This window comes from Providencia sp. PROV208, from assembly GCF_028479465.1.
GTDB lineage: Bacteria > Pseudomonadota > Gammaproteobacteria > Enterobacterales > Enterobacteriaceae > Providencia > Providencia alcalifaciens.
In genome coordinates this window covers 115343-173013 of record NZ_JAMPNS010000008.1, presented here as the reverse complement: position 1 = coordinate 173013, position 57671 = coordinate 115343, and the positions used below count along the sequence as shown (strand labels likewise).

Annotated in this window: 55 protein-coding genes, 1 tRNA gene and 1 pseudogene (2 of these 57 running past the window's edge); 34 read left to right on the top strand and 23 right to left on the bottom strand. The window is 42.8% G+C overall.

The window, feature by feature from the left end; genetic code table 11:
• Positions 1-111, top strand: partial view of a 4Fe-4S binding protein gene (locus PR766_RS07245; protein WP_006662919.1) — the end only. The gene continues 960 nt to the left of window position 1, outside the view; 111 of the gene's 1071 nt are visible here — the last part of the coding sequence; its start codon lies beyond the left edge, outside the window; it ends in the stop codon at positions 109-111.
• Positions 112-237: 126 nt separating this feature from the next.
• Here the strand turns inward: PR766_RS07245 and dagF are convergent, their stop codons facing one another.
• From dagF to PR766_RS07195, 10 genes are all read right to left on the bottom strand, one after another.
• On the bottom strand, positions 238-978 hold the full coding sequence (gene dagF / locus PR766_RS07240; protein ID WP_006662920.1) for a 2-dehydro-3-deoxy-phosphogluconate aldolase: 741 nt from the start codon (positions 976-978) through the stop codon (positions 238-240).
• A 1-nt stretch (position 979) separates the two neighbouring features.
• The gene (locus PR766_RS07235; RefSeq protein WP_036959967.1) at positions 980-2092 is read right to left on the bottom strand and encodes a DgaE family pyridoxal phosphate-dependent ammonia lyase; all 1113 of its coding nucleotides are present in this window, start codon (positions 2090-2092) and stop codon (positions 980-982) included.
• Entirely contained in the window at positions 2076-3215 is a 1140-nt protein-coding gene (locus PR766_RS07230) for an amidohydrolase/deacetylase family metallohydrolase (protein WP_036976033.1), read from the bottom strand. Before PR766_RS07230 ends, PR766_RS07235 begins: the two co-directional genes overlap by 17 nt.
• A 198-nt stretch (positions 3216-3413) precedes the next feature.
• Complete coding sequence (locus PR766_RS07225; RefSeq protein ID WP_006659130.1) at positions 3414-4064, bottom strand: DUF4310 family protein; 651 nt, start codon at positions 4062-4064, stop codon at positions 3414-3416.
• Positions 4065-4066: 2 nt separating this feature from the next.
• Positions 4067-4858, bottom strand: coding sequence for a DUF4311 domain-containing protein (locus PR766_RS07220; protein ID WP_006659131.1), 792 nt, complete (start codon positions 4856-4858; stop codon positions 4067-4069).
• Between the two features lie 26 nt (positions 4859-4884).
• The gene (locus tag PR766_RS07215; RefSeq protein ID WP_154630833.1) at positions 4885-5181 is read right to left on the bottom strand and encodes a DUF4312 family protein; all 297 of its coding nucleotides are present in this window, start codon (positions 5179-5181) and stop codon (positions 4885-4887) included.
• Positions 5181-5546 carry an SFCGS family glycine-rich protein gene (locus tag PR766_RS07210; RefSeq protein WP_006659133.1) on the bottom strand — a complete coding sequence of 122 codons (366 nt, stop codon included), beginning with the start codon at positions 5544-5546 and terminating at the stop codon, positions 5181-5183. The genes PR766_RS07215 and PR766_RS07210 overlap by 1 nt, the downstream gene beginning before the upstream one ends.
• A 32-nt stretch (positions 5547-5578) precedes the next feature.
• Positions 5579-5917 (bottom strand): transcriptional antiterminator, encoded by a 339-nt coding sequence (locus PR766_RS07205; protein ID WP_006659134.1) that lies wholly within the window; start codon positions 5915-5917, stop codon positions 5579-5581.
• Between the two features lie 481 nt (positions 5918-6398).
• On the bottom strand, positions 6399-8336 hold the full coding sequence (locus tag PR766_RS07200; RefSeq protein WP_006659135.1) for a BglG family transcription antiterminator: 1938 nt from the start codon (positions 8334-8336) through the stop codon (positions 6399-6401).
• Positions 8337-8523: 187 nt separating this feature from the next.
• Positions 8524-9231 (bottom strand): pirin family protein, encoded by a 708-nt coding sequence (locus PR766_RS07195; protein ID WP_006659136.1) that lies wholly within the window; start codon positions 9229-9231, stop codon positions 8524-8526.
• Positions 9232-9353: 122 nt separating this feature from the next.
• Between PR766_RS07195 and PR766_RS07190 the strand changes: the two genes are divergently transcribed.
• Positions 9354-10247, top strand: a complete 894-nt coding sequence (locus PR766_RS07190; protein ID WP_006659137.1) for a LysR family transcriptional regulator — start codon at positions 9354-9356, stop codon at positions 10245-10247.
• A 334-nt stretch (positions 10248-10581) separates the two neighbouring features.
• Here PR766_RS07190 and PR766_RS07185 read toward each other — a convergent pair whose 3' ends face one another.
• The 5 genes from PR766_RS07185 to PR766_RS07165 all read right to left on the bottom strand — a co-directional run bounded on the left by PR766_RS07185 (position 10582) and on the right by PR766_RS07165 (position 13073).
• Entirely contained in the window at positions 10582-10977 is a 396-nt protein-coding gene (locus PR766_RS07185) for a DoxX family protein (protein WP_006659138.1), read from the bottom strand.
• Between the two features lie 262 nt (positions 10978-11239).
• Positions 11240-11545, bottom strand: coding sequence for a YqjK-like family protein (locus PR766_RS07180; RefSeq protein WP_006662924.1), 306 nt, complete (start codon positions 11543-11545; stop codon positions 11240-11242).
• Entirely contained in the window at positions 11529-11936 is a 408-nt protein-coding gene (locus PR766_RS07175) for a phage holin family protein (RefSeq protein ID WP_006659140.1), read from the bottom strand. Before PR766_RS07175 ends, PR766_RS07180 begins: the two co-directional genes overlap by 17 nt.
• Positions 11937-11945: 9 nt before the next feature.
• The gene (locus tag PR766_RS07170) at positions 11946-12251 is read right to left on the bottom strand and encodes a DUF883 family protein (RefSeq protein ID WP_006659141.1); all 306 of its coding nucleotides are present in this window, start codon (positions 12249-12251) and stop codon (positions 11946-11948) included.
• 162 nt (positions 12252-12413) lie between these two features.
• A complete protein-coding gene (locus PR766_RS07165) occupies positions 12414-13073 on the bottom strand; it encodes a DedA family protein (RefSeq protein ID WP_006659142.1) in 660 nt (219 codons plus the stop codon).
• Positions 13074-13682: 609 nt separating this feature from the next.
• Between PR766_RS07165 and PR766_RS07160 the strand changes: the two genes are divergently transcribed.
• From PR766_RS07160 to sstT, 3 genes are all read left to right on the top strand, one after another.
• Positions 13683-14654 carry a TerC family protein gene (locus PR766_RS07160; protein ID WP_006662925.1) on the top strand — a complete coding sequence of 324 codons (972 nt, stop codon included), beginning with the start codon at positions 13683-13685 and terminating at the stop codon, positions 14652-14654.
• A 102-nt stretch (positions 14655-14756) separates the two neighbouring features.
• Positions 14757-15626: a hypothetical protein gene (locus PR766_RS07155; RefSeq protein WP_230086775.1), complete on the top strand. Its 870-nt coding sequence runs from the start codon at positions 14757-14759 to the stop codon at positions 15624-15626.
• Positions 15627-15908: 282 nt separating this feature from the next.
• On the top strand, positions 15909-17165 hold the full coding sequence (gene sstT, locus PR766_RS07150; protein ID WP_036959973.1) for a serine/threonine transporter SstT: 1257 nt from the start codon (positions 15909-15911) through the stop codon (positions 17163-17165).
• A 61-nt stretch (positions 17166-17226) separates the two neighbouring features.
• Here sstT and PR766_RS07145 read toward each other — a convergent pair whose 3' ends face one another.
• Positions 17227-19248, bottom strand: a complete 2022-nt coding sequence (locus tag PR766_RS07145) for an NADPH-dependent 2,4-dienoyl-CoA reductase (protein WP_154636112.1) — start codon at positions 19246-19248, stop codon at positions 17227-17229.
• Positions 19249-19500: 252 nt separating this feature from the next.
• On the opposite strand from PR766_RS07145, the gene PR766_RS07140 reads away from it, so the two are divergent.
• Positions 19501-20097, top strand: coding sequence for a GNAT family N-acetyltransferase (locus PR766_RS07140; RefSeq protein ID WP_006662929.1), 597 nt, complete (start codon positions 19501-19503; stop codon positions 20095-20097).
• 59 nt (positions 20098-20156) lie between these two features.
• Here the strand turns inward: PR766_RS07140 and PR766_RS07135 are convergent, their stop codons facing one another.
• Complete coding sequence (locus PR766_RS07135; protein ID WP_006659149.1) at positions 20157-21230, bottom strand: NAD(P)H-dependent amine dehydrogenase family protein; 1074 nt, start codon at positions 21228-21230, stop codon at positions 20157-20159.
• A gap of 354 nt (positions 21231-21584) precedes the next feature.
• On the opposite strand from PR766_RS07135, the gene PR766_RS07130 reads away from it, so the two are divergent.
• The 25 genes from PR766_RS07130 to PR766_RS07005 all read left to right on the top strand — a co-directional run bounded on the left by PR766_RS07130 (position 21585) and on the right by PR766_RS07005 (position 47061).
• Positions 21585-21661 (top strand) — tRNA-Ile (locus PR766_RS07130).
• Between the two features lie 1170 nt (positions 21662-22831).
• Entirely contained in the window at positions 22832-23398 is a 567-nt protein-coding gene (locus tag PR766_RS07120; RefSeq protein WP_006659150.1) for a fimbrial protein, read from the top strand.
• A 152-nt stretch (positions 23399-23550) separates the two neighbouring features.
• Positions 23551-26022, top strand: coding sequence for a fimbria/pilus outer membrane usher protein (locus PR766_RS07115; RefSeq protein WP_154636113.1), 2472 nt, complete (start codon positions 23551-23553; stop codon positions 26020-26022).
• A 22-nt stretch (positions 26023-26044) separates the two neighbouring features.
• The gene (locus tag PR766_RS07110) at positions 26045-26785 is read left to right on the top strand and encodes a fimbria/pilus periplasmic chaperone (RefSeq protein WP_006662931.1); all 741 of its coding nucleotides are present in this window, start codon (positions 26045-26047) and stop codon (positions 26783-26785) included.
• A gap of 34 nt (positions 26786-26819) precedes the next feature.
• Positions 26820-27302: a fimbrial protein gene (locus PR766_RS07105; protein ID WP_154636114.1), complete on the top strand. Its 483-nt coding sequence runs from the start codon at positions 26820-26822 to the stop codon at positions 27300-27302.
• Positions 27303-27313: 11 nt separating this feature from the next.
• Positions 27314-27817, top strand: coding sequence for a fimbrial protein (locus PR766_RS07100; protein ID WP_006662933.1), 504 nt, complete (start codon positions 27314-27316; stop codon positions 27815-27817).
• Positions 27814-28326, top strand: coding sequence for a fimbrial protein (locus PR766_RS07095; RefSeq protein ID WP_006659155.1), 513 nt, complete (start codon positions 27814-27816; stop codon positions 28324-28326). The genes PR766_RS07100 and PR766_RS07095 overlap by 4 nt, the downstream gene beginning before the upstream one ends.
• 19 nt (positions 28327-28345) lie before the next feature.
• Positions 28346-29200: an MrpH family fimbial adhesin gene (locus PR766_RS07090; protein WP_006659156.1), complete on the top strand. Its 855-nt coding sequence runs from the start codon at positions 28346-28348 to the stop codon at positions 29198-29200.
• A gap of 136 nt (positions 29201-29336) precedes the next feature.
• Positions 29337-31619 carry a carbamoyltransferase HypF gene (gene hypF / locus PR766_RS07085; protein WP_230086776.1) on the top strand — a complete coding sequence of 761 codons (2283 nt, stop codon included), beginning with the start codon at positions 29337-29339 and terminating at the stop codon, positions 31617-31619.
• Positions 31620-32228: 609 nt separating this feature from the next.
• Positions 32229-33347 carry a hydrogenase 2 small subunit gene (gene hybO / locus PR766_RS07080; RefSeq protein ID WP_006662936.1) on the top strand — a complete coding sequence of 373 codons (1119 nt, stop codon included), beginning with the start codon at positions 32229-32231 and terminating at the stop codon, positions 33345-33347.
• A 2-nt stretch (positions 33348-33349) separates the two neighbouring features.
• Complete coding sequence (hybA, locus tag PR766_RS07075; protein WP_006659160.1) at positions 33350-34414, top strand: hydrogenase 2 operon protein HybA; 1065 nt, start codon at positions 33350-33352, stop codon at positions 34412-34414.
• The gene (gene hybB, locus PR766_RS07070) at positions 34401-35588 is read left to right on the top strand and encodes a Ni/Fe-hydrogenase cytochrome b subunit (protein WP_006659161.1); all 1188 of its coding nucleotides are present in this window, start codon (positions 34401-34403) and stop codon (positions 35586-35588) included. The genes hybA and hybB overlap by 14 nt, the downstream gene beginning before the upstream one ends.
• The gene (hybC, locus tag PR766_RS07065; RefSeq protein ID WP_006659162.1) at positions 35585-37288 is read left to right on the top strand and encodes a hydrogenase 2 large subunit; all 1704 of its coding nucleotides are present in this window, start codon (positions 35585-35587) and stop codon (positions 37286-37288) included. Before hybB ends, hybC begins: the two co-directional genes overlap by 4 nt.
• Complete coding sequence (locus PR766_RS07060) at positions 37288-37782, top strand: HyaD/HybD family hydrogenase maturation endopeptidase (RefSeq protein ID WP_006659163.1); 495 nt, start codon at positions 37288-37290, stop codon at positions 37780-37782. Before hybC ends, PR766_RS07060 begins: the two co-directional genes overlap by 1 nt.
• A 7-nt stretch (positions 37783-37789) precedes the next feature.
• On the top strand, positions 37790-38275 hold the full coding sequence (hybE, locus tag PR766_RS07055) for a hydrogenase-2 assembly chaperone (RefSeq protein ID WP_154636132.1): 486 nt from the start codon (positions 37790-37792) through the stop codon (positions 38273-38275).
• Positions 38275-38616, top strand: a complete 342-nt coding sequence (gene hypA, locus PR766_RS07050; protein ID WP_006659165.1) for a hydrogenase maturation nickel metallochaperone HypA — start codon at positions 38275-38277, stop codon at positions 38614-38616. The genes hybE and hypA overlap by 1 nt, the downstream gene beginning before the upstream one ends.
• A gap of 126 nt (positions 38617-38742) precedes the next feature.
• Positions 38743-39858 carry a hydrogenase nickel incorporation protein HypB gene (hypB, locus tag PR766_RS07045; protein WP_036962821.1) on the top strand — a complete coding sequence of 372 codons (1116 nt, stop codon included), beginning with the start codon at positions 38743-38745 and terminating at the stop codon, positions 39856-39858.
• Positions 39849-40145 (top strand): hydrogenase maturation factor HybG, encoded by a 297-nt coding sequence (hybG, locus tag PR766_RS07040; protein WP_006659168.1) that lies wholly within the window; start codon positions 39849-39851, stop codon positions 40143-40145. Before hypB ends, hybG begins: the two co-directional genes overlap by 10 nt.
• Positions 40129-41241, top strand: coding sequence for a hydrogenase formation protein HypD (gene hypD, locus PR766_RS07035; protein WP_006662940.1), 1113 nt, complete (start codon positions 40129-40131; stop codon positions 41239-41241). Before hybG ends, hypD begins: the two co-directional genes overlap by 17 nt.
• Position 41242: 1 nt before the next feature.
• A complete protein-coding gene (hypE, locus tag PR766_RS07030) occupies positions 41243-42268 on the top strand; it encodes a hydrogenase expression/formation protein HypE (RefSeq protein WP_071524965.1) in 1026 nt (341 codons plus the stop codon).
• A gap of 79 nt (positions 42269-42347) precedes the next feature.
• Positions 42348-43904, top strand: a complete 1557-nt coding sequence (locus PR766_RS07025; protein WP_412033819.1) for an ABC transporter substrate-binding protein — start codon at positions 42348-42350, stop codon at positions 43902-43904.
• The gene (locus PR766_RS07020; RefSeq protein WP_006659172.1) at positions 43904-44872 is read left to right on the top strand and encodes an ABC transporter permease; all 969 of its coding nucleotides are present in this window, start codon (positions 43904-43906) and stop codon (positions 44870-44872) included. Before PR766_RS07025 ends, PR766_RS07020 begins: the two co-directional genes overlap by 1 nt.
• Complete coding sequence (locus PR766_RS07015; protein WP_006659173.1) at positions 44869-45681, top strand: ABC transporter permease; 813 nt, start codon at positions 44869-44871, stop codon at positions 45679-45681. The genes PR766_RS07020 and PR766_RS07015 overlap by 4 nt, the downstream gene beginning before the upstream one ends.
• Entirely contained in the window at positions 45675-46460 is a 786-nt protein-coding gene (locus tag PR766_RS07010) for an ATP-binding cassette domain-containing protein (RefSeq protein WP_006662942.1), read from the top strand. The genes PR766_RS07015 and PR766_RS07010 overlap by 7 nt, the downstream gene beginning before the upstream one ends.
• Before the next feature lie 4 nt (positions 46461-46464).
• Positions 46465-47061: an ATP-binding cassette domain-containing protein gene (locus PR766_RS07005; RefSeq protein WP_006662943.1), complete on the top strand. Its 597-nt coding sequence runs from the start codon at positions 46465-46467 to the stop codon at positions 47059-47061.
• Here PR766_RS07005 and PR766_RS07000 read toward each other — a convergent pair whose 3' ends face one another.
• On the bottom strand, positions 47062-47955 hold the full coding sequence (locus PR766_RS07000; protein ID WP_154636116.1) for a LysR family transcriptional regulator: 894 nt from the start codon (positions 47953-47955) through the stop codon (positions 47062-47064).
• A gap of 98 nt (positions 47956-48053) precedes the next feature.
• Between PR766_RS07000 and PR766_RS06995 the strand changes: the two genes are divergently transcribed.
• Both PR766_RS06995 and PR766_RS06990 read left to right on the top strand, forming a co-directional pair.
• Complete coding sequence (locus PR766_RS06995) at positions 48054-49385, top strand: MFS transporter (protein WP_154636117.1); 1332 nt, start codon at positions 48054-48056, stop codon at positions 49383-49385.
• A gap of 1 nt (position 49386) precedes the next feature.
• Complete coding sequence (locus PR766_RS06990) at positions 49387-49788, top strand: hypothetical protein (RefSeq protein ID WP_036976007.1); 402 nt, start codon at positions 49387-49389, stop codon at positions 49786-49788.
• An 89-nt stretch (positions 49789-49877) separates the two neighbouring features.
• Here PR766_RS06990 and rpoD read toward each other — a convergent pair.
• The 3 genes and pseudogenes from rpoD to rpsU all read right to left on the bottom strand — a co-directional run.
• Positions 49878-51743: pseudogene (rpoD, locus tag PR766_RS06985) on the bottom strand (RNA polymerase sigma factor RpoD); the annotation flags it as partial.
• Between the two features lie 164 nt (positions 51744-51907).
• On the bottom strand, positions 51908-53653 hold the full coding sequence (dnaG, locus tag PR766_RS06980; protein WP_006659180.1) for a DNA primase: 1746 nt from the start codon (positions 53651-53653) through the stop codon (positions 51908-51910).
• Between the two features lie 117 nt (positions 53654-53770).
• Positions 53771-53986: a 30S ribosomal protein S21 gene (gene rpsU, locus PR766_RS06975; RefSeq protein ID WP_001144069.1), complete on the bottom strand. Its 216-nt coding sequence runs from the start codon at positions 53984-53986 to the stop codon at positions 53771-53773.
• Between the two features lie 353 nt (positions 53987-54339).
• Here rpsU and tsaD point away from each other — a divergent pair, with 353 nt between their 5' ends.
• Positions 54340-55359 carry a tRNA (adenosine(37)-N6)-threonylcarbamoyltransferase complex transferase subunit TsaD gene (gene tsaD / locus PR766_RS06970; protein WP_006659182.1) on the top strand — a complete coding sequence of 340 codons (1020 nt, stop codon included), beginning with the start codon at positions 54340-54342 and terminating at the stop codon, positions 55357-55359.
• 69 nt (positions 55360-55428) lie between these two features.
• On the opposite strand, the gene PR766_RS06965 is transcribed toward tsaD, so the two are convergent.
• Positions 55429-56961 carry a methyl-accepting chemotaxis protein gene (locus tag PR766_RS06965; RefSeq protein ID WP_036968805.1) on the bottom strand — a complete coding sequence of 511 codons (1533 nt, stop codon included), beginning with the start codon at positions 56959-56961 and terminating at the stop codon, positions 55429-55431.
• Positions 56962-57256: 295 nt separating this feature from the next.
• A protein-coding gene (gene plsY / locus PR766_RS06960; RefSeq protein ID WP_006659184.1) for a glycerol-3-phosphate 1-O-acyltransferase PlsY crosses the window boundary here: on the bottom strand, positions 57257-57671 show its 3' portion. The gene runs 239 nt beyond the window's last position; the window shows 415 of its 654 coding nt (coding positions 240-654); its start codon lies beyond the right edge, outside the window; it ends in the stop codon at positions 57257-57259.

The following is a 57671-nucleotide window of genomic DNA, read 5'->3' as shown; positions in this document are numbered from 1 at the left end:
ATATTATTTTTGATGATTGGTGTTGCAGTTTACATGGGCGTTTGGGATAGCCCAGTACCCGATAGCTATTGGTTTCACATTATACCGAACGCTAAAATGATAAGTCATTAATTCAAAATAAAAAATGCCCCACAGCATGAAAAATGAGTGGGGCATTGTTGCTTTTTTATTGTGGTAATGGACTAGACTTTAATCTCTCGCTTAGATTTATTTTCTTATTTGCAGCTTGCTGCCGTATTAGTTAACGGCTTGTTTAACCATTTGCAATAACTGGCGTACATCTTCAGGGCGAGTATTGCCGGTAGCTTTATCGATGATAGAGCTATAAATATGGGGAATAATCTTCTTCACGCCAGCATCAAGAGCAATCTGTAAAATTTCAGCAAAATTATCCAAATCAATACCGCCCGTTGGTTCTAAAGAAAAATCAAACTCGGCACATGCTTTGGCGATCGCTTTATATTCCTCGATATGTTTTAAGCCCTGCATATTAAAGAACTTCACAGAATCTGCGCCCATATCTTTGAGCATCATGATGGCTGTTTCAATCGGGACGATGCCATCCGGCGCTTGGGAACTTAATGGTCCCGTTGAAATTTTCACCATACCAACAGTGCCAGTTGGGGAAATCAACGCATTCACAAAAGTTTCATTTTGTCCCAATAACGCACGGCTAATGGGGGCTCCCGTAAACACTTGATTCACATGTTGTGGTTGAACTTCTTTTGAAATCAGAGACACCATGGTGGATTGATTCGGATCGCCCGCGCCTAATCCCACAGACAAGGCATTATCCACTTCTTTGGCGTAAATTTTCATATCCGCAATAGCGCTTTCAAGATCAGGGTAATTTTTGGATAACACGCCAACAACCACAAAGCTTTCCGCAGCGGTATAGATATCTTTGGCGTTTTGATGACTCCCTGCTAAGACGTTTAAGCACACTCGGTCATGGTAAAAATTAGGTGATAACTTCATTTTAAATTCCTTCTACTAATCGACGAATTTTTTGCGAAATAACATCGAGTTGTTCGGTGCTAACGCTACGAATATCAGCTTCAACTTTGCCTTCATTCGCTTTATATTCACGGAAATAAATTGCCGTATCGCCTTGCTTTAAATCAGCCATAATTTGATAGGTCGTTTTGCCAATCGCTTTTTCATCAAAACTGATCTCGGCTCTGGCGATATCGCGTCCAGCGGAATCCCAAACGATGCGCGCTGAAATTCCTGAAATTCCATTTAAATCGTCAAGGAATTTATTCATACGGCTAACCATCTCTGCGCCGGTTTCTTTGGTCGCAGTGAGATATTGTTCGATAGCTAGCGTTAATCCGAGAATACCTTCTTTACCCACTTTCATGGCTCGACCAATCCCTTGAGATTGGCGTTTAACCCATTCAACATACTGTTTTTTACCGATTACCAAGCCACTGGTCGGACCTTCAATTGCCTTGGCACCGCTATAAATAACGAGGTCGGCACCGGCTTGGTAATATGTCGTTAAGTCTTCCTCTGCTGCTGCATCGACAATCAATGGAAGCTGGTGGGCATGGGCCACTTTGGCGGCTTCAGCAACCGTTAACATGCTCTTTTGCACAGTATGGTGGGATTTGATATACAAAATTGCGGCGGTTTGGGGGGTGATTTTTGCCGCGAGTTGTGCCGCGCTGCACTCATTAGCAAAGCCAGCTTCAATGACTTTACCGCCGCCTAAGGTGACCATGGTGTCTACGGGGGCACCAAAATTCACGTTATGTCCTTTAGGCAGTATAATTTCGCGAGGAACTGATTTGCTTGAGGAGTGTAAGTTCAAAAGGAGGTCATCATCATCTTGAACAATAACAGCGGCGACGGCTTGGGCAATACCTGCGGATGCACAGGAAACGACGACAGCCGACTCAACATTTAATAGCTGAGCGATGTATTCCCCAGTTTTGTTCACTAAATCTTTAATTTCAAAATAGTGATTCAATCCATAAGTGACGCGTTCTACCACTTCTGGTGTCGGAGTCGAAACGCCCAGAATAGTCATTCGACCCGATGCATTGATGACGTGTTTTAATTGATATTTTTCATAGATTGATTGCATGTTCGGTTTCACCTTGCGCAGGAATAATATGTTTTCCACCGACGATGGCAGCAACCGGCACAAAACGATGTGTTCCGATACGGTGTTCCCCTTCTGCATCTGTCAGCTCAGTGGGTTCTTCTTTCAGGTCAAATAAGGTAATGTCTGCATCAAAGCCCGGTCTTAAATAACCTTTGGCTGGAAGAGACAGTAAATCAGCGGCTTTTTCGGTTACGCAGCGTAAAACTTGTTCCGCGCTGAATCCCATACACAGGAATTTAGTCATCACAAAAGCGAGGCTATACACGGGACCATTCACTCGGTTGCGGTGATAAATATCGGAACTAATAATGTCGGGGTAAGTCCCGATGCGCATGGCTTGTTCTGCCACTTTAAAGCTAAAACTTTCGCCACCGTGACCGACATCGAGGATCACGCCGCGGGCTAATGCTCGGGCAATGGACGGTTTCAGATAGCCATCATCCCCTAAAATTTTATTAGGTTTGCCATTAAAACAGTGGGTGATGATATCGCCACGAGTGAGTAGGTCGGCAACGTCATCAATATTAGGTGGGTTGTTTCCAATATGTACCATTAGCGGAAGCGCGTGTTTCTTCTGCATTTCTTTGGCTTTAATCAGCGGCGCTATACCATTTTCGCCTACCACACTTTTACTCATTCTTGCTTTCATACCAACCACAAAGCTTGGGTGGCGCTCAAGTGCGGCTTGGAAACTCGCATCATCGATATTGTCCATATTGGACAGCTCATTCTGAGCAATAATGCCAATGCGCGAAATATTCAGCAGTGAGAAGACGTTGGTTTTGGATTGAGTGGTTAACCGATAAAACCGATCAATATCATCAGCTCCCACACTGCCCGCATCAACTAGTGAAGTGACACCGCCAGCAGCACCGGCGAGATCAGGTTCATCGAAGTAAATCGGTGACTCTGCAAAACAGTGGGCGTGAGAATCTATCCATCCAGCGCTAACATATCGCTTTCCTTCAAGATCAATAATTTTCTCAGCTTGCTGATTGTGGGAAAGCTCAGGGCCCGCAGCTTCGATTTTTCCGTCTTTGATTAGAATATCGATAATTGAACCATCGATACGCTTGCCCTGTTTGATGATTAGAGAATACATGATTACCTTCTTTATAGTCATACTCGTCATACTTCAAACCGCAGCGTTGTTGGCTGCTCTTCCGCTACCCTAGTCACATACTTATGTATGCTCCTAGGGATATCGTCGCTTGCCGCCTAGCTGCAGCTTGAATTATTTAGAGTATGCTCAAGTGTTTGTTCTAAGTGATGCAAACCGTCGCATTTGTTCTAAATGCTATTAAGCTGCGAGTGGGAAGAAATACCCAAATAACATCGCGCCTAAGATAGCGCCACCGGCGACAGGTTTTTGCCATACATAGAAAATCAGTGAGCCAATCAGTGCACCAATACCAATTGGAATCGATGCCGCCATCGCTGCCAATATAATCAATGGACCTAAAAAACGACCGGAGGTGTTACCCGCGCCCATCATGACATCTGCGCCAAATGTGGAGTTAGCTTGGGCAATGGTAAACTTACGAGCAAAAACAATAATTAAGCCGATAAGTACACCGAGGAATAAGCCCGTGAGCAGGGAGATCCAAAAGTTAGTGACTAAGATATCCCAGCCAGCCGCTAAAAAGAGGGCTGGAACACCTAAGCCAATACCGGTTTGTAGTGCACCACCGATATCTAAAATCCCCACTAATGACCCTTCTATGATCCGAGCAAACAGGAAACTGGCACCAAAGGCGGCAACCGCCCCGTAAACTCCAGTATCTAGCCCGGCGCGTAACATGGCGACAAAAGCCACTTCGTTAAAAGCACCGAAGCCGTACACCACATACATGTGCGTACCTGCGAAGATCCCAGCAGATAACAAGCCAACAAAGATAGGAAAGGACCATTCTGCGTACCAAAAGTCTTGTTTATTAATTTCAGTTGTCATGATTATTTCCCGCTCAGCAGTCCGTGGACATATTCAAGCCACAGTGGTTTGTCTAAGTTGAAAGAGGTGATCATCTTCAGGTCAAATTCACGGAAGAAACCACTGAGAACGAACAGCAGAACAACGGTGATCATCATGGTACGCGTGATACGGTTCCAGCCATTGTCATCCACGCCTTTACCAATCAAGATCCCTAACACTAAACCAGGGATTGCGTTACCCATGATTAATTGAGCACAACCGCCGAATAAGGTTGCCCAGAAACCAGAGCGACGACCAGCATCCATTGCGGCTAACCAGAAAATGACAGGCATCACGGTGTTAACCAGTAAGTTAGCTGCCGGTACAAGTACGTTAATCGCGGTAGTTTGCAGTGCTGCGGGTACCGCAGATGCTGTGGTATTTAAGAAGGCGACCACCAATGCCCCAATAATGGCACAGGCAATCGCCATTTTTTTCGGGTTATGCAGAGTGTCTGCCACACTGCGATTTTTGGTCAGTAGCGCTGCGGCGCCCCAGTTAGGAATAATACGATGGTCAACATCTTGGGTGAATGCACCCGCAGCGACAGAAGATGCCCATGCGTTGAAGAAGAAGCCTAAGCCGAACGAGAAGTGTGATGCAGGGTCGCCTTCACATGCGTTTAATTCACCAAGTGTACGGAATGCACCCATACCTTGTATGGTTGGCGCGTGGAACATACGTGCTGCCCCTGCGCCTAAACCGAAGCCGCAAAGACCGCCGATGATAAGGGACATGCCCAATATTTCTAAGAAAGATGCAGTTTCACTCATGGAATTTACTCCAGACCTGATTGCTTTTATTGTTCTGTAAATGGAATTTCGTTGACAGAAAGTAAGGTGACATCCAGCGAAACGTCGAGTACAACACGAAAATGTTCACGTTTGCGTGGCAAAAAGAGAAAAAGAAATTTTTCTGTCCGCGAATGAGAGTGAGCACTAATAACCTCAACATCCTTTGGTTCTATCCGCAGGATAATGTCGGTGCTGTTCTTAAGTACGGTTTTTTGAATCGAATTTAAGGCGTCCGCAATGGCTTTTTGCTTGGTATCGCCTTGCCCTGTCACCCGTACTGTCGTTTCGATAGATTTTTTCATTAAGCGTTGCCGTATTTTTTATTAAAAGCTTTGACTAAGCGCTCGCCTAACTCTTCCTTGTCCATAAAACCGAAACCTAATACATTGCAGCCCTCTGCAATTGCGGTTTCTCCTTCTTCAATCGAACGCATACCATAACGTGCTTTATAGCCATATTTAGTTTGAGCGGTGATAGCGCCTGCGCCACCGCTTCCACAGAATGAAATGCCCAGGTCTGCTTGCTCTTGGTTCATCACATCCCCGAGTTTCATATCGGCAGCGACGCCGGGTACGACAATGGCTTTTCCACCCGCGGTTTCAACGCCAGCAGCCACTTTTTGCCCTTTACCTAAACGATCGCCAATAACAATAACTATCTGTTTCATAAAATATTCTCCAAAAAATTTAATGCTAAAAATTAATCATTAGAACGGGCAACTTCAAAGTGGACTGAAAGCAAGTAAGTCTCTTCTGGTGCAAGTCCCGGAAGTGTATCGACGACTCGTTGTGCTAATGCAATCGAATGTGCCGAGATTTCATCAAACAAGCTAATATCCACTTCCGGTAAGGCTTCGCCAGTTTTGGCTCTATCAACCATGGCACGTAGATGAGACTCCAACATCTGCTGCTGTACATCTGTGGTGTAGCAACCCTCCTGTTTGAGCCAGTCAGTAATCACTGCTAGCAGTTTGTGTGTGACCTGTTGAACATCAAGGTCGTCCTCTAACATTTTGAAAACTACAACTGATTCATTCATAACTATTTAAAATCCAAGATAATATTTCAAATCATGTAACTTCATTTATTCATGCTAATACCTTAGTCGCTTCTTTATTGTTTTTGCAGACAGGGAATTTCCAGTTCTAAGTGGAAATAATTCGGAAGCATAAACGGACGATTTGAGGCTATTTTTTGGTCTAAAAGGAAGTTAACTGGAAAATGTTATGCATTATGAGGGACAAAAAGTAGGGGCTAATTATGATTAAAAGATTAAAGATATTTAAATTCAATAAATTAGATTGATTTTTTGAAATCTGGAAATGATGTTTGGAGGGTGTAATAAAAGTGGAAATGAATAAATGGAAACATACGTAGAGTGGAAATTTTCACTTCCACTTACCTATTTTATGCATGAAATGGATGAATTAGACTAAAAATCATTTGATGGAGTTGTGGTTAGGATCACGTAAACAGTGCCCACTTCCCTTTTTCCGCAAGGAAGTGGAAACTCATTGAAATCACACAATTCGAGCCAGGCTGTCTTTGGCTATCGCTTGGAACTCATTGAAGTTTTTAACATTAATGAGGCGTCGTGTTGTTTTTTCTTTGACGAAAGTAACAAATAGGTCATAAATTGCCATGGCTTCTTCATAGTCCGTTTTACTGATTGCCAGTAAGAAAATGACATAGGCGTTTTCTTTGGTTTCTTTGTTCCACTCGATGCCTTTTGGGGCAAGGATGGTTGTCACAACCGTTTTATTGGCGAGTAACCCTAAGGAGTGAGGTAGCGCAATGCCTTCACCGAGTAGCGTAGAGACAATGGATTCTCGCTCCTGCAATGACGGATAAAAATCGGCAGTGACATAGCCGTCTTGTTGTAATTTATGGCAGACCGTTTGGAATAACTCTTCTTGGCTAATTTTTTCATTGATAACCATAAAGAAACGTTCATCGAAGAAGCGCTCAATAATATAGGGACGGGTCTGATCCACCATCGCTAAGCGGCCCACTTGTTCAAGCTGGTAAGGTGTCGGGAATGGCGCAATTTTAATAACGGGTTTATTTTTCTCGGAAATCCGTACGGTGGTGATCACAAAGTCTTCCGTTATCTCATCCAGAGATTCGTACTCTTGCAAGGTGAGTCCACGGCTAAATTTCAGCTGCGGAAATTCCCGCATGATTTTAGATTCCACGACACGAAATGTGGAGTTACCCGCATCGGTCACTACGAGCACTTCCGTTTGGCGTGCAGACCCTGCCCCATAATTGCGTTCAAGACTAACGCCGATATGCACCGCCAAGTAGCCCAATTCATCTTCATTGATTGGGTGTGGAAGCAACTGTTTGCTTGCACTGGTTAACGCACTCAACGTGACATCATAGGCAAACGGATAATACTGCTTGATATCTGACAGGAGCGGATTTGGGGTAGATATATGGTATTGGAGCCGAGTAATTAAGGCGGCAAGGTGGGTATTTAAATCTTTTTTCAGCTTTTCATCATTACGCAGATCGTAGTTATACAAGTCATTGATATAATTTAAAATATACTCAGATAGTTCGTTGTGCTGGCTGTGTTTCTGCGAAGATGTATGTTGGTTACTGATGCGCTGCGCGATAATTTGATCATGTAAAAAACTCAGCTCAGCGGAAGATAAATCATTACCCAGAAAATAAATCAGCCCTTTGGAAATTTCATCGCAGGCTTGGTTGATGACCTCTTCGGATTCTTCATTTTTCACGCTGCTATTGAGTTCATGACCTCGGGTAATGCGCAAAATAGTCACTGCACAGTTAAAAACAAGGTAAAGATGACCCTCATTGCTGATGCGGATATCAAAGCGATTCAAACTGTTATGAACCACTTTATTAATGTAGGTTAAATCCAGATTATCAAGACTTTCAGGGTAGAAGGTTGCGAGGTCGGGGGTGATTTGTTCGCTGAATTGCCGCCATAATGCTTCAGTCATGCAGGCCCTAATTGCCCACTCACTTCCATTGAGACGAATTCCTTGGTGTGGAATACTTTCCAGTTGAACCTGATAGCGGTGAAGATGCTCTCTTACTGCGCCCATATCTTGTTGGATAGTGCTGCGGCTGACAAACCACTCTTCCGCGATATCATCGAGCTTGACGGGGAGTGATAGCATTAAGAGCTTGAGTAAGAGCGCATCAATGCGCTCTTTGCTCGTACGGGGGATCTGACCATGTTTATCATTTTGCTTGGTAAAGGCGGCAAAAGCCTCTGCATTTTCGATTTTTAATTGATAGCCACGACCGCGCTCATACACAATATGGGCACTATAATCTTTAATTAATTCGTTGATTTCATTGATATCAGAACGAATGGTTCGTGTAGAAACCGAAAAGTTTTTCGCTAATTCATCTTGAGGGACAACCTCATTGAGGATCCGAGAGAAAATTTGATTGTGTCGCTGCAAAATGAACAAAGCCACAAGAACCCCTTTAAAATCAAAAATAAAGTTCGGAGTTAGAAAACGGATGGTCTTTTAACTCTCTTATGGCTGGACTCTATCACAGTGGTATTAGGATAGCGGAAATATAAATGATGAATTTTGCGAATCTATTCGCAAATTTTGGACCATTTTAGTCATAAACTCTTTTTTCCTGCCTAAAAATTCCTTAAAGGGACTCTCCCAAGTCGATCAATAAACCTCTAAATGGTTTCTCAGCGGTAAAGGTCAGAATATTTTCATCCTGAATAAACAGCCCATCATTGCAATTCATCGAAAGAGATTGCCCCTCTTTTCCTTTTACCAGTAAACCGCCATGAATAGATTGCAAATAGGCGTTTTTACCCCGTAATAGGATAGTTTTTGATTCATGAGGTTCAAGATAAATCTGGCTTATCCAAATTTTTTGGCGAAGCTGTAAGCTATCTTCATCTCCCTCTGGTGAAGCAATCAGTTTGGAATCTTTCTCCGCTAACATCAATTTTTGTGGTGGCATAGATTCCTGCTGAGGACAGGCATTTAACCACAGTTGAAGCCGTGTTAATGGCGTCGTCTCACTGATATTATGCTCACTGTAACTGAGGTCAGGGCGAGGAGAGAAACTCACACATTCTCCCGCTTTTGCGCTGACGGTGTTGCCTAAATTATCACGGTATTCAGCTTGTCCTTGCAGGATAATATTCACAATATCAACGTGAGGATAAACTCTTGGTTGAAACGCGCTATTGGGCGCAAGCACTTCTTGATTTAGCACTTTCAAAGTTTTGAATCCCATTAAGTCTGGATCAAAATAGTGTCCAAACGAAAAGGTATAGCGAGCTTGTAACCAACCGTAGTCTGCTTTCCCACAATGGTTAACTGATCTCAAATTCATCATAATGGTTAACCCTCACTCAAAATATATAGCCAGTAATATATTGTTATAATAAATATCTGGACGTTGAATTGTTAGCCAGTTAATCTGTTTCCATTATTCAAATTTCCTGAAAGAGATACATCATGAGCAAAGAGAGAGCATTAACACTTGAGTCGTTAAGGGTGATGGATGCAATCGATCGGCGTGGCAGTTTCGCAGCAGCGGCAGAGGAATTAGGTCGTGTGCCTTCAGCATTAAGCTATACCATGCAGAAGTTAGAAGAGGAACTGGATGTCATTTTGTTTGACCGTTCAGGACATCGAACAAAGTTTACCAATGTCGGGCGCATGCTATTAGAGCGTGGTCGAGTGTTACTTGAAGCAGCAGATAAACTGACATCCGATGCAGAGGCATTAGCGAAAGGTTGGGAAACGCATCTGACCATTGTGTGTGAAGCGCTGGTTCCGGCTGAATCGCTATTTCCATTGGTCGATAAACTGGCTGAAAAATCCGACACTCAGCTCTCTTTAATCACGGAGGTATTAGCCGGGGCATGGGAGCGGCTCGAATCTGGGCGTGCGGATATTGTGATTGCCCCCGATATGCATTTCCGCTCATCCTCGGAAATTAACTCCAAAGTGTTATATACCCTGAATCATATTTATGTCGCGAGCCCTTCGCATCCGATTCATAAAGAGCCAGAGCCATTGTCTGAAACCACTCGAGTGAAATACCGTGGAATAGCGGTGGCAGATACGGCGCGCGAACGTCCGGTGATCACAGTGCAATTGCTAGATAAACAACAACGGTTGACGGTATCGAGCATTGAAGACAAACGTAAAGCGCTGATTGCAGGACTAGGGGTGGCAACAATGCCATATCCGCTGGTGGAGCAAGATATTAAGGAAGGGCGCCTGAAAGTTGTTGCGGCAGAATTTAGTCATGAGTCGAATATGATTATGGCGTGGCGACGCGATAGTATGGGGGAGGCTAAGTCGTGGTGCCTCCGAGAAATTCCCAAACTATTTAGATCTTGATCTCGTCATACTTCAAGCTGTAGCTGTGTTGGCTTCATAAAGTTACCCTAGTCACATACTTATGTATGCTCCTAGGGATAACTTCACTTGCCGCCTTGCTACAACTCGAATTATTTAGAGATCACTCGTGAGGCAATTCGGAAAAGCAAAAAGAAAGTAAAAATAAAAAAAGCCAAGACTGAAGCAGATATAAAGCAAAAAAAAGCACCTCGGACAAGAGGTGCAAAGGCATTTAACTTATGGATAAGGATGTTGGACTTGAGGGTACTTCTGACATAAAGATACTGCTGACTCCCTGCCTATAGGTAGGTATAGGCGAGGAAGTCGGGTCTAATTACCATTTTTTATTTAATAAATGGTCGATACTGAATTTACCTGGACCAGTAACAGCCAACAGAATGTAGCCACCTGCAATGGTCATATTTTTCATGAACATTAAGCTGTTTGGCTCAACGCTGAAATTCGTATGGAACAGCATCGCAGTTAAGAATGTGAATACTGCTGTAAAAATAGCGGTTGTACGTGTTAACAGACCAAATAACACCGCTAAGCCACCACCTAACTCAAGTAAAATAGTCAATGGCAGTAAAAAGCCTGGGACGCCCATGGCTTGCATATATTGTTGAGTGCCTTCATAAGCACCACCTAATTTACCGTAACCTGCGACGATAAACAGAACTGGCATCATAATACGTGCTAATAAAATAGCTCCACTTTCTAAATTTTTCATTGAGTCTCTCCAGATAAAACGGTCATTAAATATAAATAAAGTGCGATGTCTATCGCGTTGTAAGCTAAGTTTCAGCACGAAAAGGCTAGAAATCTTGGATGTGCGTATCTTATTACTTAGCTCATTCAATAAAAAGCTAAGCTTATTAACAAAGATAGACAAAAAAATTGAATATGTGTAATTGGGTGTGAAAAAAAATGAAAAAGGGAGGGTTTATCTATCTAATTGACGGGTAAAGACTATTTTATCTTAGTGAGATAGGTTACTTTTGATTGGCGCTATTTAGGCTATTTCTCAGCGTGCGGACTAAGCCCCATGCTGCAATCGCTTTCTTACTGAGGGAAATAAATCGGTTGGGGTGTTTTAACGTCAATATAGAGATAAGACCCGTCGCGGCAATAAAGATTGGGCGAAAGGTCATGATGGTTTGCCATGCTCGGTCATAAGGGGCAGTCGCTTGTAGCCACTCTTCTTTGCTTGCGGATAGCATAATGCGTTGCTGCTCGATATCAGCAACTAAACGTTGTTTTCTCTCTGCAAGTAATTGGCGTTTACTTTTGCTCATCATTATCTGTTCCTGCAAGTGCTTTGGCATCATTACGAAGCTGTTCACGTGTTGCAGTTAATAGTGTGGATTGTTTCGCTTTTTTTAATGTCCAAATAGCAAAAATAATAGCAAGTAAAATCAAAGTACCGGTGGTGATCGCGAAAGCTTGATAACGATAAATGGGATCAACAGACCAGAAGATAAGCCCAATAAGGCACATCAGACCAAATGCAGAAAATAAGAGAGTCAGCCCTGCTAATAATAATAATTGAACAAGGTTGAGTTTCTCTTCTTCTAATTCCACCGCAATAAGTTGAATACGGGTTTCTACCATATTCACGGCGATACCCGTAATTCTTTGCAGTGAATCTAGAACCCGCTTAGCGGGTCCTTGACGTGGTGATTGTTCCATAAGCGGTGATTAGCGTTTCGTGAGCAGCATGCCTAAAACCACACCGACTGCTGCGCCAATGCCTACACTTTTCCATGGATTTTCACGTACATAGCAATCAGCTTGACCTGCAATTTCTTTGGTTTGCTCAGTGATTTTATCACTTGCTTGACCCAGTTTTGCTTTCGAAGAGGAGAGAGCTTCACGGGCTTTAGCCTTTAAACTTTCAATCTCTTCTTTTGATTTATCTTGAGTACTATTCAGAATGGATTCGAGAGAGTCTGCGAGTGATTTAAGTTCAGCACGTAGATCTTCAGAAGAATGATTGGATGACATAGTAGAACCTCCTATCAATAGAAAAAGATCGTTTGAATACTACTACAATAGCTTTTTTTAGCTTAAGTGCAATCACTAATTAGAATAGATTGAGAATTGATAAAGGCGAGAAGCGGGAATAGTGAGTTACTCCCGCTATTGATTTAATTGAGAAACAGTTATCTATTTACGCGTAAATTTTTTCTTAATGACAACACCGATGCTACCGATAAGACCCAAAATGAGTAGACCAACAGGAATTAGCATCAGAACGTTCATAATTTGATGCTCGTATTGCTGGAAAATAGGGCTTTTACCGAATCCATAGCCGATAGCGGTTAAAATAAATACCCAGAGGAATCCACTCAACCAGTTGAACACTTGAAAACGCCCGTTTTGCAAGCCTGCAAGACCTGCAATGGTGGGTAATAGGGTTCGAACAAATGCAAGAAATCGACCAATCAGTAAGGCGGCTAAGCCATGGCGATGGAATAACCCATGAGCCCGTTGGTGATAGTGTTCGGGAAGGTGTGATAACCAACCTTTGACAATTGCAGTGTTACCCAGCCAACGCCCTTGAATATAACCCACCCAGCAACCAATACTGGCTCCAGCGGTTAAAATGACTAACGTTAATGGATAGCTAAGCGCATCTTTTGCGATGAGGACACCAACAAGGATCAGTAAGCTATCACCAGGTAAGAATGCAGCAGGAAGCACGCCGTTCTCCAATAAAAGGATCATGAACAGCATGAAATAAATGGACCATATCAACGATGGGTTGGATAAGGTTTCGTAATCTTGATGCCAAAGGGCGAAAAAAAGTTCTCTAACTAATTCCATTAATGTTTCCTAAACGGCAATAACAGCAACAAACATGTTGTTGGGCAGAAATGGATTAAGTAAATGCCGGAAGGAAAACGCTGTTTCTTCGGGCTGTTAGTGTAAAACCCGTCCACTTTAACAAAACAGAAAATAACTAAACAGTAAATTTTGAGCTTATTTTTAGGATTTATTTAAATTACGGCTGATTTTTACATTTACGCATCTCTGTGATGCGCTGTTTCGCTTCATTAAAAGCGTGAATGGCACTGGATGTGGCGCTCAAACCTCATTATTTGGCAGTAAATTTACGTTTAGTGAATTAAAAAATCACACGAACATATTGATAGCTAATCATTGCTTTTTAAGACTAATTACCTTATTGTAGGCGCATAGCAAAGGGGAGTAACTTCTTCTGTCGGATTATCGTCATTACGGTGCACACATTGCACCCGGTAACCGAGCACCACAATTTCCTTATCTTAGGTTATCTGTGTTGTAAGTGAGACCTTGCCAGAAGGCGAGGTTTGCTCATTGTTTACAACCGTGTAGTGATAACATAAGGTGAAAACAGTTTAAGCGGCTGATGTCTTCTGGATATCAGCCGTTTTTTGTTTTTAAGGAATCTAAATGAACTCTGTCGGTAATCCAGTTTTATGGGGCAGCTTTGCTGTCATGATACTCGTGATGTTACTCATCGATATGTTTTGGCAAGGAAAACATAAAGGTCAGGCGATGTCGATGAAACAAGCTGCGGGCTGGAGCATCTTGTGGGTTACGCTATCACTGATTTTTGCGGGCGGTCTCTGGTGGTACTTTAATGATACCGTTGGACCTGAAGTCGCTAACACGCAAACTATGGCATTCCTCACGGGTTATCTCTTAGAAAAAGCGCTTGCTGTTGATAACGTGTTTGTCTGGTTAATGCTATTTGGTTACTTTGCTATTCCAGCAAACTTACAGCGTCGTGTGCTAGTTTATGGTGTGCTTGGGGCTATCGTTTTACGTACCATTATGATTTTTGCGGGTAGCTGGTTAGTCACTCAATTTAGTTGGATCCTGTATGTTTTCGGCGCATTCTTGCTGTTTACGGGAATCAAAATGGCGTTCGCTAAAGAAGATGATTCACCCATAAATGAAAAACCGTTAGTAAAATGGGTACGTTCACATTTACGTATGACTGATGAGCTGCATGGTGAAAAGTTCTTTATTAAAAAGAATGGATTACTATTTGCTACACCATTAATTTTGGTTCTGATCTTAGTGGAAATCAGCGATGTTATCTTTGCGGTAGACAGTATTCCCGCTATCTTTGCTGTAACCACTGACCCGTTTATCGTATTAACCTCTAACCTGTTTGCGATTCTAGGGTTACGCGCCATGTACTTCTTATTAGCTGGCGTTGCTGAGAAGTTCTCAATGCTGAAGTATGGTTTGGCTGTGATTTTAAGCTTTATCGGTGTGAAAATGCTGTTGATGGATATTTTTCATATCCCAACTGCGGTTTCGTTAGGTACCGTTGCTGCGATTTTAGTTCTGACTTTAGTGATTAATACTATTGTGAATAAGCGCAATGAAGCGAAAAAACTAATTAACGAATAATCTTTTTCTTAAATTGAAAAGCTCCCATAAGTTAGCCATGACTTTGGGAGCTTTTTTATATCTAATGATTTATTGATTGTTCAACGAATAAAAGGATGCTCTGTGCAGCAAATCATGCGGGTTTTGCGGAAACTCTATAAATATGAAAATAGCCAATATGACGGAGAACGAGCCGTTTCTATTTATTCGGTAGATTGTTTATCTGATAAAGAGCGTAATGTATTAGAGGATTTTCAGTGGCAAGCTAATACAATTGAAGAGTTTGCAGACCATCAAGATATGGTTAATAAGCTGCACAGCCTAAAGCAAGTAAGTGTACTGACTCGCCAACGTTGCTTGGATGCTTTTGTCGCGGGTGTGGGCGGAAGTTATTTGCGAGGACGTTCAGTTTTAGGTGCTTACCATAAACTGAACGCTTTACCGGATCACGTATATGTAGAAAAACCGCAATATGCGTGTTGCTGGATCTGTAGTGGCTATAACAAACGTATTTATATTAATGATAGCTACTTCCAATACTGTTTATATTACGGAAATTCCTATACAGGAAATCCGAGCTATGCGTATTTAAATCTCCGACATTTAATGAAGATAGAGGCGATTAAACCCACCGATGACGATAAGAAAGTCTTTAACCAGCTGTTAGATTTATTACGTAATGCACCTGAAGATGAGACTCCTGGGAAATTTGAAAAGCGTTTATCTCAGGCAAAAATAGTTAAAGGCGATAAATATACATTGCGAGGCATATTACATTCACTCGCATTGATTGGCGTTATTCCTAATACTTTTATTTCACTGTCTCTCGATAGTTGGCATGACTTCGGTGATATTACTGGCGCAGAAAATCAGCTTAATAATACAAAAGGGCGTTCTGATATGGAGATGCCTTGGGCGGGATGGAAAGGCAGTTTGAAAATAGATGAAGAAAAAGTAGTGCATTATTTTGGTGACTATTTGACCAAAGGTTAAATCTTATTAGCAAGATTTTATGAAATTTAGGAAAACACCTTAGAGAGCCTCTAAGGTGTTTTTTTATTTTAACTGACTGAAAAGACTAAATCATTTTTAATGCTCTGTGTTTACTATAAGAAACAAAATTCTATTGTGATCACAGATATGTAAAATTAATGTTAATCATGCTCAATCATTGTGTATATTTTGAATAATAGCCTTTTCAGGAGATTAATATTCCTTATACTGGCTCGGCAAACACATTTAATTCCTAAAAAAGATAAATCATAAAGGTCTATTATGGATACAAATAAAACAGGGTTATGGCGAGTAATTAGTCAAGGTAGTTTGGTCAAACAAATCCTAGTGGGCTTGATTGCGGGTATCTTATTGGCATGGTTATGGCCATCCGCAGCAAAAAATGTTGGCTTATTGGGTGACTTGTTCGTGAGCGCATTAAAAGCGGTTGCACCGGTGTTGGTTTGGGTGTTAGTCATGGCATCGATAGCTAACCATCGCCAAGGGCAAAAAACCAGTATTCGTCCCATTCTCGTGCTGTATATTTTAGGAACTTTTTTCGCGGCGGTTGTTGCGGTAATCGGTTCGTTTATGTTCCCATCAAACTTGATTTTAGCTATGGGGGACACTCAACTGACTCCTCCGGGGAACATTGCTGAAGTTTTAAAGGGGTTATTAATTAATATCTTTGCTAACCCCGTTGATGCATTAATCAAAGGTAACTATATCGGCATCTTAGCATGGGCGATTGGTTTAGGTATTGCACTGCGTCATGCGAATGAATCGACCAAAACGATGATCCACGACTTCTCTTTAAGCGTGACTCAACTGGTTCGTGTGGTTATTCGTTTAGCGCCATTAGGTATTTTCGGCTTAGTGTCTTCAACTATCGCCACCACAGGTTTTGAAACGTTAAAAGGCTATTTCCACGTACTCGCAGTATTACTGGGCTGTATGATTATCGTGGCATTAGTGGTTAACCCATTGATTGTTTATTGGAAAATCAGACGTAACCCATATCCATTAGTCTTTGCTTGTTTACGTGAAAGTGGCGTGACGGCGTTCTTTACCCGTAGTTCCGCAGCGAACATCCCTGTGAATATGGGCATGTGCCGCCGAATGAATTTGCATGAAGATACGTATTCTGTCTCTATCCCATTAGGGGCAACAATTAACATGGGTGGCGCAGCGGTTACTATTACGGTGTTGACGCTGGCCGCTGTACATACACTGGGCATTCCTGTTGATATTCCTACTGCGCTGTTATTAAGTGTGGTGGCTGCGGTGTGTGCGTGTGGAGCATCAGGTGTTGCGGGTGGGTCATTACTGCTGATCCCGCTGGCGTGTAATATGTTTGGTATTTCTAATGAAGTGGCGATGCAAGTGGTTGCCGTGGGTGTGATGATTGGTGTTCTGCAAGATTCCGCAGAAACCGCATTGAATTCCTCAACTGACGTGTTATTCACTGCGGCAGTGTGTTTATCGGAAGATGATAGACTGGCGCAGGACGACGCTGAGTTATCCCAAACTCAAGATTAAGTTTGTTGTCGATTAAAACGAAAACCCGCTGATTTAGCGGGTTTTTTATGTGAGAGATATTTTACAGCTGATAAGCAACTTTCATGCCTTGCTCTATGGCTCGGCGTGCATCTAATTCTGCTGCCACATCCGCGCCCCCAATCACATAGGGGTGTATCCCAATTTCTTCCAGCTCTTGCTTCAATGGGCGATACGGCTCTTGTCCCGCGCATAAGATGATATTATCAACGGCAAGACATAAGTTTTCATCTTGATAACGAATGTGTAGCCCATCATCATCGACATTCATATATTCCACGCCATTGAACATTTCAACGCCACGTTTCATTAATGATAAACGATGTACCCAACCCGTCGTTTTTCCAAGACCAGCGCCGACTTTGCTGTTTTTTCTCTGTAATAAATAGAGGTGTCGAGGTGTGGGTTCAAGCTGTTTTTTGGGTGAGAAAACGCCACCTCGGGTTGTGATAGATGTATCAATATTCCATTCATGATTGAATTTATCGTCGTCTAAACTGCTGCTGACCCCTTGTTGGGTAAGCAGCTCTGCCACATCAAATCCAATACCACCCGCACCAATAATCGCGACGTTTTTACCAACACTATCGGGCTGCTTTAAGGCATCGATATACGACATGACTTTGCGGTGGTCGGCTCCCGCGAGATGAATAGCACGAGGGACAACGCCTGTTGCAATGATAACTTCATCAAATTTGATTAAATCATTTGCTTGAGCAAGCTGTTCTAATCGAACATCAACATTGAGCCGTTGTAATTGGCGTGAAAAATACCGCAAGGTTTCGTAAAACTCTTCTTTGCCTGGAATCTGTTTAGCAAGATTAAATTGTCCGCCAATTTGGTTGCTACGCTCAAATAGCGTGACTTGATGACCGCGTTTCGCGGCATAAATGGCGCAAGACAGCCCCGCAGGACCTGCTCCCACAATCGCCACTTTTTTGGGTTTGTCAGCTAATTCATTGGGATAATCCATCTCTCGCACGGCTTGTGGATTGACTAAGCATCCGGCTAATTTCCCATTAAAAATTTGGTCGAGACAGGCTTGGTTGCAACCAATACAGGTGTTTATCTCATCAGCTCGACCTTCTTGAGCTTTTGAAACAAAGGCTTCATCAGCAAGAAAAGGACGAGCCATCGACACCATATCAGCTTGGCCGCTAGCAATAATTTGCTCTGCGACAAAGGGGTCATTGATACGATTGGTCGTGATGAGGGGGATATTCACTTTGCCCATTAATTTTTCAGTCACCCAACTGAATGCTTTGCGGGGCACCAACGTGGCAATGGTTGGCACGCGTGCTTCATGCCAGCCTATCCCGGTATTGATCATCGTGGCACCTGCATTTTCTATCTCTTTTGCAAGTTGCTCTATTTCATCCCACGTAGAACCTCCCTCCACAAGATCTAGCATCGATAGCCGGTAGATAATGATGAATTTTTCTCCAACGGTCTGGCGAATGCGCTTAACTATTTCAATGGGGAAACGAATCCGATTTTGATAGCTACCGCCCCATTCATCGGTTCTGTGATTGGTACGCGATGTAATAAATTGGTTGATAAGATACCCTTCGGAACCCATCACTTCGACACCATCATAGCCTGCCTGCTGAGCCAGTTTTGCGGTATTCACGAAGTTATCTATGGTTTTCTGTATTTCATCGCGACTTAATTCGCGAGGCGGAAAGGGGGTAATTTCTGATTTAATTGGACTAGGAGCCACTAATGCAGGATGCATAGCATAGCGACCCGCATGCAAAATTTGTAAGGCGATTTTTCCATCAGCTTGATGTACTGCTTCGGTGATTTGCTGATGAAAAGGCAGTTGGTCTTGGTGGTTTAAAATGGCACCGTGAGGCGCCAAAACACCTTCAGGATTCGGGGCAATCCCTCCGGTGATAATGAGACTCACGCCATTTTCTGCACGCAGGCGATAAAAATGGGCAAGACGTTGGCTTCCTTGAGGATGTTCTTCTAAGCCGGTGTGCATTGAACCCATCAATATGCGGTTTTTAAGTACGGTATGCCCCAAATCAAGTGGGGTAAAAAGATGTGGAAAATTGCTCATAATGGCTCCCATTTGGGGCTGTCAATAACAGGTCAGATGAGTTAACTGTAGCCTAATGGGCAATTGAATTAAAAATAATGTTAAAAAATTGTGATTTTTATCATATGTTTTACGTGGGAATTAATAAATTCACAGGACTATTTCTTTTGATTTATTTTTCTGTCATAAAAAAGGATTACAACAACAGACTGTTATCATCATAATTTGATGGGCTTTGACTTCACACAACCGAGTTATTCAGGAAATACGCCGATGAAAGAGATTTGCCAAGCTGTGACCTTAGAAGGCAACCATGTGCGATTAGAGTTGCTGACTCATCAGCATGATGCGATTTATGCAGACATTATTGAACGAGATAAGCTGCATCACCTGTGGTATACCTCGGTACCTGAGCCGGAAAATGTGGCGAAAGATGTCGATGGTCGTTTAGCGCGTTTCGACCAGAAAGAGATGGTGCCATTTGCCATTATCGATAAGCGCACAGGCAGGGCGGTTGGAATGACCTCTTATATGCGGATCGACCAAAGCGTACGACGTGTTGAAATTGGGGCGACGTGGTATGGGGCCGAAGCGCAGCGTACTCCGATTAACACAGAAGCTAAGTATCTGTTATTAAAACATGCATTTGAAGAATTAGACTGTGTTGCGGTGGAGCTAAGAACGCACTTTTTAAATCATCAAAGCCGTAAAGCGATTGAGCGTTTAGGCGCAAAACTCGATGGAATTTTACGTAGCCATATGCTGACACGTACTGGCGAATTGCGAGATACCTGCATTTACAGCATTTTAAATCATGAATGGCCAGCAGTACGTCGCCATTTAGAGTGGCAGATGACAAAGCCTCGATAAGTCACAAAATAGCCCACATAATGTGGGCTATATAGTTAATGTTTAGCTAAATCAGTTGATTACAAATATTCGTGCATAGGTTTAGTCATATACACGTTATTTGGCATTTTTTCCGTAGTGGTATAACCCGCAGGGCTGTTGATTAGCGCAGGAATACGGTTAACCAAGTTTGCACAGGTTAATTCTACGGTTGCTGGATTATTCACTTCAATTGCTGTATCCGGCTCACCAATCAGCTGCCAACTGTTTTTGTCACACTCATCAGCGGTTAGAATTTTACCAATACATTCCGTTTCTAAGGTGACGCCTTCCGCTGTTTCAGTGATCACCAGCGCAGATAACCCTAAAACATCGCCTTTTTTCACCGTCATTTTTAAGGTATCAGAATAGATATCTTCTTTGGCAATTTGCGGTACGCAGCGCTGAGTTTGATTGGTAATAGTCAGCCCCAAGCGGCTACATAGCCACCCATTTTGCGTCCACATGTACGGTGGCGCATACTCGCCGCTCTCAATTTTCTCAGCGATAACTGCGTATGGCAGGTCGTTATAGTTACCAATTTGCTGATTGAACTCGTCGACGGTTAAGCCTGCACCGTGACCTTTCGCTAGTGCGATACCGTAATCTTCCACGTTATAGCAGCTAGACCCTTTGATTTTCACCAATTTATGCATAGAGCCAGCTAACGTGTCGATGAGCACACCCCAGAACATATCTGGGTAGCCACTACCGGCTAAGGTGCAGTTATTCGCTTTGGCTAAAGCATCCAATTTTTGTGTGATTTCAGGGGAGGAATTCCACGGATATAGCGCTTCCTCACCGGTTGAGATTGCATTGACACCATGGCGAGCAAATAGGGAGAAGGCATCTTCTAAGTCTGCCATTGTGCTGAGAGTCGCAATGATCCCAACATCAGGTTTTAAGGTTTCGAGTGCTTTATCGGCTTCATTAAGCGGCTGAATTTTTACGCCTGTGAGGGCTGTTCCTGCAATTTCGCCAATATCTTTACCGATCACGGCTGGATTGATATCAAAAGCCGCCACAACTTCAGCATCATGTTCTTGTAGGTAACGGATGAGAAATTTGCCCATCTTTCCACAACCATATTGAACTGCACGTACTTTTTTCATCATTGTTGTCCTGTTTCTATTTATCTTTAATTATCATGTTCTATCTAGAGTATAAAATTATTGTTTTATATCAATCAATTGAATAAATAATGCTTAATAAATGAGAATACGAAAACTCACTCTTTACCGCCAATTATTTACTATAGGATAGCTGTTCACGCAGGTTTGTTCGTCAATGATGTCCCAATAAAGAATGGAACCCTAGAATAAAATCCGATAATTAAGAGAGGAATAATAGTTTTTGATGATGCCATGGCATTGAATTATAGGGCGATACTATGCCTTGGATACAAATTCACCATATAGAATTGAAATACTAGACCTTCACCAAAACAGCACGTATAATCGCACCACTTTGGCCCCTTAGCTCAGTTGGTTAGAGCAGGCGACTCATAATCGCTTGGTCACTGGTTCAAGTCCAGTAGGGGCCACCAAATTTTAGCTGTTAAATCAGCACATTAAGCCACTTTGAAAGAAGTGGCTTTTTTGTATCTAAAATCTTGAAACCAAATTATCGCTTAACTAATTGTTTTTCCCGTGAATTCTTGAATTAATCGCTCCCCTTCATGTTTTTTACCATATCCCGCATCGATATTTAAATATCCTCCATCTTTAATCTGCATGAATTGGTTTCCCCATATGTTAGCCCGTTCATGGGCTTTATCGATGCCAAGTCGTGGGACGTTATCGGTAAAAGAATATTCGCGATCTACGAGCGATTAAGCGAGTAGAGCACCCAAAGAAATTTGAATGTCTGAAGAAATTGAGACAAATATAAAAAACTGATGATGATTCACGTGAAGGTTTAATGTATCAATTTGGGACTTTATATTTTCAGTTAAACGTGACTTGCTGTTTTAACCTCATTTTCTATCCAAATAGTATTTTTACTTAAACGCATCACTTATATTAGTAAATACTTATCTCTCATGTTCATTGCTATAAGCTTAATTTTTTGTATTCAGGAGGAAATAAAACACTGATTAGACAAAGAATGTGTTTTATACATATTGAATAATTATCATTAGATATAAAAAATGAGACTGTTCTCTTATTTTTAATCGAAAATCTATGTGTTAGCGAGTGGGGTTAAATTAAAAATAGGATTTTTCTTTATTGAAAATATAAATTTAAGATAAAAAATGGAAAAACTATTACGCTAAATATCGGTGATTTATTTATTTGTAACTATAATACACATTAAAAATGTAACTAATTGCAATAAAGTAATGTCCGATATATGTGAAAGAAATGTTGTTAAGTATGAATTCATGACACATTATTTGTAACTTATTGATTTTATTGGGTGCGAAATAATCGTAATATGAGTAAATGTATCAAAAAATAACTGCCTATTAAATCCATTGATTTTAATAGGTGATGGCGACTTTACAGCTTTTAGGTGTAATTATAGTATTTATGTGAACCAAAGCTCAAAAGGCGAAAAGATTTAATTACCATATACATAAATATATTAGTGGTTTTTACTTAAGTATATTTATCTATTCCTTGTCTCTGAAATTCAAGTTTATATTGTGATTAATGTTTAATTACAGAGGCTAATTTTATTTTTTTAAATTATTATTTGATTGAGGACGTACCTAATGAAATTCAATAAGACATTTATGGCTATCGCAGCAACAACATTAATTGGTTTTGGTGCAAATGCAGCGCCAGTTAATCACGGTAATGGTAAAGTAACATTTACTGGTAGCATTATTACTGCACCTTGTTCTATTGACCCATCTTCTGTTGATCAAACAGTAGATTTAGGTCAAGTAGGTGATGTTGTCTTAAAAAACGGCGGTACTTCAGATGGTCAGTCATCCCCAGTTATGTTTGATATTAAATTAATTGACTGCACTTTGGAAACGGAAGAAACCGTGAACATCACATTTTCAGGAGCGGCCGCTACAAATGATCCTAAATCACTATTAGCTATTACAGGTACAGCTGCGGGTGCAGGTATTCAAATCGTGGATAGCAACAATGCGCCAATCGTTTTAAATGAGCAAACTAAATCAATTCACAAATTACAAGGCACAACAAACACTTTGCAATTTGCGGCTTACATTAAAGGTTTAGGAAGCCAAGGTAAACCAGAAGCTCCAGTTGAAATTGTAGCAGGTGAGTTCCAAGCAGTAACAGATTTCGTATTGTCGTACAACTAATTTAAAAATTATTGTAACGGTAAGCTGAAGTAATGAGACTAATCATTACTTCAGCTTAGAATATTTATTAAAATTTAAGGGCATTGTAATGAAAAAATTCAATAATAAAATTATGTGTTCCGTGTTTTTAAATTTTAATAAAAAATAAAGTCATGAAAAAGCTTATCACGGCTTCTTTATTACTGTTGAATTCATTAGTTTCTTTTGCTGAAGAGGCGGTGGATTTCAATATTAATATATTGAATGCAGAAGATAGAGAAAATATTAACTTGGCCGTTTTTTCTCAGGATCTTTATATTGTTCCGGGTGTTTACCCCTTTAAGCTAAGCATAAATAATGCCTATATTCCTGAACAAAAAATTACCGTTGTGAGTTATGAGGATAAATCTCAAGCTTGTTTAACGGATGAAATTGTCGAGAAATTTGATTTAAACCAGAATGCAGAAAGTAAAGTGCACTGGAATGCTATTGATGGCTTAGAATGTTTAGATATAGCTAGTTTAGATGGCATGTCAGTGACACCCAATTTATCTACTGGAACATTAATTATTAATATTCCTAAAACGTACCAAGAATATTCTGCGAATGATTGGGAATCGGCTTCGCGCTGGGAAGATGGCATTAAAGGCATTATTTTTGATTATAATCTGACTTCACAATATAACCGCAGCTTAGGCAGCAACACTGCGAGTGATACCTTTTTCTTGTCAGGTTTAGGTGCCGTGGGAGCTAATTTTGATAGCTGGCGTTTACGGGGTTTTTGGCAAGGTTCATATAACCATACTCAAAATAGCCGAGCTGATGATACCCATGATATTAAATGGACCAATATCTATGCTTATCGAGCCATTCGCAGCTTAAAATCTAAATTAACGCTCGGTGAGGATTTTCTGCAAACTGATTTATTTGATAGCTTTAAGTTTGTAGGAGTTTCATTACGCTCTGACGACAATATGCTGCCACCAAGCTTACGTTCTTATGCGCCAGAGGTCACTGGTTTTGCAGAAACTAACGCTGTGGTTAAAATAAGCCAAGATGGTCGGGTGATTTATGAAAGTTTAGTCCCTGCCGGTCCGTTTAGAATTCAAAATTTAAATAGCGGCATTTCAGGTACATTACAAGTTAGAGTTGAAGAGAGTGATGGGCGTGTTTCTGAATTTGAAGTGGACGCGGGAAATATTCCATTTTTATCTCGCCCAGGCTCTGTACGTTATAAAGTGAGCGCGGGTAAACCCACGGATATGGATCGACATGTCATGGGCGATGTCTTTGCTCAAAGTGAAGTTTCATGGGGTATAAATAACGGCTGGTCAATTTTTGGTGGAGCACTTAATAGTAGTCGATTCAATTCTTTTGCTGCCGGTGTTGGGCGCGACTTATTTAAATTTGGTGCCATTTCATTTTCATTTAATCATTCAATTGCGGCACTGACTGACGGACCGACTTTAAAAGGTAAAGCATTTAAAGTTGATTATTATAAAAGCTTTGAAGGCAGTAATAGCCAACTGCAATTATCGGCGTATCGTTTTATGGATCGTGAGTTCATGACGATGAGTGATTTTCTCATCTATAATGACCAAAACAATATTACGTATGCGGGACACAATAAAGGTTTGTATTCAGCATCGATAAGTAAAAACTTTACGGATTGGCGTTCTTCCATAAATTTAAATTACACGCATCAAACATATTGGAATAGACCAAATAGTTATCGCTATAACATGACTTTCTCGAAGTATTTTGATACGAGCATGTTTCATAATGTCGGTCTGTCTATCAATATGTTTAATAGCAAAATGCAGGGTTATCAGGATAACGGAGTTTATGTCAGCCTTTCCGTTCCATTAGCATCAGGAACCTATGTCAATTATTCAACGTATAACGGAAAAAATGATAATACGAATAAAGTGACAATGAATAAACGCCTTGAAAATAAAGATAATCTATCACTGTCTGTGGGTAACAATCGACATAGCGGAATATTGAGTAGTTATTATAGCCATAAAGGCAATATGAATGACTTTAATACTAGTTATAACTATATGAGCAATAACTCAATGTCGCTGTCTGCCAATATTCAAGGTGGTGTGACGATGACGGGGTACGGTGTGAGTATGCATCCCGTTACATCAACAGGTGGAACGCGTGTATTTGTTGATATGAATGGCGTAGGTGATGTTCCGGTGAAATACAATGGCTCGCACTTACGCTCAAGCAGTTTTGGAAAAGTCGTTGTTCCAGATATTAACAGTTACTACAAGACCGATGTAGTTGTTGATATTAACAAGTTACCTAAAGATGTGGAAATTGCTGATTCAGTAACCCAAACCACATTAACTGAAGGTGCCATTGGTTATCGTAGCTTTGACGTTATTTCAGGAATAAAAATGATGGTAACGCTGAGATTACAAGATGGTAGTTATCCACCATTTGCTGCCGATATTAAAAATGATTCTGGGAAAACAACAGGAATTGTTGGGGATCAAGGTGAAGCTTATATTGGTGGAATCAGACCTGGCGAAGAAATGAAAGTATCATGGCAAGGTTCAGAATGTAAAATAACATTCCCACAAAATATCGAAGAGCATAATATTTATGACAAATTGCTCTTACCATGTAATTAATAAAAATCTTAAAAGAAGGCTAATGTTTATGATGAAAAAATTATCCGTATTATTACTTGGCTGCTTCGTTACGGCGAATGCTTATTCGGCAATTTCAATGGACAGAACGCGTATTATTTATAATGGTGATAGTAACTCTGTTTCATTAACGGTTAGTAATAAGAATACCCAGCTGCCTTATTTAGCTCAAGGTTGGTTTCAAGATGATAAAGGTGAAAAGTTAACGTCGTATTTTACTATTTTGCCGCCAATCCAAAGAATTAATGCAGGACAAACTAGCCAATTACGTATTGAAGCTTTACCCGACGTTGTGAAATTACCACAAGATAGAGAAAGTCAGTTCTTTTTTAATTTAAGAGAGATTCCACCTACCAGTAAAAAATCCAACGTATTACAAATTGCATTGCAAACTCGAGTGAAATTTTTCTATCGACCAGCCTCTTTAGTGGTTGATTCCACACAAATGAAAAATTCACCGTGGCAGAATAAATTAGTGTTAGTGAAAAAAGGCAGTGAGGTTTATGCGAAAAACCCAACGGCTTATTACGTGGTACTCAATAATATTAAAAAGAATGCAGCGGCTGAGAAAAATAAGGGGTTTGTGGCAACAGATATTGCTCCATTTTCCGAGCAAAAGATTGCTATTACCGCAGAGCAGTTAGGTTCATCACCTGTAATTAACTATATCAATGACTACGGCGGTCAGGTTGATTTACCGTTTGTGTGTTCTGCGACAGAGTGTCACGCAAAAGATGCCAAATAATCTCATAAGCAAATGATGGAAACGGGTAAATCTAATGTTTAAATTTAAGAGTTTGTTTTGTCTTAGTTTACTGTTTTTTTTATCGGTGAATGCATTTGCGGATGGGAAGTTTGTAACGGTCAGAGTGAATGTTTTATCCGGTGGATGCGTGTTGAATAATAACGAAGATATCTACGTTGATTTTGGTGATGACATTGTTATTGGACAAATTGACTCAGGCAAATACACCGAAACGGTTCCTTATGATCTGACGTGTGATTCTCAGTTTGACGAGCTGTACATTGCGTTTGAAGGCGTTAAAGGAGAAACCTCTAATAGCCTGAAAGTCGCGGATACACCGGGTTTGAATATCAAACTTTATATTGATAACAAGCCAATGAATATCGGTTCTCAATATGAGATTGATAACATCCAATATTTACCTTCTTTAACCGCAGAACTGGCACTGGCTAATGGGATAAGACCTATTGGGGGTGAGTTTTCTACTGCTGCAATACTAACTGTAGGATATCATTAAGGTATTATCTTATGAACAAACTCTTATTATCGGTTGTTTTATTCCTGACATATGTGAGTACCGCACAGGCTGTCAAAGTGAACTTCAGAGGAAACTTGATAGAGGGAACACCGTGTGTCATCAATAATAACCGTCCGATTGAAGTGGATTTTGGTGATGACTTAGTGGTTTCGTTAGTTCCGACGAAAGATGGTAAAAAATACATCGAAGATATCGATTTCGAATGGGAATGTGACAACATTTCATCGGGAACCGATGTGGTCTTTAGTTTTGAAGGCTCCCGCGCTTCCTTTGATAATGATTTGCTGAAGATCAATGAGCAAAAAGATATCGCGCTACAAATTTATTACGATTCAAAGACACTGAGAGTGAATGATGATTTTGTATATACCTATCGTTCTGACTCTCAAATTCCTGATTTAAAAGCAGCTTTAGTAAAAAATAGTTCAAGTACTGCCAATGTACAGCCGGGTGAGTTTACTGCCAGCGCGACATTAACGGTTGCATATCAATGAGGATTATTTTCTTTACTCTATTACTTTATTTCACTGGGAATGTGCTCGCAGATGAAGTGAACTTTTCTGGAGTACTGAGGCATGCAATCCCTTGCGTGGTAAATGGCGGCGAAGAGCTGGTGGTGCCATTTTACGAGGTCAATGATAAAGATCTTTACCGTCAAAGAGATATTACAGAAACTTTTGAAATTACACTTTCAGATTGCGAATTCTTACCTGATTTTTCATTTTCGATGGCATTCACGGGGGTCAGTAACTCGAAAATTAAAGGGTCATTACGGATTGATGGTGATCCCGGTGATCTTGGCTACGCTATTATGTTAACTAGCGATAAGGGAAATATGGATATTAATCGCCAGTATCCTATTACAGGAATGAACGGTAATAAATTTCCTCAAGTCATTCCGCTTAAAGCCTCTATTTTAGGTGAAGAAGACGCTATCAAAAATAAAAGCATTAAACTCGGGGAGTTTAGCGCTACAACGACATTTAATATCTATTACGAATAACTCGGCTGTTAAGGATATTATGAAAAGACTTATTCTTATCTGTTTATTAGTGGTCGCCCCTTTTCAATTCTCACGTGCTGAATTTGCGGCGCAAGGGGAATTACGCACAGACTATGGTGCTTGGATGGATACCACATATGTGCTGCGTGGGGATTTAGAACATGATAACCGTCCATTAGCGATACAAGCATCTGGTGCTTGTCCATGTAACATTTTTCTTGGCTCATGGGGGACATGGGAAGATGGTCAGTACGGCGCCGGAACTCAACATATTGTGAGCTTCGATACCCAGACGGTGAAATTAACGGAAAGAAGTTCTTGGGAAGAAAAACCAGTAACATTTAGTGAAGTCGCAAGAGCATTACAAAAAGATGGCGTATTGAATAAAAACATTCAAGGCCGCTGGCAATTTTACCCAAGACGCCCTGGTGTGGGTTATTGTTTCAATCTTGGAATTCACTACACTGGCGTGATGCAAAGAGAGCAAACGGCAAATAATCCCATTATTCTTTGCTCACCGTTAGACCCTGCGATCTCAAATTGTGATATTGAGGGTCCGGATTATATTGATCACGGAACATTGTCGAATAGTTCGATGAATGGTCATACGGTTAGCGAAAACTTTACTGTCAGTTGTACCAATCCTACCGATGTAAAAATTTCAGCAGTTGCCGGTTTAGATAATGATAATTTTATCTTTATGGCGGATGGACTGGAGTCAGAAATTAATGTTAATGGACGCCCATCCACAGTTCTTTCGGTCGATTCGTTCGTGAAGCAAACATTTAACGTCACCAGTACATTGAGAAAAACCAAAGATCTCACACCCAACGAATATTCGGGGATCTTTTTACTATCCGTAGAATTGCCTTAATTGACGAAGCATAAAATAAAATGGCAGGTTTTGAGTCAATTCATCGTGACTGAAACCTGCCATTTTTTGATCTGAACTTAGGTTATTTGTACGTAGAAGCGCGAGAATAGAGTCTCTATCACCAGAGGGCATTCGAGTGAAAAACGGAACACAATTACGGATCAAAGGCAAAGTTCAAGGGGTTGGATTCCGACCTTACGTCTGGCAGCTTGCTCATCAATATGCCTTGAATGGCGATGTCTGTAATGATGGCGAAGGTGTTCTGGTGCGCCTGTTAAATACCGCTGATATCGATTTATTTACCCAACTTTTATATCAACATTGTCCACCGCTTGCCCATATTGAATCTGTGCAATCCCAACCTTTTGAATGGGATGAAATTCCTGAAAAATTCACTATTCGTCACAGTGGTGCAGGGCGGATGGATACCCAAGTGATCCCTGATGCCGCAACCTGTAAGGCGTGTCGTGACGAATTATTTGACTCGACAAACCGCCGTTACCATTACCCATTTGCGAACTGTACGCATTGTGGACCCCGTTTTACGATTATTCGCCAAATGCCCTATGACCGCCCGAATACCTCTATGGCGGCATTTCCGTTGTGCCCTGAATGTCAAAAAGAGTATGAAAACCCTGTGGATCGTCGGTTTCATGCTCAACCCAATGCATGTACAACCTGTGGTCCTGAAATTCAGTTATGTGACAAAAATGGCAATATATTAGCCACTCATCATCAAGCGCTAGAGCAAACTGCAAGCCACTTGCTCAATGGAAAAATCGTTGCAATCAAAGGGCTTGGTGGATTTCATCTGGCTTGTGATGCAACCCATACTCACGTGATTGAGCGATTACGTCAGCGTAAGCACCGCCCAAGTAAACCTTTGGCGGTCATGGTTCCATCCATTGACTGGCTAAAAAAACAAGGAGTTACGCTAACTGAAGGGCTATGTGCTTTACTTGAAAGTGCTGCGGCGCCGATAGTGTTGATTCATAAATGGAAAAATAGCGTACTAAGTGAAAATATTGCGCCACATCTGCGAGAAATAGGCATTATGTTGCCGTCAAATCCATTGCAACATTTATTGATGGAACAGGTGAATAAACCGTTAGTCATGACGTCGGGAAATGCATCCGGTAAACCGCCAGTATTAACGGCACAAGCTGCTTTCCTTGATTTGGCAAACATCGCGGATCTGTGGTTGACTCATAACCGAGATATTGTTCAGCGAGCTGATGATTCCTTAGTGCGTTATCACGGAGTTCAGGCCGAAATGCTCCGTCGCGCACGCGGCTATGTGCCGGATGCCGTCGATTTACCTGCGGGATTTGAACATTCTCCTTCTATCTTGGCATTGGGTGCAGACTTAAAAAATACCTTTTGTCTGCTCAGAGATAAAAGCGCGGTTCTTAGTCAGCATTTAGGTGATTTGGACGATGTCGATATTTACCAACAATATCAGGAATCTATTGTACTTTTTGAATCCATCTACCGATTTAAACCAGAGTACATCGTGGGGGATATGCACCCTAATTACGTCAGCCACCGTTATGGCAAGGTGTTGAGTGAGCAGCTCCATATCCCGATGATTCAGGTGCAGCACCATCATGCTCATATTGCAGCCGCGATGATTGAACATGGTATTCCATTAGGCGATGAGAAAGTCATTGGTGTAGCGCTAGATGGATTGGGATTTGGTGATGATAATCGGTTATGGGGTGGTGAATGTTTACTGGTCGATTATCACTCTAGCTTACACCTTGGTGGGTTACCGCCAGTTGCCATGCCTGGCGGGGATTTAGCGTCTCGTCAGCCATGGCGAAATTTATTAGCTCATTTAGAAAAGTATCTACCTGATTGGCAAACTCAGCCCATTGCTTCAGTGCTAGTGCCTTTCCCTTATCCCGTATTACAAAAAGCGATTCTTCGAGGATTAAATAGTCCTACCGCCTCATCGGCAGGGAGGTTATTTGATGCTGTTGGAGCGGCGTTAGGAATTTGCCCGGAACAAACCAGCTGGGAGGGGGAGGCGGCTTGTCAACTCGAAGCCCTTGCATTAGAAAGTCGGATTCAACAGCATCCTGTCACGATGCCGCTGGTGGGGAATCAATTGGACTTACAGACTTTTTGGCGTGAATGGCTTGCGTATCATGCCCCAAGAGCAGAGCGTGCTCATGCTTTTCACCAAGCACTCGCTCAAGGATTTGCTGATTTGGCTATTCAACAAGCGAAGTTGCATTGTATTCAAAAAGTGGTGTTGTCTGGTGGTGTGTTCCATAACCAATTATTACGTCATTTATTAATCGAAAAATTACAGCCACTTGAGGTGCTCCATGCTCGTCAATTACCGATGGGGGATGGAGGATTAGCATTAGGACAAGTTGCGATAGCAGCGGCAATATTGAAAAAAAATAACTGAGAATAATAGTCAGATATTATTCAAGTTTATGAGATTTATATTAAGAAATAAATTTTACTTTATTTATTTTTGATATTAATTCTTATTTCATTTAATTGATATTAATTCTTATTTGTTTTTGTGGTAAAAGGAAATGGTCGAATTTAGAAGGTACTCGGAATTCGTTTAATTAATGCCTCTTTGAAATGATTCTATTTTAACATCATGAAATAGCGATGATTTGTTATTTTAATTAACATTTTAACTCCCATTTTTTTAAAGAAATTGAGACGAATATGAAAAGTTAAATAATCTTTTAACTCGACGCTGAATCGATTTTTCTATCATAAATTTAAAAAAGACCAAATTTCTTATTGGCTCTTGATGAAGATCAAGTGATTAAAAAGCGGTAGGAATAGGATCTCATTCATATTTACACACCAGGTAATGCCTAATAAGAAAGTTGCTTATTCGGTGTAATTGTTGAAGCGACCTTGAATACAAATAATACCTAAAACTCTATGCATATTTCTAATATGTGACGGATTTTATTTATTTTTTGGAACCGACGGTTGTAAAGAGAAATAGCCTAATAAATAGGCTCTAAGCCACTCATAATAGGAAATAGAAATGGCAGGAGATAACACTATTCATTCTCCCCATGGCATTAATCGCCGTGACTTTATGAAGTTATGTACAGCGCTTGCTGCGACAATGGGGTTAAGTGGAAAAGCCGCTGCTCAAATGGCAGATGCGGTTAGTGATCCAGAACGTCCGCCAGTCATTTGGATTGGTGCCCAAGAGTGTACAGGGTGTACAGAATCACTGTTGTGTGCAACTCACCCAACACTCGAAAACCTAATTCTCGATACCATTTCTCTCGAATACCACGAAGTCTTGTCTGCCGCATTCGGTGAACAAGTTGAAGAAAATAAACACAATGCGATTGAAAGATATAAAGGCAGATATGTTTTAGTCGTTGATGGCTCGATTCCACTCAAAGATGACGGTATTTACTGCATGGTTGCAGGTAAACCTATCGTTGAACATATTCGTCTGGCTGCTGAAGGTGCCGCGGCAATTATTGCTATCGGCTCTTGTGCATCTTGGGGGGGAGTTGCTGCTGCGGGGAGTAATCCTACCGGCGCGGTTGGTCTGAGCGAAGTCCTTAAAGACAAAACCATCATTAATATTCCTGGCTGCCCACCGAATCCACATAACTTCTTGGCGACTGTGGCGCATATCATCACCTTTAATCGCCCACCAGCATTGGATAGCAAAAATCGTCCAATGTTCGCATACGGTCGATTAATTCATGAACACTGTGAACGCCGTCCACACTTTGATGCGGGGCGCTTCGCAAAAGAGTTCGGTGATGCTGGTCACCGTGAAGGTTGGTGTTTATACCATTTGGGTTGTAAAGGACCGGAAACATACGGTAACTGTTCAACCTTACAATTTTGCGATGTCGGGGGGGTTTGGCCTGTCGCAATCGGTCACCCGTGCTACGGCTGTAATGAAGAAAACGTGGGTTTTCACAAAGGTATTCATCAATTAGCCAATGTGGAAAACCAAACACCACGTTCTGAAAAGCCAGATTTGAATAACAAAGAAGGTGGACAGGTTTCGGCAACCGCAGTGGGATTAATTGGTGGGGTAGTCGGCCTTGTGGCGGGTGTCAGTGTGATGGCTGTGCGTGAGTTAGGGCGCCAAAAGCGTCACAATGATAGCAACTCACGGGGAGAATAACCGTGGATAGACGAAATTTCCTTAAGCTCTCAGCTGGGGGAGCGTTGCTGGCAAGCACCACTTCACCAAGCTTGGCGGGAGCGGAAAATAGACCGCCAATTCCAAACGCATTAGGTATGTTGTATGACTCGACGCTGTGTGTCGGTTGTCAGGCGTGTGTGACCAAATGTCAGGATATCAATCATCCTGAACGCAATCCTGTGGGACCACAAACATGGTCAAACAATGACAAACTCACACCCTATACCAACAATGTCATCCAAGTATGGAGTGAGGGAACCGGTTTACATAAAGATCAGGAAAAAGACGGTTACGCTTACATTAAAAAGCAATGTATGCACTGTGTGGATCCGAACTGTGTGTCTGTTTGCCCAGTATCTGCATTAACCAAAGATCCGAAAACAGGCATCGTCCATTACGATCCCGATATCTGTACAGGTTGCCGTTATTGCATGGTGGGTTGTCCATTTAACATCCCTAAATATGCTTATGATGACAAATTTGGGGCGATCCATAAATGCGAACTGTGTAACCAAAAAGGTGTAGAACGCCTAGATAAAGGTGGTTTACCGGGTTGTGTTGAAGTGTGCCCAACGGGTGCAGTGATCTTCGGGACTCGTGAAGAGCTCCTCGCCGAAGCGAAAAAACGTTTATCGCTGAAAGTGGGCGAAGAGTATGGCTTCCCTCGCCAAACCGTTCATCACAATGACCCGAACGTGATGCCAGCTCCGAAATACCAGCAGCATATTTACGGTGAATTGGAAGGCGGTGGTACTCAGGTCATGGTGCTTTCTGGTGTGCCATATCAAAACCTTGGACTGCCAGAGTTAGATGAACTGGCAACCGGTGCGCGTTCTGAAAATGTTCAGCACACCTTGTACAAAGGTATGGTTCTGCCTCTCGCTGCATTAGCGGGGCTCAGTTTCTTAGTGTATCGCAATACCAAGAAGCAGGATCATCATGATTCTCATGACGACAAATCCCATGACGAGCAATCTCATGACGATCAGTCTCATAAGAACTCGGTTCATAAGGATAAGGGAGACGACTCTAATGGCGACGCATGATAAAGAACAGCCGCTAGGCGGGCGTTTAGTCAGTTGGCCAGTGATTGTCTTCGGACCCTTTGTCATCCTGTGCCTGATCTTGATTGTAAAACGTTTAGTGTTCGGTTTGGGGTCAGTTTCTGACCTGAACGGTGGGTTCCCATGGGGGATCTGGATTGCTTTCGACTTACTGATTGGTACCGGTTTTGCCTGTGGTGGATGGGCATTAGCGTGGGCGGTATACGTATTTAACCGTGGTGAATATCACCCATTAGTACGTCCTGCGCTACTTGCTAGCTTATTTGGTTACTCCCTCGGGGGATTATCCATCACCATCGACGTGGGTCGTTACTGGAACCTGCCTTACTTCTATATTCCAGGGTACTTTAATACCAACTCCGTGCTGTTTGAAACTGCGGTGTGTATGACTATCTACATCGGTGTGATGGCACTGGAATTTGCACCTGCAATTTGTGAGCGCTTCAATTGGAAAGTGTCATTAAAACGCTTGAATAAAGTGATGTTTTTCATCATTGCCTTGGGAGCATTGCTACCAATGATGCACCAATCATCGATGGGTTCGCTCATGATTGCGGCGGGGCACAAGGTGCACCCTATCTGGCAAAGCTATGAAATGTTGCCGCTATTATCGCTATTGACGGCCTTTATTATGGGCTTCTCGATTGTGATTTTTGAAGGCTCATTACTTCAGTCTGCGCTAAAAGGGCAAGGGGCAGATGAACGACCACTGTTTGTTAAGCTAACCAATATCCTTCAAGTGTTCTTAGTGCTGTTTTTGGTTTGCCGCTTCGGTGAACTGATTTACCGCGGCAAGATGCACTATGTAATGGCGTTAGATTTCTACGCCATGATGTTCTGGATTGAGACTGCGTTAATGGTCATCCCGTTGATCATTTTCCGCATGCCATCTTTACGTACTGACTCAAGATGGTTGTATCTCAGTGGATTAAGCATGTTGCTAGGTTCTGCGCTGTGGCGTATGAGCTATTCACTGATTGCGTTCAATCCTGGCGGTGGATATGACTATTTCCCAACCGCAGAAGAGATCTTAATTTCTATTGGTTTTGTGGCCATTGAGGTGTGTGCATACATCTTGCTAGTTCGCCTATTACCAATTATTCCAGCGTTAAAAAAATCTAATTCAAGTCCTTCTCAGGCCCGAGGTAAAGCATGAGCCAACGTATAACAATCGACCCGGTAACTCGTATCGAAGGTCACTTACGCATTGATTGCGAAATCGAAGATGGAAAAGTCACAAAAGCGTGGGCATCCGGCACCATGTGGCGTGGTATGGAAGAAATCGTTAAAGGGAAAGATGCTCGTGATGCGTGGATGATCATGCAGCGTATTTGTGGGGTATGTACGACGGTTCACGGAATTATTTCTGTCCGTACAATTGAAAGCGCACTTAATCTTGAAGTGCCTGTGAACGCGCAATATATCCGTAATATGATTTTGGCGGCACATACCATCCAAGACCATATTGTGCATTTCTATCAACTGTCTGCGCTAGATTGGGTCGATATTACCTCCGCATTAAATGCAGACCCGACGAAAGCGGCAAATATGCTGAAAGGGGTCTCTACATGGTCGTTAAATAGCCCAGAAGAGTTCACCCGCGTTCAGAACAAAATTAAAGATTTAGTGGCAAGTGGTCAGCTAGGTATTTTTGCTAATGGTTATTGGGGGCACCCAGCGATGAAACTGTCGCCTGAAGTGAACTTAATTGCTGTGGCTCACTACCTACAAGCACTGGAATGCCAACGTGATGCCAACCGTATTGTTGCATTACTTGGTGGTAAAACGCCACACATTCAAAACCTTGCAGTAGGTGGTGTTGCTAACCCTATTAACCTTGATGGTTTAGGTGTGCTTAACCTTGAACGCTTAATGTATGTGAAATCCTTTATTGATCGTTTAGGGGATTTCATTGAGCAAGTGTACAAAATTGATGCGGCGGTGATTGCTTCAGGTTATCCAGAATGGTTGGAAATGGGTAAAGGTGCGAAGCACTATATGTGCGTGCCTGAAATGCCAATGGATAACAAAAATGGCAGTTTCTTGCTACCGGGTGGTTATTTGGAAAATGGGGATTTCAGTACTTATCGCCCAATTACTAGCCATACGGATGAATACCTGATTAACGGTATCAAAGAAAGCAGTAAACACGCATGGTACAAAGATAATGAGCCTCAAGCACCTTGGGAAGGTACCACAATTCCTGACTACACTGGCTGGGATGATGACGGTAAATATTCTTGGGTTAAGGCTCCAACTTTCTACGATAAAACCGTCGAAGTGGGACCATTAGCTGACTTGCTGTGTAAATTAGCCGCGAAACATGAGCCAACTGAAAAACACTTTAATGATGTTGTCGGTCTGTATCAAACCTTAACAGGTAATACGATCACCAAAGATCAGCTCGAATCAACACTCGGACGCATTATCGGTCGTACTGTTCGTTGCTGTGTGCTAAATGAGACCTTGTCTATTCAATGGCAAGCACTGGTAGATAATATTGCTAAAGGCGACCACACAACCTTTATCAAGCCAAATTTCCCACAAGATACCGTGATTAAAGGGGTCGGTTTTGGTGAAGTTCCTCGTGGTCTGTTATCTCACTGGGTGGTTGTGAAAGACGGTAAAATCGAAAACTATCAAGCTGTTGTACCATCAACTTGGAACTCTGGTCCGCGTAATTTCAATGATGAACCGGGTCCATATGAACAAGCGTTGGTAGGCACAACCGTTGCCGATCCATCCAAACCATTAGAAGTGGTCAGAACTATCCACTCCTTCGACCCATGCATGTCATGTGCTGTGCATATCGTTGATACCGAAGGCTCTGAAGTCACTAAGGTGAAGGTGCTCTAATGCGTATATTAGTCTTAGGTGTTGGTAATATTCTGTTGAGTGATGAAGGTATTGGGGTGCGAATTGTTGAAGCGCTCGAAGATCGTTATCACTTACCTGAATGTGTTGAGGTATTAGATGGCGGTACAGCGGGCATGGAGCTCATTGGCGCCATGGCAGACCGTGACCATCTGATTATTGCGGATGTCGTGCTGTCGAGTCAGCAGCCTGGCAGCATTTTGGTACTACGCGATGCGGAAGTGCCCGCGTTGTTTACCCGTAAAATCTCACCCCATCAGTTAGGGCTTTCCGATGTGCTATCGGCACTGCATCTAACCGATGAATTTCCGAAGCGGTTGACGCTAGTGGGGATTGTACCTGAATCCTTAGAACCTCATATCGGTTTAACGGCAACAGGGCAAGCTGCGTTAGAGCCTGCGCTGCAAAAAGTGATTGAAGTTCTGCGCAGTGAAGGGTTAGAGATTACTGAAAAAGAAGAGTGTCTCCATGCCTAATGAATCCATGCCAAAAGAGATCCAAGGTTACTCACAAAATCCGCAGCCTTTAGTTCAGGCTGCTTTTGAACGAGTTGCTGAGCAGTCGATGCATGATTTGTCTTTTTTGCATCCGACGATGGGTATCTATGCCAGTTCATTCTCGTTGTTTGAAAACCAGTGGGTTGGGGCGGTGATCACGCCTTGGATGTTGAGTGCGATTATTCTTCCGGGTCCTGACCAGTATTGGGAGTACCGTGCTGTCGGTGAGAAGCTAGGTTTGATCCTCCCTTATGGTGAAATGACTTACACCGTTGGGGAGCTGGAAGGGCTAACGCAATATTTAGCGTGTTCCTTAATGTCACCATTAGACAGAAAGCTGACTGCAATACAGGGTCAGCATCTGACGGATGATTGTGCTCGGATGTTGCTCTCTCTACCTGTGACGGACCCTAATGTCCCTAAATCACCGGAGCGTCGCGCAGTCTTCGCTCGTTATTTGGGAGACCAATAATGCATGAAGTCTCTTTGTGCCAAAGTGCTGTTGAGATTATTGAGCAGCAAGCAAGACAGCATCAGGTCAAGAAGGTGACAGGCGTTTGGTTGGAAATTGGTGCACTCTCTTGTATTGAAGAGAGTGCATTGCGTTTTTGTTTTGATATCGCGTGCCGCGGTACCGTGGCACACGGTAGTCAGTTACATATCCTCTATCGTCCTGCTCAAGCATGGTGTTGGGATTGTAGTGAAAGTGTTGATGTCCACACTCACGATGCCGCTTGTCCTAAATGCCACGGTTTTAACCTCAAAGTTGAAAACGGTGACAGTCTGCGAATCAAAGAATTAGAAATCGAATAGATTTTTGATCTAAGAATCTTTTGTGTGATTTAGATAGGAAATTGTGAATTGACCTTGCGGTGAATCAACCTATTTTTTTGATGTTGCACTAAGCTAACTTCATCACTCACTTATGGAGTAATCATTATGTGTAGTACTTGCGGCTGTGCTTCGGGAGAGCGCAGAATTGAAGGTGATGAACACGAACATCACCATGATCATGAACATCATCATCCACATTCTCATGATCATCACCACCATGACCACCATTCGCATCAGCATGATGATCATCATCACGAACATGACCATCATCACCATGAGCATGACCACGATCATGCGGCGCAACACAGTGGCAAAACGGTGATTATCCATCACCATTATTATCATCAAGGTGATGTGAATCATTACTATCAATCAGAACCCGAAACTTGCGGCGTGAAGATTGAAAAACATAAGCATAAACATAAACATAAGCATAAACATGAGCACGAGCACCCGCATGCTCATGAACATAGTCATGAAACAGAATCTTCTTTTGCCCCCGCAGGTGACCACCATGACCTAGACTATGGTCAAGGTGAAGCGGGAACCCATGCGCCGGGCATCAGCCAAAAACGCATGTTACAAATTGAGATGGATGTTTTGGATAAAAACAACCATCTAGCTGAGCATAATCGCGAAGATTTTGCAGCGAAAAATATTCTCGCGTTGAATCTGGTTTCTAGCCCAGGTTCCGGTAAAACCACTTTACTGACGGAAACACTTTTACGCTTACGTGACAAACTCAACTGTGCAGTGATTGAAGGCGATCAGCAAACCACGAACGATGCTCAGCGTATTCGTGAAACGGGCGTCCCTGCGATTCAGGTGAACACCGGTAAAGGTTGTCACTTAGATGCACAAATGGTGCATGATGCAGTAGACCGTTTAGGCTTAGATGACAATAGCTTACTGTTCATCGAAAACGTGGGTAATTTAGTTTGCCCTGCGAGCTTTGATCTCGGTGAGCGCCATAAAGTTGCGGTATTGTCTGTCACTGAAGGTGAAGACAAACCATTGAAATACCCACATATGTTTGCCGCATCAGACATTATGATCCTGAACAAAATCGATTTATTACCGTATCTGCATTTTGATGTTGAAGCGTGTATCGCTAATGCAAAACGAGTGAATCCGAATATCCAAGTGATAAAAGTCTCTGCCACCAGTGGTGAAGGAATGGAAGCTTGGCTTGCGTGGCTGGAGACTCAGCTATGTGCTTAGGAATACCGGGTAAAATCGTCGCGGTGGGCGAAGATGTCCACCAATTGGCGCAAGTTGATGTTTGTGGCGTAAAACGCGATGTCAATATTGGGTTGATTTGCGAAGGTGACACCGCGGATTTATTAGGTCAATGGGTCTTAGTGCACGTTGGCTTCGCGATGAGTGTGATTAACGAAGAAGAAGCTCAAGCTACCCTTGATGCACTAATGGCGATGAGCCAATTAGATCATGAAGTGGGTGATTTTACTGGGTTAAATTCGGGAGCAACAGATGCAGTACGTCGATGAGTTTCGCGACCCTGCCTTGGCAAAAGCACTATTGGCGCATATCCGCAAGCGCATTGCGGATATCCCAAGAGCCAAGCAGCGCCCATTGCAGCTAATGGAAGTGTGTGGTGGACACACCCATGCGATTTTCAAGTTTGGTATTGACCAGCTTCTTCCTCCTGAAATTGAATTTGTACATGGACCCGGTTGCCCTGTCTGTGTGTTACCAATGGGACGAATTGATGGCTGCATTGAAATTGCAGAACGTCCAGAGGTCATTTTTTGTACTTATGGTGATGCCATGCGAGTGCCGGGCAAAAATGGTTCACTGCTTGATGCCAAACGCCGTGGTGCAGATGTGCGGATCGTCTATTCGCCATTAGATGCATTAAATCTTGCTCAGCAAAATCCTGAGCGTGAAGTCGTATTCTTTGGGTTGGGTTTTGAAACCACCATGCCAAGCACTGCGCTAACATTGCAGCAAGCGCGCTTGCGCCAAGTGAAAAATTTTTCCGTATTTTGCCAACATATCACCATTATCCCAACGCTTCGTAGCTTACTTGAACAGCCTGATGTGCGAATAGATGGTTTCCTTGCGCCGGGGCACGTCAGCATGGTGATAGGGTCTCATCCTTACCAATTTATTACTCAAGAATTCCATAAACCGTTAGTTGTAACGGGCTTTGAACCTCTCGATATTTTGCAATCTCTTGCCATGCTGGTGGATCAAATTGCAGAGGGGCGTTGTGAGGTAGAAAATCAATACAAACGTATTGTGGCGGATGAAGGCAATCGACTGGCTTTGAAAGCCTTAGATGAGGTTTTTGAGTTGAAAGCCTCCAGCGAATGGCGTGGACTAGGCGAAATTGCTGGTTCTGGTGTTCAATTAACGCCTGATTATCAAATATTCGATGCTGAGCTGCGTTTTAATATTCAGCCTCATCAAGTGTCGGATGACCCTCAAGCGCGTTGTGGTGACGTGCTAACGGGGCGCTGTAAACCGAATGAATGCCCACTGTTTGGGCAACGTTGTACACCACAAACTGCATTTGGCGCACTGATGGTCTCTTCTGAAGGTGCATGCGCTGCGTATTACCAATATCGTCGGGAGGCGTAAAATGAGCTCAGATACTAAAAATGTGGTCACTATGGCTCATGGTAGCGGTGGTTTAGCGATGCAGCAGCTGATTGAAGAGCTGTTTTTACAGGCGTTCGCTAACCAAGCACTCGATGAACGTGAAGATCAAGCTCGTCTCTCTCTTGCCGAAATGACCGCGTTAGGTGACCGCTTAGCGTTTAGTACCGATAGTTATGTGATTGACCCCGTCTTTTTCCCTGGTGGCAATATTGGGAAACTTGCTGTGTGTGGCACTGTGAATGATGTAGCTGTCAGTGGTGCTGTACCCAAATACCTCTCTTGCGGTTTTATTTTAGAAGAAGGTTTACCTCTCTCAGAATTGCAAATCATCGTTGAGTCGATGGCTGCAACCGCTAAAGCGGCAGGTGTACAGATCGTGACTGGAGATACCAAAGTCGTACAGCGCGGCGCAGCAGATAAAATTTTTATCAATACCGCAGGCATTGGGGTGATACCAACAGAAATACACTGGGGTGCACAGCAAATTGAAGTGGGCGACAAAGTGATTGTCAGCGGAACGTTGGGAGACCACGGAGCAACCATTCTGAATTTGCGTGAACAGTTAGGTTTGGAAGGTCAACTCAGTAGTGATTGTGCGGTTTTGACACCCATTATTGAACCGCTACGTCATATTGATGGCGTACGTGCATTACGTGATGCAACCCGTGGTGGTGTGAATGCGATTTTGCATGAATTTGCCGAAGCGAGTGGCTGTGGTATTTCCATCAATGAAGATGATTTACCTGTCTCTTCAGCGGTTCGTGGTGTGTGTGAATTATTAGGTTTAGAACCACTTAATTTTGCAAATGAGGGCAAGTTGGTGATTGTGGTGAAGCCTGAGGCTGAACAGCAAGTTTTAGCCGCGTTACATCAACATCCATTAGGTATTCATGCAAAAACTATTGGCAGTGTGACTGAAAACAAGCAGGTCAAGCTAGTCGGCATTTTCGGTGCTTCTCGCCTGCTAGACTTGCCACATAGTGAGCCATTACCTCGAATTTGTTAGTTGTTGGTATCCTAAAGCCATACCCAAAAATAAGAATCACTGATTAGAGGGATATATGATTAAAAAATTAGCGGTTGCCATGTGCCTAATGGGATTGACTCTCCAAGCACAAGCGGCTGAGCCCGCATCCTCGGCACACACTTTACGACTCGCCATTGGCGCAGAACCCACAGAAGGTTTTGACCCAATGTTGGGTTGGAGCCATGGTAGTTATCTGCTCCTGCATAGCCCGCTCTTGAAACAAAAGGCAGATCTGTCTTGGCACAGTTATATGCTGGAAAATTACCAGCATAATGCGAATGGTAAAGAGTGGACGCTAACGTTGAAAAAAGATCTGAAATTTTCAGATGGTTCACCGTTAACTGCAAAAGACGTCGTATTTAGCTACAACAATGCTGCCGCGAGCGGCGGTAAAGTGGATATGGGGAACTTTGCTAAAGCGGAAGAGATTGATCCGCTAACGGTTAAAATCACGTTGTCCTCCCCGCAAAGTACCTTTATCAATGTGCTCGGTTCGTTGGGGATCGTCTCTGCGGATAAATATGATGCGAAAACGTATGCACATAATCCGATTGGAGCAGGTCCGTACCGTTTAGTGGCGTTTCAACCTGGTCAGCAGCTGATTGTTGAGCAAAACCCGTACTATGCAGGACCTAAAAACGACTACAACAAAATGGTGTTTGTGTTCCTTGACGAAGATGCTGCATTTGCGGCGGCACAAAGCGCACAGTTAGAGGTTGTTCGCATTCCTCCTGCTGTGGCGAGCCATGCGGGTGATGTGCCCAACATGAAATTGATTGAACGCTACAGTGTGGAAAACCGGGGTATCTCATTCCCAATTCCACCCGCGGGTGAAAAAGACGCACAAGGCAACCCTATTGGTAACGATATCACTTCCGATGTGGCTATCCGTAAAGCGATTAACTACGCGTTAGACCGCAAATTATTAGCAGAATCTGTTCTTGAAGGATTTGCTGTTCCTGCCTATACCGGTGTCGCTGGGTTACCTTGGAATAACCCTAAATCGTCATTCAAAGATGGGGATTTAGATAAAGCGAAAGCCATTTTGGAAGAAGCGGGCTGGAAGCTGAATAAAGATGGTTTGAGAGAGAAGAATGGCAAAGTGGCTAAATTGACCCTCTGGTACGCTAGCGGTGACACCACTCGCCGTGATTTAGCGCAAGCCATTCGCTCAAGCTTAAAACCGCTCGGTATTGAAATGGATTTAAAATCAGGAAGCTGGGAAACTGTTGAGCGACATATGCATGCCAACCCAACGCTATTTGGTTGGGGGAGTTTAGATCCAATGGAACTGGTGCATAACTACAGCAGCAAAGCGGCAGGTGTCGGCTTCTATAACGCGGGCTACTATAAAAACCCTGCGGTGGATGAAATCATCGAAGCGGCTTTACGCCAGCCAGACCAAGATGCAGCGATCCCATTATGGCAACAAGTGGATTGGAATGGCAAAGTCGGCGTTGGTATCCAAGGGGATGCTGCATGGGCTTGGCTTATGAATATTCAGCATATTTACTTATCAAATCAATGTGTGGATTTAGGTAAAAGTGCTCCCGAAATTCACGGCTCTTGGTCTGTGTTGAACAATGTTGATGAGTGGAAGTGGACCTGTCAGTAATGCGAACAACCTTTGGGCTTTTATTGCGATTTATCTGCCTGTTAACGGTAACTGCCGTGGGGATCTTTATCCTACTGAGTTACTCGCCGATTGATCCGATCAAAGCCTATATTGGTAACGATCTGATGCATGTGCCTCCAGAGCAATACCCGCTGATCGCGGCGCGCTGGGGGCTAGATCAACCGTTATGGATGCAGTTCTGGCGTTGGTTTTCTCAAATGCTACAAGGGGATTTGGGGTATTCGATGCTATACAATACTCCGGTTCTCCAAGTCATTTCTGATCGTATTGTTCCGTCACTGGCACTACTGGGAAGCGCATGGGTTTTTTCCGGTGTTGTTGGATTTGGACTTGGGTTGGTGGCGGGACGTTACTTGAATCGCTGGCCCGATAAACTTATTTCTACATTTTGTTATTTACTTGCCTCCATTCCGGTCTTTTGGGTCGGTTTATTACTGCTTTCCTTATTTGCTGTCACCTTAAAATGGGCGCCGATCTGCTGTGCATGGCCAATTGGTCTGGACGAACAAACGGCGACGTTCTCACAAAAAATTCATCACTTAATTTTACCGGTGATTGCCTTAGGGATGTTGGGGGTAGGAACGATAGCTCTACACACCCGTTCGAAGGTGGTAGAAGTGATGAACAGTGAGTTTATCCATTATGCACAAGCTCAAGGGGATAAAGGGTGGTCGATGATGAGGTTTCATGTGCTCAAACATGCGATAACACCCGCAATTTGTTTGCAGTTTGCCTCTGTGGGGGAGCTATTTAGCGGTGCGTTATTAGCGGAAAAAGTGTTTGCATATCCAGGGCTAGGGCAAGCGACAATTGATGCTGGGTTACGCGGAGACGTGCCATTGTTAATGGGAATTGTGATGCTTTGTGCAGTACTGATTTTCATCAGCAATACCCTAGCAGATTTGTTATTGAAACGGGTAAATAAAGGAGTGATAAGAGAATCATGACTTATAACCCGAATCGAGCTTTGATCACACTGATCCTGTCATTAAGTTGCCTAATTTTATTGGGTGGCTACGCGTTTTGGCTGCTCTCCTCTGATATTGAAATGAGTCTACTCGATAGGCGACAAGCCCCTTCATTACTGCATTTATTTGGCACAGATAATTTGGGGCGTGATCTTTTTGAACGCACATTTCAAGGGCTTGCTACCAGTTTACAAATCGGCTTAACCGCCTCGATTACCAGTGGAATCATCGCCTTAGTCATGGCGGGATTATCTTCACTGAATAAAAGTATGGATTATATGGTTCGCGGCGTGATTGATGCGCTGCTTGCTTTGCCTCATCTACTGTTATTGGTGTTGATCTGCTTTACGCTAGGGGGCGGAAAGATGGGGGTGATTTTGGCGGTGGCATTAACCCATTGGCCTAAATTAACGCTTATCTTACGTTCAGAGCTTCTGCGTGTTCAGCAAACTGATTACATTATGTTATCCCACCGTATTGGCAACAGTGCGTTATGGCGCCTACGGTATCACTATCTACCCATGCTACTCCCTCAATGGATGGTCGGAACATTATTGATGTTTCCACATTCTGTCTTACACAGTGCGGCACTCAGCTTTCTTGGCTTTGGGCTAGCACCTCATGAGCCTTCTTTAGGGATTTTACTGTCCGAGGCATTACGTTATTTGAGTACGGGCGCTTGGTGGATGGTGGTATTTCCTGGTGCTGCATTGATGGGGCTAGTGTTGTTGTTTGACCAATTTGCTAAATCAGTCCAACGGTTATGGTTAAGGGGCGCAGTATGCTGAAGTTTGAAAATCTTACCATCGACGTAGCGCAATACCGCTGGCTGGGGAGAAAGCAGTGGTCTCCGTTATTGCATGATATTTCTCTGGATATTCAACCCGGTGAAATGGTGGCGTTGATTGGTGGTAGCGGTGAAGGTAAAAGTTTATTACTGCAAAGTGCATTGGGATTATTACCCGAAAATATGCGTTGCCAAGGGACCATTGAGCTCAATGGTCAGCCATTGACGGAAAAAACGAAATCTCAGTATCGAGGGAATTCTCTGTGTTACGTACCTCAAGGGGTCAGCGCCTTAAACCCATTGATTCAAATTGGTCCTCAGCTTGAGCGTGCCGCCGTACTTAGTGGGCAACATATTAAAATGCACGATGTCGCTCGGCATCTACAAGAATATAGTTTGCAATCTAGCCTTGTGAATCACTACCCAAGCCAGCTCTCAGGGGGAATGGCGAAAAGGGTATTAGCGAGTAGCGCCACCTTATCGCGCGCGGAATATATTTTGGCGGATGAAATCTCCTCGTGGCTGGATGACGAGCATGCGGTACAGTTACTCGACAATATCAAATCTCTATGTCGAGATGGGCGTGGTGTGTTGTGGGTAACTCATGATCTAGCAATGGCGGTGCGCTTTGCCGACCGTGTAGCATTATTGCGTAATGGGGCACTAGAAGAGGTGCTAAGCAGCCAAAAACTCAAACAAGGCGGTGGTGGTCAGTGGATTCAATCTTTGTGGAATGCGCTGCCAGAACATCAATTTATGATGCTGGATGAGTGGAGGTAGCCGGATGCTAGAAATACAAAACTTGCGTATTGAACAGGCAGGCAGAGTGCTGTGGGATAACCTGAATTTGTCATTGGTAGATAATGAACGGCTTGGCATTTCCGCTCCCAGTGGATTTGGGAAAACGACGCTAGGACGAGTGCTTGGGCAGTGGCAAAAACCCACTGATGGGCAAGTTTTATTGAATGGTGAACCTGTTCCTCATCGCGGTTATTGCCCTATTCAGCTAGTCCCGCAGCACCCAGAAAAAAGTTTTAATCCTTATCGTACCGTAGGTTCCAGTGTACGCGATGCATGGGAGCCGGATGCCCAATGGCTAGATTGGTTATCGATAAAACCTCAATGGCTAGAACGGCGCCCAAGTGAATTATCGGGTGGAGAGTTAGCACGTATTGCGCTGCTTCGCGCACTCGATCCCCGCACTCAAGTATTAATCGCAGATGAGATGACTGCCCAATTAGATGCGCATTTACAAAAGGAAGTGTGGCAGCATTTGATCCGTATTTCACAGCAACGTCCTCTGGCAATGATTGTTTTTAGCCACAATAAAGCGCTGTTAGAGAAAGTGTGTACCAAGGTATGGACGGTGGCTGAAGCCTAATCACAGATCGATTTTTTTAACCAAAAAATCAATAAATGCCCGTGTTTTAGCGGGGAGATTTTGGGTGTTCGGGTAGAGCAGCTGAATATTTTGTTTGGGGAGTTCAAGATCTGGAAGTAAACGGATTAAGTGATGAGCATTTAAATCCTCTTCAACTAGCCATGCCGGACAAATAGCGGCACCGAGTGATGCTAATGCAAGCTGGCGGATAGTTTCTGCGGAATTAGATTCGTACTGGCTGTTTAATAGAGGCAACTCAAACTTTTCACCGTGACGGTTCTGTAGAGCATATTGGCTATCTTGTAAGTTCAGCAAAGTATGGGTGATCCACGGAATATTGGCTAAATCATCCACATTTTCAACCTGATATTGTTCGAGAAATTCCGCGGTTGCGACTAAATAAATGGCATATTCCCCTAATTTTCTCGATTTTAGGGAGGAGTTTTTTAAATTTCCTAAGCGGATGGCAATATCGAGTTTTTCTGCCAATAAATCATCAAAAGATGAATTGAAACTGTATTGCAGACGCAGTTGAGGATATTGCCGGCAAAATTCTGGAATCAGTGGCAAAACATAACGTTGCCCAAATTCGTTTGTGGAAGAAAAGCGCAATGTCCCCGTAATATTGGTCGCTAAGTTTTGATTCCTTTCAAACGCTTCCTCAATCTGTAATTGAATCCGTTTAAAATCATCGTAGAAATGTTTTCCTACCTCAGTGAGTGCAATATTGCGTGTATTTCGCACCAATAAGCTGACATTTAAGCTTTTTTCTAGCTGTTTTATATCAATACTTACCATCGAGCGACTTAGTCCTAAAACCTCGGCAGCCTTTGTAAAAGAGCCGGAATCGACAACTTGAAGAAAGCTGGTAATTTGCTTGAGATTTTTTTGCATAATCAACTCGATTGTTTGATTGAATTAAACAATGATTTTACTTCCTTTGCATCGACAGGAGAAGGGCTGAGCTCTACTCTTTGCAACCGGAGGTCACCATGTCATATCGTTATCAAATTGCGACAGTATTTCTTCTCGGTTTTTTTATTGATTGTATTAACATTTTTATGTCTGCTATTGCGCTGCCTGATATTGCATCAGCTTTTTCGACAAGCCAGTCGATGGTGGCTTGGGTCGCCAATGCTTATATTTTAGGGTTAGTGCTGATTATGCCCATTAGCTTATGGCTGGCTGGACGTTTGGGAGAAAGAAAGCTACTCACGTATTCCATGTTGCTATTTTCGCTTTCCGTTGGGTTATGTGGGCTCAGTGATTCGATTTATAGTTTAATTTTCTGGCGCTTTATTCAAGGCGTTTCTGGCGGATTATTAATTCCGGTTGGGCAAGCATTAGTGTTTGGGCTATTTCCCAATCAAGAACGCCAAAAAATATCGACTTTGATTATGACTGTTGCCTTAATTGCGCCTGCATTTTCACCCGCAATTGGCGGTATGATTATTGATTCATTTTCATGGCGTTGGGTCTTCTTTGCCAATCTTCCATTCGCATTATTAGCATCAATACTTGCATGGGTCTGGGTCAAGGATGGTGAAAAACAACTTCGAGAAAAGCCCGATATTATCGGCTTACTGCTAGTGAGTCTCAGTTTGTTGGGTTTATTACTTTCATTTACTCTGTATAACGATGAGCAAAGTTGGGTATTGGCTTTATTGAGTTTTGGCGTCTCTGCGGCTTTACTGAGGATATATTTAAAATATGCCCAAAAATGCCGAGCGCCTATTTTAAATTTGCTATTACTGAAGAATTATAATTTACGTAATGGATTTATTGTTTATTACGCGGTGCCTGGAATTTTCACCGGTGTTAATTTACTGAATATTTTTAACTTACAAAATAATATTGGGTTTAATGCGCAGCAAACAGGCATGTTTATGCTGGTATATGCAGCTGGCGCTCTGATCTCCATGGTGACAGGAGGCTATTTTTATCATCGTATTGGTAAGAGAAACCTCTTTGTGGTGGGGATTATTTTGCACAGTGTTGGGATTCTTACGCTGTTCTGGATAGACAGTCAAAGTCAGTTAGCATTATTGATTACTGCTTATTTATTGATGGGAATGGGCGGGGGAATAAGTGCAAATACGGCTCAAATTAGTGCATTAATTGATTTTAAAGATAAAGATTTACTGCAAGGTAGCGTGTTGTGGAATATTAACCGTCAGGTAGCTTTCAGTGTAGGGACGGTCGTACTTATTTCAGTGTTTAACCTTATTTCATTTTCATCAGAGTTAATTCGTTACCAATATACTTTTTTTATTGCAGCACTGTTGGGTCTGCTATCGTTAATTTCAGTATTTAAAGGAAAATAAAATGAATCCACAAATGTCTTTAGCTATACAGAATATTATTGATGTCCATATGCTCATTGAGGATGTATTTACGGGGCGAGATCAAGGTGAAAGTCTTCAGGCTTTATTAGGGAGCTTTGATAAGACATTTAAAATGGTCACTATTCAAGGTGCCTCGATGAATGCACAGCAGGCATCTGAGTTGTTTAGTAAAAACAGAGGTGTTAGACCTTCATTAGTTATTGAAATTAGAAATATTCAGCCGCTGTTTGAGTGTGATGGCAATACATATTGGATACAATATTTAGAACATCAGACCTTGGCTGGCAAAGAAAATAGTCGCACGTCGACAGTGTGTATAAAAATTGAAGATGGGAAATATCATTGGCTGTATCTGCACGAAACGCCAATATTAGTGGCTTAATAGGAAAATATGTTTTTTAGCGGTTATTGAATAAAAAAACACCTGCCGGAGCAGGTGTTTGATTTTTTAGACTTGAAGACGGTTATTGCTTATTCGTCTAAGAAGCTGCGCAGAACTTCTGAGCGGCTTGGGTGACGTAATTTACGCAGCGCTTTTGCTTCAATCTGACGAATACGTTCACGGGTTACATCAAACTGCTTGCCCACTTCCTCAAGGGTGTGGTCAGTGTTCATGTCGATACCGAAACGCATACGCAGAACTTTTGCTTCACGAGCGGTTAAGCCAGCCAGAACCTCATGAGTTGCCGAACGTAAGCTTTCTGATGTTGCAGAATCTAACGGTAACTCTAATGTGGTATCTTCAATGAAATCGCCTAAATGTGAATCTTCATCATCACCGATTGGCGTTTCCATGGAGATTGGTTCTTTCGCAATCTTCAGTACTTTACGGATTTTATCTTCCGGCATTAGCATGCGTTCTGCCAGTTCTTCTGGCGATGGCTCACGGCCCATTTCTTGCAGCATTTGACGAGAGATACGGTTCAATTTGTTGATAGTTTCAATCATGTGAACCGGAATACGAATTGTACGTGCTTGGTCAGCGATAGAACGGGTAATAGCCTGACGGATCCACCATGTTGCATAAGTTGAGAACTTATAACCACGGCGGTATTCAAACTTATCAACCGCTTTCATTAGACCGATATTACCTTCCTGAATCAAATCAAGGAATTGCAGACCACGGTTGGTGTATTTCTTCGCGATAGAGATAACCAGACGTAAGTTTGCTTCAACCATTTCTTTCTTCGCACGACGCGCTTTCGCTTCACCGATAGACATACGACGGTTGATATCTTTAACCTGTTCAATTGTCAGGCCCGTTTCTTCTTCGATTTGACGCAGTCTTTGCAGACAACGCAGAACTTCTTCTTCCACTTCCAGCAGTTTTTCAGACCACGGCTTGTTCATCGCTTTTGCTGCGGTTAACCAAGTTTCGCTGGTTTCATTGCCGCTGAATAGGGTAATGAAGTTCTTCTTAGGCATTTTGCACTGCTCAACACACAGTTTCATGATGGTACGTTCTTGCAGACGAACGCGATCCATCATTTCACGCATGTTATTGACCAGATAGTCAAATTGCTTAGGTACTAAACGGAACTCTTTGAAAACTTCGGACAATTGCTCGATAGCTGCCACAGTTTTCGCATCGCTACGACCATATTGTTTAATATGGGTACGCGTTTTTTCATACTGTTCACGAAGATCAGAAAATTTTTGGCGTGCTAATTCAGGATCGATGCTGTTGTCGTCATCGCTATCGCTGTCATCGCCGTCTTCATCATCTTCTTCTTCGTCGTCATCTAGCTCTTCTTGTGGAAGTTCAGAACCTACGTGAGTAGCTGTAGGAGCTAAATCTTCTTCCGCATTCGGATCAACAAACCCTGTAATCAGGTCAGATAAGCGGCTTTCGCCAGCTTCAACGCGGTCATACTGTTCAAGTAAGTAGGTGATAGCTTCAGGGTATTCAGCGACAGAGCACTGAACCTGATTGATACCATCTTCAATACGTTTTGCAATGTCGATTTCACCTTCACGGGTGAGCAATTCGACGGTTCCCATTTCGCGCATGTACATGCGAACAGGGTCAGTGGTACGGCCGATTTCACTTTCAACACTGGATAATACTTGAGCTGCGGCTTCTGCCGCATCTTCGTCCGTGTCGGAAGTATTTTCAGCCAAAATTAAATCATCGGCATCAGGTGCTTCTTCCATGACCTGGATGCCCATGTCATTAATCATCTGGATGATATCTTCGATCTGATCTGAATCGACGATATCTTCCGGCAGATGGTCGTTTACCTCGGCATAAGTTAAGTAACCTTGCTCTTTACCCTTGGTGACGAGTAGCTTAAGCTGTGACTGCGGGTTTTGCTCCATAAGACGGTATCCACACTTCTGAGTATTTAAATTGGTGTCGGTCGGCGAAACTAACGGCCAACAAGAACATTTAAAGGGACATTTGACTACGCGCTACGCCCTTTATATTTCGTAGCATTTACAGGCATTTGCCTTGTTATATGCGGCACTTAAGCCGTTTTGTATACTATTTTTTGGATGCTTTATGTTTTCACTCGTGAAAGAGTGATTAGACGGACTTCTTCGCGCTCTTCAGGTGTCAGCCTTTGTGTTCGTTCTTTCGCTATTAGATAGTCGAAACGCTCATCGAGGGCGCTATTAAATAGATGATTTAGAGCATCTATAAAGGTATTTTCCGCTATTTCCTCTATTTCTATATCGTTCCATGTTGCGAGTTTTTCAAGTTGTTTCGCAAAATTATTATCGCGATAACGTTCTAGCAACTGCCCTGTGTTCATTCCGGGGGTGGAACGGCAAACTTCAACCAATTCCTGAAATAGAGAAAGCCCCGGCATCTGGATATGGGCAATTCCCTCTAGTGAGGGAACAAGCTCCGAAAAGTTCGGATTTTGTACCAACAACGCGATAAGTATGCGCATTGTTGTTGGTTTCAGTTTGGGTGCCTGATAGTTAACTGGTTCAGTGCTCTCTCTATCAATCATAGCAAGAACTTGGGAAATATCCGGTACGCCAATGAAATTTCCTAGCTCTTGTGCCATATAAAGGCGCAGAGTTTCACCCGGTATCTGTTTTATCAATGGGATAGCAAGTTTACTAATTTTTGCTCGACCCTCTTGGGTTTTTAAGTCCACTTGAGGGACTAAAGAGTCAAACAAAAATGTGGAAAGACTTTGCGCATTTTCCATGCGCTGCTCAAAGGCGTCTTTTCCTTCTTTGCGTACCAATGAATCTGGGTCTTCGCCATCAGGCAAAAACATAAAACGGAGTTGGCGACCATCGGTCAAATAGGGAAGGGCGTTTTCAAGTGCACGCCAAGCGGCATCTCTTCCTGCTCTATCTCCGTCATAACAGCAAATTACGGTATCTGTTGAACGATAGAGCAATTGAATATGCTCAGAGGTTGTAGAGGTGCCAAGTGATGCAACCGCATAGCGGATGTCATACTGTGCGAGTGCTACAACGTCCATATAGCCTTCAACAACAAGTAATTTTGCAAGCTCACTACTATTTTGCGTGGCTTCATAAAGACCAAAAAGCTGGCGACCTTTATGAAAAATATCGGTTTCGGGGGAGTTTAAATATTTCGGTAAGGCATCGCCTAATACCCGTCCACCAAATGCAATCACACGACCGCGACGATCCCGAATAGGGAACATGATTCGCTCTCTAAAGCGATCATATACGCGACCATTATCATTAGTGACCAGCATACCCGCTTCATCAAGTTGCTGACGGCTTTCTGGATTCACTGCAAATTTCTTTAAAAGGTTGTCCCAGCCAGGGGGAGCAAAACCGATTGAAAAATGCGAGATAATGTCTGCACTTAAACCACGTTGGCTTAAATAATCTTTGGCTTTATTCGCCGAGGGATGATTTAAGGCAGCGCAGTAAAACTGATTTATTTTATCCATCAATTGGTACAAATTTTGACGCTGATGGAGTTCTATTTGACTGGTTCCCGTTCCTTTTTCATAAGGGACATCCAGACCATGTAATGCGGATAACTCTTCTATCGCTTCGACAAAATCGAGTTTGTCGTAATTCATCAGAAAATCGATGGCATTACCATGGGCACCACAGCCAAAACAATAGTAAAACTGTCTCTCACCATTGACAGTAAACGATGGTGTTTTTTCGTTATGAAAAGGACAGCAAGCGTGATGGTTTTTACCCTGTTTTTTTAACGGGACTTTTGCATCGACTAAATCAATGATATCGGTACGAGCGAGTAAGTCATTGATAAATGAACGCGGAATTCGTCCAGCCATAAGCCTCTTTTTCGCCTGTTGATGAACGATAATAAGCCGCGCTTCCGTTAGGAAAGCACGGCCTTTAACTGCTAACTACTACTTGTCTGCGTTGGTTGCGATGAGAATCGCAATCAATTAGTACAGACGAGTACGGCGTGCGTTTTCGCGAGCCAGTTTTTTAGCGTGACGCTTTACCGCTGATGCTTTAGCGCGTTTACGTTCAGTCGTTGGTTTTTCATAGAATTCACGACGACGAACTTCAGCTAAAACTCCTGCTTTTTCACAAGAACGTTTGAAACGACGCAGTGCTACGTCGAATGGCTCGTTTTCACGTACTTTAATTACCGGCATGTGCCTCTCACCTCAATAGAAATCGGTTTGTTGCTGGTTTTTGTTCACCAGCCATCATTTAAAATGGTGCGGAATTTTACTTCAATGAGTACGGGTTTGTAAAGTGCCGTATAAAATTGAATCACACAAGATTGCCTGTTTTCGTCCCAGCTTTAATAAATAAAGTGAGAAAAACCAGATAATAATGAGAATTTGCCACACGAAATTTTTATTACAGGGGTCTGATTATAGACTATACAACTAAGAAAGTCAGCCTTTTGCTGGGATTAATTGCGTGTTTTCATGACATTTATTGCGCGATGACGCAAATTTAGTGATAGACTTGCCTCCATGCAACAAACAAGGGTAGTGCAATGCGTGTTTTAGGTATTGAAACATCTTGCGATGAAACCGGAATCGCAATTTATGATGATGAGCTGGGTCTACTCGCGAACCAGTTATACAGCCAAATTAAAGTACATGCTGATTACGGTGGCGTCGTACCCGAATTAGCATCTCGTGACCATATCCGTAAAACAGTGCCGCTGATTCAAGCTGCGCTAAAAGAAGCCAATTTAACTCGTGAAGATATCGATGCTGTTGCGTATACCGCAGGGCCTGGTTTAGTAGGCGCTCTGATGGTCGGTGCGACAGTGGGTCGTGCGTTAGCGTTTGCATGGAACGTACCGGCAGTCGCAGTGCATCACATGGAAGGGCATTTGCTCGCGCCTATGCTGGAAGAGAAAAGTCCAGAGTTCCCATTTGTGGCGCTGTTGGTTTCTGGTGGTCATACCCAGCTAATTAGCGTAACAGGTATTGGCGAATATGAGCTTCTCGGTGAGTCTATTGATGATGCCGCGGGCGAGGCATTCGATAAAACGGCGAAATTGCTTGGTTTAGATTATCCCGGTGGACCTGTTTTATCTCGTATGGCACAGCAAGGGGTTGCTGGACGTTTTGTTTTTCCTCGTCCAATGACCGATCGCCCTGGGTTAGATTTTAGCTTTTCAGGCTTAAAGACATTTGCCGCGAATACGATTCGTGAAAATGATGATGATGACCAAACTCGTGCGGATATTGCTCGCGCGTTTGAGGATGCAGTCGTCGATACATTAGCTATCAAATGTAAACGTGCACTTGAACAAACTGGGTTTAAACGTTTGGTCATGGCGGGCGGCGTGAGCGCTAATCGTGCATTACGAGCTAAAATGGAAGACGTTTTGAAGCAGCGCGGTGGGGAAGTCTTCTATGCACGCCCTGAATTTTGTACCGATAACGGTGCCATGATTGCATTAGCGGGATTGATTCGCCTAAAAGGTGGGGCAAATGCAGGTTTAGGCGTGACGGTTCGTCCTCGCTGGCCTCTTGCAGAACTTCCACCGTTAGAAAAATAACGTCATATTTTGATGCGATAGTAGGGGCTGGCGTATTGCGTCAGCCCCTATTTTTTATGCAAAAGCGTTTTAATGTAAAATAGTGACCGCATCTTCCAAACGAATGGAACGATCTTTTACATGGCTTGCTGTTTCAGTGCTTTGCTCGACTAATAAGCTACTTTGCTGAGTAATCGATTCCAGCTCACTGACCGCTTGCGTGATATCGGAGATCCCAGACGCTTGCTCTGTTGTCGCATGGCTGATGTGTGTGATCAGTTGGGTGACGTTTTGTACTTGACCCACGATCTCTTTCATCGTGTTGCCCGCCGCATAGACTTGATCCTTACCTGAGCTGACTTTTTTCTCACAGTTGTTAATCAATTCGCGAATATCGTTTACTGCGCTGGCACTACGGCTGGCTAAGCTACGAACTTCATTGGCAACAACGGCAAAACCTTTCCCTTGCTCACCTGCTCTTGCAGCTTCAACCGCGGCATTTAATGCCAAAATATTGGTTTGGAATGCAATGTCTTTAATCACATCCGTGATGGAGTTTATCTTACTGGTACTGTGTACAATTTCATCCATCGTCATGACAACGGCATCCATCATCGCACCGCCATTAACGGCTGTTTCACTGGTTTCATTCGATAAAACATCCGCTTTATGGGTGTTGTCTGCGTTCATTTTGACCGAAACCGCCATTTGATTCATGGTGGCGGCGGTTTGTTGCATATAGCCCACGGTGCGTTGTGTATGGGTATCTAATTCACTGCAACCACTAACCAATGACTCACTTCCTTTGCGAACATTATCGACTTGTTCTGAGACATCGTTGATTAGCCAACGACACACTAAGCCTAGTTGACCTATTGAGCGCAGAATTTGTCCGATTTCATCAACGCGGCTCATGTGAGTAATACTATTACGATTGCCCCTTGCTACGCTGAGTGCTTGGGACATGATATTTTCAAGTGGTTTGGCAAAGCTGCGTTCGAGTACCACATTACCCAGCAGTAGGGTGATAAAAGTGAACAAACTGGAAAGAAGCAGCGCATTGCCTGATAAGCCCGATAAACCTGCCATCACCATCCACAATGCGAATAAGCTGGAAGAGATAAGTCGGCAGCGCCAACGGACAGACAGTGTTGATAGCGAGAATCGACGGCGTTTGGGTAGCACGATCCCCTTATAAATACGGCGATTACTACGATTTTCAACGAGTGATTTGTAAAGCGGCTCGACTGCGGCAATTTCATCGCGTGTGGCTCGTAGCCGAATAGACATATAGCCAGTGATCACGCCTTTTCGTTGCATAGGAATAATATTGGCACGAACCCAGTAATGGTCGCCATTTTTACGGCGGTTTTTAACTATTCCAGTCCATGGTTCACCCATTTTTAAGGTTCGCCACATGTCGGCAAATGCTTCTTTTGGCATGTCAGGGTGGCGAATAATATTGTGAGGCTGTCCCATTAATTCATCGAGATCATACCCACTCACCTGCACAAAGAAATCATTAGCGTGAATAATATTCCCTTGAAGGTCACTTGTGGTCATCAGGGTTATATCTTCATCTAAGATATGTTCATTTTGAGTTACATAAGGAGTTCTGCTCATTTTATATTCACTTTTATAGTTAAGTTTTCCTTTATATAGTCGACAGTTTTTAATTATTCATTAGTAATAAATTTGCAATCTTTTAACTATTTTTTAAAAGTGTGCGCTAAGTTATACGTAGGTGTAAATACGTACAAAAATAAGTGAGATTTTGTGAGTGAGCGAAGTAAAAAATAGGGGGAATTTTTGATAATAGAGTGGGTTTTGGCTGAATGTAAAAGGCGGGTTAGTCACAACAAAAAAGGCTAAAAATTAGCCCTTATTGTTGGTGATTTTTATAGCTCATGTTTAGTGATTATTCATCATGATCGTCACGTTGTTCTTGAGCAATCTCTTTGGCGGTCTTTTGTTTTTTGTTTTTCAGTTTTTGCCAAATCCGGCTCTCTTGCCCACGCCATAAGCGTTGGATATTTGCATGATGACGGACTAACACTAAGCACGAGAGCATGGCTACAGGGAACGTGAATTCTGGCTTAAACCACCAGACATAGAAGGGGGCGAGTAGTGCACTAACAATCGCACCGAGTGACGAGTATCCGCTAAGTAATACGGTGAGCAGCCATGTTCCCGCGACTAACCCAGAGAGATCCCAGCCAATAGCGGCAATAGAACCAAATGCGGTGGCAACGCCTTTTCCGCCTTTAAAGTGGAAGAAAACGGGATAAATATGTCCAAGGCAGGCTGCAATCGCGACCAAGCCAAGATAGAAT

Coding starts and splice junctions, on each gene's coding strand:
- hybE (WP_154636132.1), top strand. CDS start 37,790: ATGCCAAAAGAGATCCAAGGTTACTCACAAAATCCGCAGCCTTTAGTT.
- PR766_RS07010 (WP_006662942.1), top strand. CDS start 45,675: ATGCTGAAGTTTGAAAATCTTACCATCGACGTAGCGCAATACCGCTGG.
- PR766_RS07115 (WP_154636113.1), top strand. CDS start 23,551: ATGAAAAAGCTTATCACGGCTTCTTTATTACTGTTGAATTCATTAGTT.
- PR766_RS07230 (WP_036976033.1), bottom strand. CDS start 3,215: ATGTATTCTCTAATCATCAAACAGGGCAAGCGTATCGATGGTTCAATT.
- PR766_RS07090 (WP_006659156.1), top strand. CDS start 28,346: ATGAAAAGACTTATTCTTATCTGTTTATTAGTGGTCGCCCCTTTTCAA.
- hybO (WP_006662936.1), top strand. CDS start 32,229: ATGGCAGGAGATAACACTATTCATTCTCCCCATGGCATTAATCGCCGT.
- dnaG (WP_006659180.1), bottom strand. CDS start 53,653: ATGGCTGGACGAATTCCGCGTTCATTTATCAATGACTTACTCGCTCGT.
- PR766_RS07135 (WP_006659149.1), bottom strand. CDS start 21,230: ATGATGAAAAAAGTACGTGCAGTTCAATATGGTTGTGGAAAGATGGGC.
- hybG (WP_006659168.1), top strand. CDS start 39,849: ATGTGCTTAGGAATACCGGGTAAAATCGTCGCGGTGGGCGAAGATGTC.
- PR766_RS07165 (WP_006659142.1), bottom strand. CDS start 13,073: ATGGAATTAGTTAGAGAACTTTTTTTCGCCCTTTGGCATCAAGATTAC.
- PR766_RS07220 (WP_006659131.1), bottom strand. CDS start 4,858: ATGAGTGAAACTGCATCTTTCTTAGAAATATTGGGCATGTCCCTTATC.
- PR766_RS07185 (WP_006659138.1), bottom strand. CDS start 10,977: ATGAAAAATTTAGAAAGTGGAGCTATTTTATTAGCACGTATTATGATG.
- PR766_RS07095 (WP_006659155.1), top strand. CDS start 27,814: ATGAGGATTATTTTCTTTACTCTATTACTTTATTTCACTGGGAATGTG.
- sstT (WP_036959973.1), top strand. CDS start 15,909: ATGGATACAAATAAAACAGGGTTATGGCGAGTAATTAGTCAAGGTAGT.
- PR766_RS07140 (WP_006662929.1), top strand. CDS start 19,501: ATGAAAGAGATTTGCCAAGCTGTGACCTTAGAAGGCAACCATGTGCGA.
- PR766_RS07235 (WP_036959967.1), bottom strand. CDS start 2,092: ATGCAATCAATCTATGAAAAATATCAATTAAAACACGTCATCAATGCA.
- hypE (WP_071524965.1), top strand. CDS start 41,243: ATGAGCTCAGATACTAAAAATGTGGTCACTATGGCTCATGGTAGCGGT.
- PR766_RS07215 (WP_154630833.1), bottom strand. CDS start 5,181: ATGAAAAAATCTATCGAAACGACAGTACGGGTGACAGGGCAAGGCGAT.
- PR766_RS07145 (WP_154636112.1), bottom strand. CDS start 19,248: ATGAGCAATTTTCCACATCTTTTTACCCCACTTGATTTGGGGCATACC.
- hypB (WP_036962821.1), top strand. CDS start 38,743: ATGTGTAGTACTTGCGGCTGTGCTTCGGGAGAGCGCAGAATTGAAGGT.
- PR766_RS07120 (WP_006659150.1), top strand. CDS start 22,832: ATGAAATTCAATAAGACATTTATGGCTATCGCAGCAACAACATTAATT.
- PR766_RS07180 (WP_006662924.1), bottom strand. CDS start 11,545: ATGATGAGCAAAAGTAAACGCCAATTACTTGCAGAGAGAAAACAACGT.
- PR766_RS07005 (WP_006662943.1), top strand. CDS start 46,465: ATGCTAGAAATACAAAACTTGCGTATTGAACAGGCAGGCAGAGTGCTG.
- rpsU (WP_001144069.1), bottom strand. CDS start 53,986: ATGCCGGTAATTAAAGTACGTGAAAACGAGCCATTCGACGTAGCACTG.
- PR766_RS07195 (WP_006659136.1), bottom strand. CDS start 9,231: ATGATGAATTTGAGATCAGTTAACCATTGTGGGAAAGCAGACTACGGT.
- dagF (WP_006662920.1), bottom strand. CDS start 978: ATGAAGTTATCACCTAATTTTTACCATGACCGAGTGTGCTTAAACGTC.
- PR766_RS07060 (WP_006659163.1), top strand. CDS start 37,288: ATGCGTATATTAGTCTTAGGTGTTGGTAATATTCTGTTGAGTGATGAA.
- PR766_RS07015 (WP_006659173.1), top strand. CDS start 44,869: ATGACTTATAACCCGAATCGAGCTTTGATCACACTGATCCTGTCATTA.
- PR766_RS07025 (WP_412033819.1), top strand. CDS start 42,348: ATGTGCCTAATGGGATTGACTCTCCAAGCACAAGCGGCTGAGCCCGCA.
- PR766_RS07175 (WP_006659140.1), bottom strand. CDS start 11,936: ATGGAACAATCACCACGTCAAGGACCCGCTAAGCGGGTTCTAGATTCA.
- PR766_RS06995 (WP_154636117.1), top strand. CDS start 48,054: ATGTCATATCGTTATCAAATTGCGACAGTATTTCTTCTCGGTTTTTTT.
- PR766_RS07000 (WP_154636116.1), bottom strand. CDS start 47,955: ATGCAAAAAAATCTCAAGCAAATTACCAGCTTTCTTCAAGTTGTCGAT.
- PR766_RS07160 (WP_006662925.1), top strand. CDS start 13,683: ATGAACTCTGTCGGTAATCCAGTTTTATGGGGCAGCTTTGCTGTCATG.
- PR766_RS07020 (WP_006659172.1), top strand. CDS start 43,904: ATGCGAACAACCTTTGGGCTTTTATTGCGATTTATCTGCCTGTTAACG.
- hypD (WP_006662940.1), top strand. CDS start 40,129: ATGCAGTACGTCGATGAGTTTCGCGACCCTGCCTTGGCAAAAGCACTA.
- hypA (WP_006659165.1), top strand. CDS start 38,275: ATGCATGAAGTCTCTTTGTGCCAAAGTGCTGTTGAGATTATTGAGCAG.
- PR766_RS07210 (WP_006659133.1), bottom strand. CDS start 5,546: ATGAAACAGATAGTTATTGTTATTGGCGATCGTTTAGGTAAAGGGCAA.
- PR766_RS07205 (WP_006659134.1), bottom strand. CDS start 5,917: ATGAATGAATCAGTTGTAGTTTTCAAAATGTTAGAGGACGACCTTGAT.
- hybC (WP_006659162.1), top strand. CDS start 35,585: ATGAGCCAACGTATAACAATCGACCCGGTAACTCGTATCGAAGGTCAC.
- PR766_RS07110 (WP_006662931.1), top strand. CDS start 26,045: ATGTTTATGATGAAAAAATTATCCGTATTATTACTTGGCTGCTTCGTT.
- PR766_RS07105 (WP_154636114.1), top strand. CDS start 26,820: ATGTTTAAATTTAAGAGTTTGTTTTGTCTTAGTTTACTGTTTTTTTTA.
- PR766_RS07225 (WP_006659130.1), bottom strand. CDS start 4,064: ATGACAACTGAAATTAATAAACAAGACTTTTGGTACGCAGAATGGTCC.
- PR766_RS07190 (WP_006659137.1), top strand. CDS start 9,354: ATGAGCAAAGAGAGAGCATTAACACTTGAGTCGTTAAGGGTGATGGAT.
- PR766_RS07100 (WP_006662933.1), top strand. CDS start 27,314: ATGAACAAACTCTTATTATCGGTTGTTTTATTCCTGACATATGTGAGT.
- PR766_RS07170 (WP_006659141.1), bottom strand. CDS start 12,251: ATGTCATCCAATCATTCTTCTGAAGATCTACGTGCTGAACTTAAATCA.
- PR766_RS06965 (WP_036968805.1), bottom strand. CDS start 56,961: ATGAGCAGAACTCCTTATGTAACTCAAAATGAACATATCTTAGATGAA.
- PR766_RS06990 (WP_036976007.1), top strand. CDS start 49,387: ATGAATCCACAAATGTCTTTAGCTATACAGAATATTATTGATGTCCAT.
- tsaD (WP_006659182.1), top strand. CDS start 54,340: ATGCGTGTTTTAGGTATTGAAACATCTTGCGATGAAACCGGAATCGCA.
- hybB (WP_006659161.1), top strand. CDS start 34,401: ATGGCGACGCATGATAAAGAACAGCCGCTAGGCGGGCGTTTAGTCAGT.